Below are 57,671 nucleotides of genomic sequence, written 5' to 3'. Positions count from 1 at the left end.
TTGGTTTTTTATGGTGATGCGTCTGATCAAAATTTATTGTTTGAAGAGCATATTGAAAATGTCGATGTGTTCCTTTCATTGAGTAGTGATGATGAGGCGAATATTATGTCCGCTTTATTGGCAAAACGTTTGGGAGCCAAGAAAGCAATGGTGCTGATTCAACGAATTGCCTATATAAACCTGATTCAAGGTGGAAGTATTGATATTGTAGTTTCACCACAGCAAGCGACAATTTCTGCTTTACTTGGGCATGTTCGTAAAGGGGATGTGAAAAATGTGGCTACATTACGACATGGTATTGCTGAGGCTATTGAAATTGTCGCGCATGGTGATGAAAGCACCTCCAATGTGGTCGGGCGCAAAATAGGCGAGTTGCGTTTGCCTATGGGAACCATTATTGGTGCTTTATTGCGTGGTAATGATGTAATTGTTGCACGACGCCAAGTTGTGATTGAAGAAGGCGATCATGTGGTGATTTATTTGAGTGATAAGAAGAATGTGCCTGAAATTGAAAAATTGTTCCAGCCAAGTGCATTCTTCATTTAACGATTTATTTACTTTTAAGAGCGACTCATTATAATAGGCGCTCTTTTATTCAATCTCTAAAGGAAAAATTATTATGAGTTTTATTAAAGAATTTCGCGAATTTGCAATGCGCGGTAATGTTGTAGATATGGCTGTCGGTGTGATTATCGGCGGTGCGTTTGGTAAGATCGTAAGTTCACTTGTTAGTGATATTTTTATGCCTGTGCTTGGTATTTTAACAGGTGGCATTGATTTCAAAGATATGAAATTTGTATTAGCTCAAGCACAAGGTGATGTTCCAGCTGTTACTTTAAACTACGGTGTATTTATTCAGAATGTGATTGATTTCATTATTATTGCTTTTGCAATCTTTATGATGATTAAGGCACTTAATAAAGTGAGAAAACCTGAAGAGAAAAAAGCAGGTCCTACATCAGAAGATTTGCTCACAGAAATTCGCGATTTATTAAAAAATAAATAATGAAATTGAAAAATAAAGGTTGGTAAATATGCCAACCTTTTTTTATTGTTATTTTTTAGGCTATAATCGCCCCCTAAAATTTAAGGAATTAAAAATGGAAAAATATAATAAACTCCGTATTGAATGGGATTGCCGCCGAGGAATGTTGGAGTTGGATAAAATCATTATGCCTTTTTATTTGAAGCATTTTGATGAATTAACAGATGACAAAAAAGATATATTTATTCGTTTATTAGCAAGTACAGATCTGCAGCTGTTTTCTTGGTTTTTTAATCGTGGTCAATCATCAGATTCAGAAATTCAATCTATGGTGGAATATATCCAAAACGTACAAAAAATCACAACTAATTAAAATTATTAAGATACGTATGAACTTTTTTCACACACTTGTGTCTGAGATTGCAACAAGAGCTTGCTGTCTTGAATATTAAGGCGTGTTAGATATTGGCATAGGAGAAATATGGCTGAACAGCTAACAGATCAGGCTTTGGTAGAAAGAGTGCAGCAAGGGGATAAGAAAGCCTTCAATTTGTTGGTTTCTCGTTATCAGAATAAAGTGGCGGGGCTTTTGACTCGCTATGTATCACGTAACGATATTCCTGATGTGGTGCAAGAATCCTTTATAAAGGCTTATCGCTCAATTGAATCTTTTCGTGGCGAAAGTGCTTTCTATACATGGCTTTATCGAATTGCCGTCAATACGGCAAAAAATTATTTAACGGCTCAAGGGCGTCGTCCACCTAATGAAGATATTTTAGCTGAGGATGCTGAAAATTATGATGTGGGTACGCACTTGCGGGATGTAGATACCCCTGAAAATGAAATGTTATCTAGTGAACTTGAACGAATCGTGTTTAGTACGATTCACAGTTTGCCAGAAGATCTAAAAACAGCAATCACCTTGCGAGAGCTAGAAGGTTTGAGCTATGAAGAGATTGCAGAAATTATGGATTGCCCTGTTGGTACTGTTCGTTCTCGTATTTTCCGCGCAAGGGAAATTATTGAGAATAAAATTCAACCACTGATGCAACGCGAATAAAAAAGTCGGAGTTTACTATGCAAAAAGAGCAACTTTCAGCCTATATGGATGGCGAACAAGTCGAAGCTGGCTTGACAGATGCTTTATTGAAAGACGAAGAATTACAAGAATCTTGGCAGGCATTCCATGCTGTACGTGCAGTGATGCGTAAAGAAAGCGTTTTGTTTCTAGGGGCTGATTTTACCGCTAAAATGGCAGGTTTAATTGAATCTGAAGAAGTGAAGAAAGTCGATGTCATTGCCGTGTCTCAACCTGAACCAGAAGATGCACATAATTCTGCATTTATGCAAAAATTAAAAGCGTTCTTTGCGCCAATGACGCAAGTTGCGGTTGCTGCTGGTGTATGTTTAGTGGCGGTACTTGGTGTTCAATCTTTCAATAATAAAAACGAAGCGTCTAATTTACCTGAGACTCCAGTATTGCAAACCTTGCCATTTAATAATGCGGTTCAAGAGGTTAGCTACAATGCGCCGAGCAAAGATACATTGACATCAGAGCAGCTTGAACAAAAAAGTCGCCGTATTGGTGCGATGTTACAGAACTATGAATTACAACGTCGTATGAATGCAGATGCATTAAATGTAAGTAGTAATAGTCAAAAATAATATGGATTAGCCCTGTGCATTTATGTTAATTCACCACCTAATATACTATTTAGTGTGGTGAATTTTTATCCTTTAAATTTAATGTTTATGAAAAAAATCGCGTTAAAACTCACCGCACTTTCTCTTTCTTTTCTATTTAGTAACATTACTTCAGCTGAAGAGCTTTCTGCGAAGCAGTCTTTAGATAAAATGACACAAGCATTGGATAATCTCAATTATGAGCTTGCCTTTGTTCAAACAACCCCATCAAATATGGATTCCTTTCGCTATCGTCATATTAAGAAAGATAATAAAACTTATGCGCAATTAGTGACGCTTGATGGGCGTCAACAAGAAATTATTCAACGTGATAATTTAGTCAGTTATTTTCAGCCAAATACTCAAGCATTTACGCTTAATAGTGGCAATATTGTCGATGCAATGCCGGCTGTTGTTCGCGCTGATTTTGATAAACTTTCTTCAGTTTATGATTTTATAAAAATAGGAAAAGATCGAGTGGCTGGGCGTTTTGCTGACACGATTCGTATCGTCCCTAAAGATGATTTCCGATATCAATATTTAGTGTTTGTCGATGAAGAAAATGGTTTATTATTACGCGGTGATATGCTTGATAGTGAGGGTAAATTACTTGATCAGTTTAGAGTTGTAACGCTTTATATCGACGATAGACTAAGAGGGTTGACGGAGTATATTAATAAAGTCTCAATGCCCCCTTTGTTGAAAGAAAGTAAAAATGAACAAAGTTCAGATATAACTTGGTCTGCAGGTTGGTTGCCACAAGGTTTTTCTTTAATTCGATATACTCAAGAAACATTAGAAAATGAAGTGATAGATAGTGCGCTATATAGCGATGGTTTGTTTACTTTTACACTATTTGTTTCTAACGCAGGTTCTAATGTTTTGCCAGAAAATACTTGGAAGCAAGGGGCATATACGATTTATAGTGAAGTGAATGGTGGAAAAGAAATTACTTTTATCGGGCAATTGCCCATAGCTGCAGCTAAGCGTATTGTACAAGAAGTTAAATTTCGATAATAAGTGCGGTGATTTTTCACCGCACTTTTGTTTTTAAAGATTAGTGTAATTTTAATCTTGGTTTTAAATAACGATTAAGTTTATCAACCAGAATAATCAATCCAATTTTAATGCAACCATGTAAAGCATGTTGATGCATTCTATATAAGGATACATAGGCAAATTGTGCAAATTTACCTTGAACGGTAAGTGGATTTTTTCCAAATTTATTCGAAATACTGCCTAATGCAGTAAAGCTCGAGAGAGAAACCAAGGTGCCTTTATCATTATATTTAAATGCTTTTAATGGTTTTTGCTCAAAAAGTGCAAAGATATTTTTTGCACAAGCTTTTGCCATTTGATGTGCGGCTTGAGCTCTTGGCGGGACTAATTTACCGTTTGGTTGCATTAATGCTGCACAGTCGCCAATGGCGAAAATGCTGTCATCCACAGTGGTTTGGAGAGTATCTTTTACCACTAATTGATTGATACGGTTAAGCTCTAATCCATCGAATTGCTGTGTCACCGTTGAGGTGCGAACACCTGCTGCCCACACAATCAGATCAGCTTTGATTTCTTCGTCATCTTTGGTGATGAGCGTGTTTGGTTGGGCTTCCGTGATCATCGTGTTTAATTTCACGTTCGCGCCCATTTCTTGCAATTCCTCTAATACTGCAGCGGATAAATCTTCGGGTAATGCTGGCAGTAAGCGAGGTCCTGCTTCAACGAGTGTGACTTGTAAACATGAGTTATCAATCTTGCCATAGCCGTAAGAAGATAAATCTTCCGTAGCATGATAAAGCTCAGCTGTTAATTCCACACCAGTTGCTCCACCACCGACAATGGCAATATTCACTTTATTTTCATCCACTAATTTTTGTTTAAATTCTTCTTCACCAATATCATCTAAAGCACGGTTTTCAGAGAATTTAAGGAATAATTCCAACATTTTTTGCTGAAAGCGCAATGCTTGATCTGAGCTGTCTAAGAAAATACAGTTATCTGCCACACCTTTTGTGTTGAAATCATTTGATTTGCTACCGATTGCAACCACTAAGTAATCATAAGGAATTCGGCGAGCAATGACGAGCATATCGCCTTCTTGCCCATAAACAGGGGCGAGTTCAACATATTTTTGTTCACGATTAATACGAGTGATTGAACCCTGTTCAAAACTGAAATGGTGATTTTTACCATGTGCGCGATAGCTAAGAGAATCCATGCCATCATCCATCACACCCGTAGCTATTTCATGTAATAATGGTTTCCACAAATGGGTCGTATTGCGATCCACAAGCGTCACTTTAGCCTGTTCTTTTCGACCTAATTTGTCGCCTAAAAATGTCGCTAATTCAATGCCGCCAGCCCCCCCGCCAACGATCACGACGTTTTTCATAATGTACTCCTAAAAGCAAAATTGTTAAAAATGTTAAACTGCTGTAATGATAGCATAACAAATAAACAAGAAGAAAAAATTTAATGGAAATGACCGCATTTCATTGATGGCAGCGATCGTAAAGCGGTTGTAATTGTTGGATGGTTTGGGTGATAAATAAAATGGGATCGATTTGACTTAGTTGATCTTTTTCAATACTTTTCCCAATACACCAAAAATCTTCTTCTGAGCGTAAAATGAGATCGTTTTTAGTCATTTGTTTTACTTGGCGAAAATCATCATATTCACTTTCACCCTCTCGCCAAATATCAAAATCAGCAAATTGTTTGAAATCAAATTGATCAAGCCAATAATTATATTGTTGCACATTAATTTGTGAGCGATCGGCACGATAGCAGTGCCAATCCAAGCACACTCTTAATCGACGGCGATTTAAGAGCACGGAAAAAATGGCTGCAGAATTTTGGTTAAACTCGTATTTAAAATAAGCGAAGAAATGGGCGCGTACCTGCCAGCCATTGGTCCAGCTTTCAATATGCGGTTTTGCAAAAGGTGTGCCAAGCTGCTTTGCGACTTCTTGGATAATAGCTTTCCAGTTATCCCAATGTAATTTGTAATCAGCTTTAATTGCCGGAATATCTTCCGGGCAGAATTTCTTCATTTGGGCGAATTGATAGAAAGGAATATTGAACAGTTCGCAAGATTCAGCATTGAGCGAGAGCATGGCGTTTCCTTAAAAATCACTGTAATTTTTGACCGCACTTTGCGTGAAGATCTGTCTGTCTTCCCAACGCAACAGGCTCATCCGATTATTCCACACACATCCTGTATCCAAGGCATAAATACCTGGTGGAGTAGGCTCATCCACTAAACTTGCCCAATGCCCAAAGATAATGGGAATTTGTTTATAAAGTGGGTTATCTAAATTAAACCAAGGCGTGAGTTCAGCTGGTGCATCTTTTAAAGGGGATTTACAGGCAAAATCAAAACGATGATCTAAATAGCAAAAACGCATTCGAGTAAAAGCATTAATGATGTAACGATGACGCGCTAAGCCCTGTAAATCTGGCGACCAGCGATCAGGCTGTTCAGAATACATATTTTCAATGAGATAATGAAAATCACCGTGTTGCAAAATCTGTTCAACTTCAGCTGCACAAGATTTCGCAGTTTTCAAATCCCAATCAGGCGAAATACCAGCATGCGCCATCAGGAAGTTTAATTCTTCATTGTGTACAAGTAATGGCTGATGACGTAACCAATGAATCAGTTCATCAAAATCGGGCGCATTAAAAATGGCACCAACACGATCACGTGGTTTCACTTTTTTAATACCCAGTGCAGTCGCAATTAAGTGTAAATCGTGATTGCCTAGTACAGTTTGTGCTGCATTGCCAAGTGATTTTACGAAACGAAGGCATTCAAGTGATTTATCCCCACGGGCCACAAGATCTCCCACAAGATAAAGTTTATCTTGCGTAGGATTGAAATCTACACTCTCTAATAAAAGCTGTAATTCATCATAACAGCCTTGCAAGTCGCCGACGAAATAGGTTGCCATTTTTGACCGCTCTTTTACTCTTCTGAATCTAAGATTTCATCTTTATTAATATCAGCAGGAGGATTATCCGCCAACCAGTTTGCTAAGCGGGCATAATCTGCGATAGCCAAATTTTCTGCACGTGCATTTAAATCAATACCAAGTGCGGTCAGATTTTCAGGTGAAAATAATGTTGAGAGCGCATTGCGCAGTGTTTTACGGCGTTGATTAAACGCTTGGGAGCACACGCGGTTCAGCCAATATAAATCTTTTACAGGGTGCGGCAATTCTTTATGAGGAATTAAACGCACAACAGCTGAATCCACTTTCGGTGCAGGTTTGAAGGCAGAAGGTGGCACTTCAAGTACAGGCATCACTTGGCAGAAGTATTGCGCCATAATGGTTAAACGGCCATAGGCTTTACTATTTGGTCCTGCACATAAGCGTTTCACCACTTCTTTTTGCAGCATGAAGTGCATATCTTGAATCACATCATGATACTTAAACAAGTGGAACATCAATGGGGTAGAAATGTTGTAAGGTAAGTTACCAAACACACGTAATTTTTGCCCTTTTTCTGCTAAATTTTCTTTTGTATAAAGTTCACCAAAATCAAATTGCATCGCATCCGTTTCAATAACGGTTAGCTTTTGATGTAAAAATGGATGGTGACGTAAACGTTCTGCTAAGTCTCGGTCAAGCTCTACTACAGTCAGATGATCGACAAGTTCACCAACAGGCTCTGTTAATGCCCCCAGCCCAGGACCAATTTCCACTAAGAATTGATTGGGGTGAGGGTAAATTGCCGCCACGATACCTTGAATTACAGAGGTATCATGTAAAAAGTTTTGACCAAAGCGTTTACGCGCCGTATGGCCTAAGTGTTTTTTTGAATTCATATATTATCTTCTTTTATAAGAGTGCGGTTATTATAGGGCTTGTTTTGGCTTTGTAAATCATTGTTAACTTATGCTAAATTGAGTTTTTTATGAACAATATTATTTTTTCTTTCGTAGAAAGCCAAAAACGGCTATAATCCGCCCGTTTTTCTTAACTTTTCCGCCTAAAGTGCGGATAAAAAATCGATTATTTTTAGAGGATACAATGGCGAAAGAAGATTGCATTGAAATGCAAGGCACAATTTTAGAGACTTTACCGAATACTATGTTCCGCGTGGAGTTAGAAAACGGTCACGTGGTTACTGCACATATTTCTGGAAAAATGCGTAAAAATTATATCCGTATTTTGACTGGGGATAAAGTGACTGTAGAAATGACTCCTTATGATTTAAGTAAAGGTCGTATTATTTTCCGCAGTCGTTAATCGCAGAAGACTTGAGATAGGCCGATATTGTTATAATATCGGCCTTCTTTTTTGTTCAAAAAGAACTCAAACTGGTTGCGGAACGTAAAAAAATCGGTATAATCCGCAACCCTTAGCCACATTGAATTTTTCGTTCCTTGCCTTTGCAGATTGGTGGCTGATCTACGTCAAAGGCTGATTAACCCGTAAGGAGCAGTAATGCGTCACTACGAAATCGTGTTTATGGTTCATCCGGACCAAAGCGAGCAAGTACCAGGTATGATCGAACGCTACACCGGTTCTGTAAAAGAAGCTGGTGGTCAAGTTCATCGCCTAGAAGATTGGGGACGTCGCCAATTAGCGTACCCAATTAATAAATTACACAAAGCACACTATGTGCTTATGAATGTAGAAGCGCCTCAACAAGTCATCGACGAGCTAGAAACGACTTTCCGTTATAACGATGCTGTATTACGCAGTCTTGTTATCCATACTAAGCACGCCGTAACAGAAGCGTCCCCAATGAAAGCGGCTAAAGAAGAACGTAAACCTTTAGCTGAAGTTGAAAACAACGATTTTGAGGATGCTGAAGAGTAATTTGAAAATTGATAATCGTTTTTCGGTTATGGGAATCGTTTCTCAGTTGCCAAAGCGATTAAAGAGCCCTAGTGGAATTGAGCATTGCAAGTTTTTGTTAGAACATCGTTCTGATCAGATTGAAGGTGGTTTCACACGTCAAGCTTGGTTAAAGATGCCAGTTCAAATTAGTGGTAATCAATTGATAGAAAAAACTCAAAGCATTACGGTCGGTAGTAAAATTTTGGTGGTGGGATTTATTACATCACATAAAACCCAAAGTGGGTTATGCCAATTAGTTTTACATGCCGAGCAAATCGAATTTATAGATTAGGAGACTAGCCAAATGGCACGTTATTTCCGTCGTCGTAAGTTCTGCCGTTTCACAGCGGAAAATGTTGTTGAAATCGATTACAAAGATATCGCTACATTAAAGAACTATATTTCAGAAAGCGGCAAAATTGTACCTAGCCGTATTACCGGTACTCGTGCGAAGTACCAACGTCAATTAGCACGTGCAATCAAACGCGCTCGCTATTTAGCGTTACTTCCATACACTGACAATCATCAGTAATTAAGGAGATACGGTAATGCAAGTAATTCTTTTAGATAAAATTGTTCACTTAGGTCAAGTGGGCGATCAAGTAAATGTTAAATCAGGTTTTGCGCGTAACTTCTTAATCCCACAAGGTAAAGCAGTTATGGCAACTAAAGCTAACATTGAACACTTTGAAGCACGTCGTGCAGAATTAGAAGCGGCAGCAGCAGCAAATCTTGCAGCAGCTCAAGCTCGTGCAGCAGAAGTTACTGCATTAGGTTCTGTGACTATCGCATCTAAAGCAGGTGATGAAGGTCGTTTATTCGGCGCAATCACTACTCGTGATGTGGCAGAAGCAGTAACTGCAGCAGGCGTTAAAATTGCGAAAAGTGAAGTTCGTTTACCAAACGGTCCAATCCGTACTCTTGGTGACCACGATGTTCGTTTCCAACTTCACGGTGAAGTATTTGCAACATTAGATGTAATCGTTGTTGCAGAATAATTTGTCAGATAGGCAAAATAAAACCCGGTCTTAGATCGGGTTTTTTTATTATTAGTTTAATGTAATAAAAAAGGAGCATAGCTCCTTTTTATTTGTAACTTTTAGTCGTCAAGGAAACTTCTTAATGTTTCTGAGCGGCTCGGATGGCGTAATTTACGTAACGCTTTTGCTTCAATTTGACGAATACGTTCGCGTGTAACGTCGAATTGTTTACCCACTTCTTCAAGCGTATGATCGGTATTCATATCGATACCAAAACGCATACGTAATACTTTTGCTTCTCGTGGTGTTAGGCCTTCAAGAACTTCGTGAGTCGCAACTCTTAAGCTTTGTGCTGTTGCAGAATCTAAAGGAAGTTCTAAGGTTGAATCTTCAATAAAATCACCTAAATGTGAGTCATCGTCATCACCGATAGGCGTTTCCATAGAAATTGGCTCTTTTGCAATTTTCAATACCTTACGGATTTTATCTTCCGGCATACCCATGCGTTCAGCTAATTCTTCTGGCGTTGCTTCACGTCCCATTTCTTGTAGTAACTGGCGAGAAATGCGGTTAAGTTTATTGATTGTTTCAATCATATGTACCGGAATACGGATTGTACGAGCTTGGTCTGCAATAGATCGTGTAATTGCTTGGCGAATCCACCAAGTCGCATATGTAGAGAATTTATAACCACGGCGATACTCAAATTTATCTACCGCTTTCATTAAGCCAATATTCCCTTCTTGAATTAAGTCTAGGAATTGTAAACCGCGATTCGTGTATTTTTTCGCGATGGAAATTACTAAACGCAAGTTAGCTTCTACCATTTCTTTTTTGGCACGACGAGCTTTTTGTTCACCTCGGGAGACTGCATCACAAATATCGCGCATTTGGGTAATGGTAAGTTTCGTATTTTCTTCAATGTTAGCTAAGTTGTTTAATGCCTCAAGAATACGTTCTTCATATTTTGGTAAGCGTTTTGCCCATGATTTGCTTGATTTTAAGGCTTTTTGTACCCATTCAGTATTGCTGCCATTAGTTGTAATGAGTTTTTCAAAATCATCTTTTGGCATTCCAGCAATATCAACTAATATTTTTTGTAATTGGCGTTCTTCATAGCGCACACGTTTCATCATTTCTTTCATTGATAAAACGAGTAAATCGAATTGTTTTGGTACTAAGCGGAATTGTTTAAAAATTTCACCAAGCAGTACGATTTGATCCTGGGCTCGTTTTCCTGAGCGACCATGTTTTTCAATAACAGCAAGCGTTTTGGTATGCTGGTCTTTTAACTGTTGGAATTTTTCTCTCGCGACCTCTGGATCGATGCTATTATCAGATTCGCTTGAATCTGATGTAGATTCTGATTCGCTTTCGTCTTCATCTTCATTATCTTCAACGTCCGCACTTTCTGATTCTTCTCCGTCTTCAGAAAAGTTTTCATCAATGACATTATGTTCTTCTATTTCGGCATTTGGATCGACAAAACCTGTAATTAAGTCAGCTAAACGGAAGTTTCCTTTTTCCACATCATCATAATTTTTTAGCAACCCATTTAAAGCTTCAGGATAGGCTGCAATGGATGTTTGAACTTCATCAATTCCTTCTTCAATACGTTTTGCAATGCTGATTTCATCTTCACGAGTAAGAAGATCAACGGTTCCCATTTCACGCATATACATACGGACAGGATCGGTTGTTCGACCGATTTCAGATTCTACATTTGAAAGAATTTGGGTTGCCTCTTCCACCGCATCTTCATCCGGAATGGTGTCATTCAACATCATCTCATCGCTTTCAGGGGCTTCGTCCAAAACCGGAATCCCTGCATCATTTTGCAGCGTTTGTAGCAACTTATCGTAATATTCAGGGTCGATGACATCTTCTGGTAATAAATCATTAATTTCTGCATAGGTTAAATAACCTTGAGTGCGACCTAATTCCATCAGTTGTTCAATTTGTTCTGAATATTGTTCAGCTGTAGATTGTTGATTTTTTTCCATTTTTATATCCGTTTTGCTTGATGTGATAGTAGCAATATAATTCTTGTTACAAACTTAGAATTTTATCATTGTTATTGCGGATTAACTAACTGTTTTTTCTGCTGTTCTTTACCCGCTAAAAGGTGAACGAGCACTGTTTTTTCCTCGTTAGTAAGTCCTTCAGCTCGTTCTTTAGCAATAAGCATTTCAATATCCCGCTCAATGGCTTGAATATTTAAGCGGCGATAGTTTTGTGAAAATGCATTGATTATTTCTGCTTCGTCTAATAAATGATCCCAAGTTGCCAGTATTTCAAGAGGATTGTTGTAAGGCGTATCACGGAAGTGCTCTAAAATCTGCCCTGTCGTAATCCCTTCTCGTTGGCGACAAAGTGCGGTCAATTTTTCCAGAATTTCAAAACCAGCTTCTGCACGTAATGCTTGCACACCGCTTTCAGACATTCTTTTCACTAATTCAGGATTTTGAAGAAGCAATGAAATGACCATTCGCATTGGTGTCTTCTTGATTTTATTATTAGCAACTTTTTGTTGTGTGTCAGTTTGTTCTAATTGTTTTGGAATAAGATTTTCTAGCTGAGTTTGATCAAAAATCCCAAGTTTCTGAGCAAGCATATTGCGTAGTGATAAGCGCAGCATTTCCCCTGGAATTTGGCGAATTAACGGTGCAGCCAGAGCAACTAATTTTCCGCGCCCTTCTTTGCTAGAAAAATCAACTTGTGGGCTTAAGTGAGCAAACATAAACTCGCTTAAAGATTGTGCACTTTCGATATATTCTTCAAATTTTTCTTTGCCATATTGGCGAATGTAAGTATCAGGATCTTCTCCCTCTGGTAAGAAAATAAATTTGAGTTGTCTGCCATCTTCTAAATAAGGCAACGCATTTTCTAATGCTCGCCAAGCCGCATCACGCCCTGCACGGTCACCATCGTAACAACAAACAACTTGCTCAGTCGAACGAAAAATAAGTTGAATTTGTTCTGATGTTGTGGACGTACCTAAAGAAGCGACCGCATAATCCACGCCAAATTGTGCTAATGCCACCACATCCATATAACCTTCAACAACAAGTAATTGTTTTGGTTCATCGTTGGCTTGTAAGGCTTCATACAAACCATAAAGCTCGTTACCTTTATGATAAGTAATGGTTTCTGGCGAATTCAGATATTTCGGTTTTTCATCTGTTAATACCCGCCCTCCAAAAGCCACTGTGCGCCCACGTTTATCGCGAATTGGAAACATAATGCGATTTCGGAATTTATCGTAAATATTGCCACGATCATTTCGAGAAAGCATGCCTAATTCAATGAGTTTTTGTTGTTCTTCGCGATTGACACCAAATTTACGTAATACCGTATCCATTGCATTCGGTACAAACCCAATTTGGAAACGCTCAATAATTTCAGCCGAAAGCCCACGTTGTTGTAAATATTCTTGCGCTTGCGTATTTAATGGCAATTGGCTTTGATAAAACTTGGCAATCTCTTGCATTAATTCATAGAGATTTCGTTTGGTTTGATAATTAGCTTGAGGTTTCCCGCTGTTATTAGCGCGTTTTTCGTAAGGAACTTCAAGCCCTGCCATCGCTGCAAGTTCTTCAATAGCCTCTACAAATTCAAGTTTGTCATAATCCATTAAAAAGGAAATGGCATTACCATGTGCGCCACAGCCGAAGCAATGATAAAACTGTTTCTTTTGACTAACCGTGAAGGATGGTGTTTTTTCGTGATGGAAAGGGCAGCAGGCTTGATAATCGCGGCCAGCTTTTTTTAGTTTTACGCGCGTGTTAATCACATCGACAATATCGGATTTTGTTAGCAAATCATCAATAAAGGGGCGTGGAATAGAACCTTTCATTGTCGAGCCTCCGTGATCGTGGTGTGAAAGTGCGGTCGTTTTTGGCGTAGATTTTTGTTTTGCTTAAAGTAACAAAACCGTGAGTCCAAAGGATTCACGGTTTGTCTTAACTCGAGTCAGAAAATACTATAAATTAGTATAAACGGGTATTGCGCGCGTTTTCGCGAGCGTTGCGTTTTGCGTGACGTTTTGCAAGTGTTGCATTTTCACGTTTACGAATTGTAGTTGGTTTTTCGTAAAATTCGCGAGCGCGTACTTCAGCTAAGATTCCCGCTTTTTCGCAAGAGCGTTTGAAACGACGTAAAGCTACGTCAAATGATTCGTTTTCACGTACTTTAATTACAGGCATAAGCCAATCACCTCAATGAGTTTAATTTAATTGCAATTTAAAATTTTATTTTCACCAAAGCACCACTGTGCAAATGGTAAATTTAATAAAGGACGCAATTCTAATCTACTTTTAGGGAAAAAGTAAAGGAAAGAATGCCAATTCACCTTAATATTTGTGGTTTCAACTGGTTAAAACCGCTTAAACAGGGTAAAATCGCGCAACATTTTAGGTAATAAATTAAGAAAATCAATGAAAATCTTAGGCATTGAAACCTCGTGTGATGAAACGGGCGTAGCAATTTATGATGAAGAAAAAGGATTAATTGCTAATCAACTTTATACTCAAATTGCCCTACATGCAGATTATGGTGGTGTGGTTCCTGAATTAGCATCGCGCGATCATATTCGTAAAACAGCTCCTCTCATTAAAGCTGCGCTAGAAGAAGCTAGGTTAACGGCAAGCGATATTGATGGCGTGGCTTATACGAGTGGTCCAGGGCTTGTCGGCGCATTGCTTGTCGGCGCTACGATTGCGCGTTCTTTAGCTTATGCGTGGAATGTTCCTGCGATTGGTGTTCATCATATGGAAGGGCATTTACTTGCGCCAATGCTTGATGAAAATTCACCGCACTTTCCTTTTGTCGCTTTGTTAGTATCGGGTGGTCATACTCAATTGGTACGTGTAGATGGTGTAGGAAAATATGAAGTGATTGGTGAATCCATTGATGACGCTGCAGGTGAAGCCTTTGATAAAACAGCAAAATTACTTGGACTAGATTATCCTGGTGGCGCGGCACTTTCTCGTTTAGCAGAAAAAGGCACGCCAAATCGTTTCACATTTCCACGTCCAATGACAGATCGTGCAGGCCTTGATTTTAGTTTTTCTGGTTTAAAAACGTTTGCTGCGAATACGATTAATCAAGCAATTAAAAACGAGGGTGAACTAAAAGAGCAAACTAAATCAGATATTGCTTATGCTTTCCAAGATGCGGTGGTGGATACCCTTGCTATTAAATGTAAGCGCGCATTAAAAGAAACTGGCTATAAACGTTTAGTGATTGCGGGGGGAGTGAGTGCAAATAAAAAACTCCGAGAAACGCTTGCGCACTTAATGCAAAATTTAGGTGGTGAAGTGTTTTATCCTCAACCTCAATTTTGTACAGATAATGGTGCCATGATTGCTTACACAGGTTTTTTACGTTTAAAACAAGGTCAGCATAGCGATCTGGCTATTGATGTTAAGCCTCGTTGGGCTATGACGGAATTACCAGCAATTTAGGAGAAAAAATGGCGAAACTCTACTTCTATTACTCCACAATGAACGCTGGAAAATCAACGACGTTGCTACAATCTTCCTATAACTATCGTGAGCGCGATATGAACACAGTAGTTTATACGGCTGCGATTGATGACCGTTTTGGCGTGGGGAAAGTCACATCGCGTATTGGCATTTCGCAAGATGCTTTTTTATTTCGCTCGGAAACCAATTTGTTTGATGAAATCAATGAGCACTTAAAAAAAGAAAAAGTGCATTGTGTGCTGGTGGATGAAGCTCAATTTCTTAGCAAGCAACAAGTTTACCAGTTGAGCGATGTTGTCGATAAACTCAAAATCCCTGTGCTTTGTTATGGCTTGCGTACAGATTTCCAAGCGGAACTTTTTGAAGGAAGTAAATATTTACTGGCTTGGGCAGATCAACTCGAAGAATTAAAAACAATTTGTTATTGTGGCCGTAAGGCTAATTTTGTTTTGCGCTTAAATGATCAAGGCGAGGTTATTAAAGAAGGCGCGCAAATTCAAATTGGCGGCAATGACTCTTACCTTTCTGTTTGCCGTTTACATTATAAAGAAAAGTGCGGTCAACTTTAAATTAGTTTTCAAACACAACACTATAAGGATAATTTTATGTTACAGAATAAAACATTTGGGAGTGCACTAATTATTGCAGGCACAACCATTGGAGCAGGTATGCTTGCTATGCCGCTTACATCAGCGGGCATGGGCTTTGGTTATACCGTGTTATTGCTCGTTGGCTTGTGGGCTTTGTTGGTTTACAGTGGATTGTTGTTTGTAGAAGTGTATCAAACAGCGGATCAGTTGGATGATGGTGTTGCCACGCTAGCTGAAAAATATTTTGGCGTTCCGGGACGAATTTTAGCAACGTTGAGTTTGTTAATTTTACTTTATGCGCTTTCAGCCGCTTATATTACGGGTGGTGGATCTTTACTTTCAGGTTTGCCAACTGCTTTTGGAATGGAGGCGATGTCGCTTAAAACCGCGATTATTATCTTTACTGTGGTATTAGGTTCTTTTGTCGTTATAGGAACGAAAGGCGTGGATGGTTTAACTCGCGTGTTATTTATTGGTAAGTTAGTCGCCTTTGCTTTTGTGCTATTTATGATGCTTCCCAAAGTATCAACAGATAATTTAATGGCATTGCCTTTGGATTATGCTTTTGTGGTTTCTGCTGCACCGATATTTTTCACCTCTTTCGGTTTCCACGTCATTATGGCGAGTGTAAATAGCTACTTAGGTGGAAGTGTAGAAAAATTTCGTCGTGCTATTTTGATTGGTACCGCGATTCCATTAGCCGCTTATCTTGTATGGCAGTTAGCAACTCATGGTGTATTAAGTCAAAGTGAATTTGTGCGTATTTTACAAGCTGACCCAACGCTAAATGGTTTAGTGAATGCAACACGTGAAATCACAGGTTCTCATTTTATGGGGGAAGTAGTGCGCGTGTTCTCATCACTCGCTTTAATTACTTCATTCTTAGGCGTAATGCTTGGTGTGTTTGAAGGCTTAGGTGATTTATTCAAACGCTATCATTTGCCAAATAATCGCGTTGTATTAACCATTGCCGCATTTTTACCGCCACTTGTATTTGCATTGTTTTATCCTGAAGGATTTATTACTGCATTAAGTTACGCTGGTTTGTTGTGTGCGTTCTATTGCTTAATTTTACCAATTGGCTTGGCATGGCGTACACGTATTGAAAATCCAACATTGCCATATCGTGTTGCTGGCGGTAATTTTGCTTTGGTGTTTGCGTTATTGATTGGCGTGGTGATTATGGTCATTCCATTTTTAATTCAATGGGGATATTTACCGGCCGTAGCGGGGTAATGTGAAGAAAAGTAACTCAATGTGGTTCTTTTTATAGATAAAAGTGCGGTGAAAAATTTCAGTTTTTTGATAATAAAAATAAGCTCAAAATTAACCGCACTATTTTAGAAGATAATAAGTCATATTTCAGTTGCTTTAAAAATTACAATTTATCTGAATGATGAATCATCACAAAGCGTTCCCAAAGCTGTTCTTCGGTTTCTTGATGTTCAGGATCGGGCTTAATACAGTTAGTGATTGGGCAAACTTTTTGACAGGTTGGGGTATCGTAATGGCCGACACATTCTGTGCAAAGTACAGGATCGATCACATAAATCTCATCGCCAATGGAAATGGCTTCGTTCGGGCATTCTGGTAAGCACATATCGCAGTTGGTACATTTGCTAGTGATGAGTAATGCCATTGTGATCCTTAATAGAAAGTTGAAAGCCGCGAATTATAGCTGACAAAAACTTGATTGACAAAAACTAAACAAAATTTATGAAAAAACTCACTTCCTCCCTTTCTCTTATTGTCCTCGTTGTATTAGCAATTTGGCAGTATTTTAACGATTCAACCAAAACTAAAAATCAATCATCTCCTCCCGTAATCGAACAGACTAAGCAAACAAAAGTATCTGAGTCTAAATTTGAGCCTCAATTTGAGACAAAGCGGATGGACATTGAAAAAAGTGCGGTGAAAAATCCGAATGTTTTTGCCAATTATGATGTGATTATGAGCGATGATCCTATCGGGCAAAATGCAAAGGCGCCTGTCGATTATTATATGTTGGCATTATCTTGGTCGCCTGGATTTTGTGATATTCAGCGTGAAAAATATGGTAATCAGTTGCCTTTCTCCTCTCAATACCAATGTGGAAGTAACCGCACTTTAGGTTGGGTCGTTCATGGATTATGGCCTCAAAATGCAAATGCACTTTCGGTGACGGATCATCCACGTTTTTGCAAGGGCGATTTACCAGCCTTGCCAAAAGATTTATTAGCACGATATTTGTCTATCTCACCAGGTGAACAATTATTGCAAGGTGAATGGGAAAAACATGGTAGCTGTGCATTTGATTCTGCCCAGCAATATTTTGCTAAGGAGCAGGAATTATTTAGCTCGTTAAAATTACCTAATCAAAATTTAAGCCGTAATGAACTTTTTCGTTGGATGAAACAACATAATCCACAATTAAAAAATGCTTATTTAGGTGCAAGCCGAAACGAATTATTCATTTGTTATGATAAAAAATGGCAGGTAATGAATTGCCAAAGCAAATAAGAATTTCTTTGATCTAAATCGTTACAACCTAGCGCGAAGTAGGTATAATACGAAAAGTTTTCAATTTTAATTTTAACTTAACAAGAGGATAGATTATGTCAGTAATCAAAATGACCGATTTAGATTTAGCCGGTAAACGTGTATTTATCCGAGCGGATCTTAATGTGCCAGTAAAAGATGGCAAAGTGACCTCAGATGCGCGTATTCGTGCGACCATTCCTACTTTAAAATTAGCCTTAGAAAAAGGCGCGAAAGTGATGGTAACTTCTCACTTAGGTCGTCCAACTGAAGGTGAATTCAAACCAGAAGATTCTTTACAACCAGTTGTTGATTACTTAAAAGACGCAGGCTTTAATGTTCGTTTAGAACAAGACTATTTAAACGGCGTAGATGTTAAAGAAGGTGAAATTGTTGTTTTAGAAAACGTACGTGTGAACAAAGGTGAAAAGAAAAACGATCCAGAATTAGGTAAAAAGTATGCTGCACTTTGCGATGTATTTGTAATGGATGCGTTTGGTACCGCTCACCGTGCTCAAGCATCAACTTACGGTGTTGCAGAATTTGCACCAATCGCTTGTGCGGGTCCATTATTAGCCGCTGAGTTAGATGCATTAGGTAAAGCCTTAAAAGAACCCGCTCGCCCAATGGTGGCTATTGTTGGTGGTTCTAAAGTTTCCACTAAATTAGAAGTATTAAATTCTCTTTCAAAAATCGCTGACCAAATTATTGTGGGCGGTGGTATTGCAAATACTTTCATTGCGGCAGCAGGCCATAATGTAGGTAAATCTTTATATGAAGCTGATTTAATTCCAGTTGCGAAAGAATTAGCAGCAAGCACAGATATTCCTGTGCCAGTTGATGTGCGTGTAGGTTTAGAATTCTCTGAAACGGCATCCGCAACAGAAAAAGCAGTAAACGAAGTGAAAGATGAGGAATCTATTTTTGATATTGGTGATAAATCTGCAGAACAATTAGCAGAAATCATCAAAAATGCAAAAACCGTTTTATGGAATGGCCCAGTTGGTGTGTTTGAATTCCCTAACTTCCGTAAAGGGACTGAAATCATTTCTCACGCAATTGCAAACAGCGATGCATTCTCTATCGCAGGTGGTGGTGATACATTAGCGGCTATTGATTTATTCGGTATTGCAGACAAGATCTCTTACATTTCAACGGGTGGTGGTGCATTCTTAGAATTCGTAGAAGGAAAAGTATTACCAGCAGTAGAAATTCTTGAAAAACGTGCGAAAAATTAACCGCATTTTTCCTATGTGACATATCGATGGCGAGTATTAAAAATGTCGCCATCGATAAAAAGTCAAAAAAATTCTCCAATTGTGGGTTTGTCCCGCTAAACATAAAAAGGAAACACAAGTATGGCTAAATTATTAGATATCGTGAAACCTGGTGTCGTAACAGGTGAAGATGTGCAAAAAATCTTTGCTTATGCAAAAGAGCATAACTTTGCTATTCCAGCAGTAAACTGCGTGGGTTCTGACTCAGTTAATGCCGTGTTAGAAACTGCTGCACGCGTAAAAGCGCCAGTTATTATTCAATTTTCTAACGGTGGTGCAGCGTTCTATGCGGGTAAAGGTATTAAACCTGCAAGCGGTGCTCGTCCTGATGTACTTGGTGCGATTGCTGGAGCGAAACACGTTCATACTTTAGCTAAAGAATACGGTGTTCCTGTTATTCTTCACACTGACCACGCAGCGAAAAAATTACTTCCATGGATTGATGGTTTACTTGACGCAGGTGAAAAACACTTCGCAGAAACTGGCCGTCCATTATTCTCTTCTCACATGCTTGACCTTTCTGAAGAGCCAATGGAAGAAAATATGGCAATCTGCCGTGAATACCTTGCTCGTATGGATAAAATGGGGATGACCCTTGAAATCGAAATCGGTATTACTGGTGGTGAAGAAGATGGCGTAGATAATTCTGGTGTTGATGAGTCTCGTTTATACACTCAACCATCTGACGTGCTTTATGTTTACGACCAATTAAATCCAGTAAGCCCTAACTTTACCGTTGCTGCTGCATTCGGTAACGTACACGGTGTTTACAAACCAGGTAACGTAAAATTAAAACCATCTATTTTAGGTGCATCACAAGAGTTCGTTGCGAAAGAACGTAATCTTCCTGCAAAACCAATTAATTTCGTCTTCCACGGTGGTTCTGGTTCTAGCCGCGAAGAAATCCGCGAAGCAATTAGCTATGGTGCAATCAAAATGAACATTGATACCGATACTCAATGGGCATCTTGGAATGGTATTTTGAATTTCTATAAAGCAAATGAAGCTTATCTTCAAGGTCAATTAGGTAACCCAGAAGGTCCAGATGCACCAAACAAAAAATACTACGATCCACGTGTTTGGTTACGTAAAATGGAAGAATCTATGTCTAAACGCTTAGAACAATCTTTCGAAGACTTAAATTGTGTTGATGTTTTATAATCCACAAAAATAACATAAAATACGACCGCACTTTCAAGTGCGGTTTTTTTATTTTAGCGGAGAAATTATGGAAAAGATCTTAGTTATTCGTAACGATAAATTAGGCGATTTTATGCAAGCATGGCCCGCTTTTGCTATGCTGAAGTTATCGAATCCTTCTTTAAAATTAACCGCTCTTGTTCCGAGTTACACTGCGCCTTTAGCGGAAGTTTGTCCGTTTATTGATCATGTCATTATTGATAGCAAAAAAAATGATAAAACGGATTTCAAACGTCTTGTGCAGGAAATCAAAGCGCAGCAGTTTGATGGAATGATTAGTTTTTTTTCCAATACCCATAATGGAAAACTCGCTTGGAAAAGTGGGATTAAATATCGTCTCGCGCCAGCAACGAAATGGGTTCAAATTCTCTATAATCACCGCCTAATACAACGTCGTTCTCGTTCTGAAAAATCGGAAGCTGAATACAATCAAGATTTAGTCCGCGCTTTTTTGCACAAGCATAATATGCCAGTTGTTGAACCTAAACCGCCTTATTTAACCTTTGAGAAAAGTGCGGTGGAAAATCAACGTGTTTTCTTGCAAGAGAGTTTAGGACTTTCCGCAAATAAAAAATGGATCTTTGTACATAGCGGTTCTGGTGGTTCAGCTACGAATCTTTCTTTAGCGCAATATGCGGATTTAATTAAAGGCTTATTGGCTGAGTTTGATTGTAATGTTGTGCTGACTGCAGGACCTGGCGAAAGTGAAAAGGCCCATGAGTTAGCTAATCTAGTTAATGATTCACGCGTAGTTATTTACGATAAGAATAAAGGTTTAGTGGATTTTGCGCATTCTTTGGCTTGTGCGGATTTATTTATTGCGGGATCTACTGGTCCATTGCATTTGAGTAGTGCGTTTAATATTCCAACTATCGGATTTTATCCAAATAGTCGTTCTTCTCAGCCGAGACGCTGGAAACCGATTAATGATGTCGATAAGCATCTTGCATTTTGTCCACCCGCGGGAAAAGAGACTCAAATGAATCTAGGTTTAATTTCAATAAATAATGCTTTAGTAACCATTTTCCCCTTTGTGAGAAAAATGTGGGCATTGAGCAATGATGTTTAAGCAAATCTGAACTATCCATCCTATACTGGCGGCAAAAATAATTGTTCCTAAACCGACGGTGCCACCAAGGATAAACCCTAGAATACAAACAAAGATTTCAATGCTTGTTCTGACGATGCTCACTTTTAAATAAAATCTTTGACAGAAACCAACCATTAATCCATCCCTTGGACCCGCGCCTAAATGGCAGGTAAGATATAGGGCTGTGCCTAAGCCATAAAGTAATAAGCCTACCGTACCATATAATAGTTGTTCTGCTAATGAGCTTGGTGTGGCCAGTATTTTTGTTGTGAGACCAAGGAAAAAAGCAATAATAACGATATTAAGTAGAGTGCCCAATCCTAATCGAAGTTTTAGTGGAAACCAAGCTATCATTACGATACAACTGATAAAAAATGATGCCCAACCGATGCTCATATTAGTTTGTATTGCAATGCCTTGTGAAAGCACCGTCCAAGGTGTTGAACCTAAATTCGAAAGCACGATTAATCCATCGCCGATACCAAGGATTGATAAGGCAAAGATCAAAACTGACAATGTTTTGATGTCCAACGACCAAAGAGATGTCGCCGCCCAAGATGTATGGGGAATAACACGTACTTTTTTCTTCATAAAATATCCTTTTAATTCTTGCCATAATAAAAGGAAATGTAGAAAAAATGAAACAATTTAATGTTCTATTTTAGAACTGTATCTTATAGAAATACATGACTATTTGTATCAATATTAATTTCTAAAACTGTGATCTTACTCACATTTTGAAAATTGTTTAATATCTCTCCATTTCGTACAATATGCCCAATTCTTAATGGGAGAAAATTATGTTAGCAACACTTCAAGATATTCTCGATACGGTTAAAGCCAATAATCTGACTTATCATCAAAAATTAATGACATTAGGCAATATTGCTGAGCGTTTATTTGATCCTCGCGATTTGCTTGGCTATACCGATGAAGAATGGGGCTTTTTACAGAATCAGATGATTTGTGATTTATGTGAAGGTTACGCTATTTATCGTCCTCGCTATATCCTGCCTGATTACAATGTGTATATCCAAAAAGGCTGCGAATTTTTAGAGTTGCCGCCACCAAAAGATCTGGATGAAGCACTTGATGGATTATTGATTCTTTATTCCCACGTGCCATCCATTACAACTTATCCTGTTTATGTTGGTCGTCTTGATGTATTGCTCGAACCTTTCATTACTGATGAAGAAAAAGACTATATAAAAATTAAACGTTTCTTAAATCATATCGACAAAACTGTGCCTGATTCATTTTGTCATGCCAATATTGGGCCTTATGATACGAAAGCGGGTCGCTTGATTTTACGTGCAGTGATTGAGCTTGAAGCGCCAACACCGAATATGACCATTCGTTATGATAAATCCAAAACGAGCCGTGAGTTTGCTGAACTTGCAGCAAAAGCCTGTTTATTAGTTTCCAAACCATCTTTTGCGAACGATGCTTACTATATTTCTGATCTAGGTGAAGAATATGGAGTAGCAAGTTGCTATAACGCACTGCCTGAATGTGGCGGTGCCTACACATTAACACGTTTACGTCTAGGGACGATTGCTCGCGCGTGTAAAAGTGCGGATGAAATGCTGAATGAATTATTACCACGTGTGGCGAAATGTGCTCTTTCAACCATGGATAAACGCCATAAGTTTGTAGTGGAAGAAAGTAATTTCTTTAACAGTTCATTCCTCGAAAAAGAAGGCTTTATCAAACGCACTAATTTTACGGGGATGTTCGCAATTGTGGGCTTGGCAGATGCAGCAAACCACTTATTGCAATGTGAAGGCTTAAATGAAACCTTTGGTAAGAGTGCTCGCGGTGATGAAATTGCGACAGCAATTATGGATAAACTTAAAGAAATCACTGATGCTCATGAAGGGGTTTATGCTGAACGCACTGGCAATCGTTATTTATTACATGCGCAAGTTGGCGCAAGTAACCACGAAGAAGACAAACGTAACGCACCGGCTCACCGTATTCGTGTAGGCGAAGAACCAACGTTACTTGCACATTTAAAACAGTCTGCCCCGTTCCATAAGTATTTCCCATCTGGTACAGGGGATTTATTCGCATTTGATCAAACCTATGTAGATCACTGCGATGCGGTGGTGGATATTATTGATGGTGCATTCTCTTTAGGCTATCGCTACATTACCACCTATTTGAAAAATACGGATTTAATTCGCGTTACAGGTTATTTGGTGAAGAAAAGCGAAGTTGAAAAATACCGTAAAGGCGAAGTCGCATTACGCGATACAACCTGGTATGGCTCGGGTACGGATGAATGTGCCAACGTGTTTGATCGCCAATTGCGCGATGAAAAAGATGTCACCGCTGAAAAATAATTGGAAAAATGACCGCACTATCTGAGATTTTTGTGCCGTTGCATCGGATTATTCCTTTTTCAAATGTAGAAGGGCAAGGCAATCGTTCGAGCATTTTTCTGCAAGGTTGCAAGCTAAATTGCTTGTATTGCCATAATCCAGAAACTATTCCTCGTTATACGGAAAATGCGAAATTGGTTAGTTTGCAGTATTTGTATGAACAGGTTATGGAGGCGGTTCCATTTATTCGCGGCGTAACAATTTCAGGCGGCGAACCGACAATCCATCATAAAAAACTTGTTCCGCTCTTTGAGGCTTTACGCTCGCAAGGATTAACCTGTTATTTGGATAGTAGCGGCTTTTTTGAGTTTGATCGTATTCGTTCGTTAATCGATGTCACTGATAAATTTTTATTCGATCTGAAAGGAGAGGGCGCTGGTTTACAAACGCTCTGTTTTGACCGACAAAATCAAACAGGAATCGTGCCACAGCAAGTGATACCGGAACGTTTACACATAAAAAACGATAAACTTGAGCGAAATTTACAAAATCTGACAGCCTTGTTGCCGTTAAATAAAGTGGAAGAAGTGCGGTTAGTTTTTTTAAAGAATTTTTTTGATGCTGAACATTTGGTGGGCAAAGTTTCGCTACTTTTACGAAATTATCCTGATGTGGCATTAAAAATTATCCGTGTGCATAGTAAAGGCGCGCGCGATGAAACTGGGTTATCAACGCATATTCCAAGTGCGGAAGAAACTAATGCATTGGCTGCTTATGCGCGTCAATGTGGAATTAACAAGGTTTTGACTATTTTGTAGTCGCTTACAAGAAAGTGCGGTGAAAATTCGCCGACTTTTTGTGAGAAAACAAGTAGAATAAGCCGATTTTTTTATTAACTTAACCAATCTAGGGGAATCAAATGAGTGTGTTAAGCAGCATTTTGGGAATGGTCGTATTAATCGCTATTGCCGTGTTACTTTCCAATAATCGTAAAGCGATTAGTATCAGAACCGTGCTCGGGGCGTTAGCAATCCAAGTTGGATTTGCCGCCCTTATTTTATATGTGCCGGCAGGTAAACAAGCACTGGGTGCAACTGCTGATGCAGTGTCAGTTGTTATTGCTTTCGGTAACGAAGGTATTAACTTTGTATTTGGCGGTTTAGCTGATCCAAGCAAACCTTCAGGTTTCATTTTTGCAGTGAAAGTATTACCAATTATTGTGTTCTTCTCTGGCTTAATTTCTGTGCTTTACTATCTCGGCATTATGCAAGTGGTAATTAAAGTATTAGGCGGTGCATTACAAAAAGCATTGGGTACGTCAAAAGCAGAATCCATGTCAGCAGCTGCTAATATTTTCGTCGGTCAAACTGAAGCACCATTGGTTGTTCGCCCTTACATTAAAAATATGACCCAATCTGAATTATTTGCCATCATGGTAGGTGGTACGGCGTCTATCGCGGGTTCAGTAATGGCAGGTTATGCTGGAATGGGCGTGCCATTGACATACTTAATCGCAGCGTCATTTATGGCAGCACCAGCTGGTTTATTATTTGCGAAATTAATGTTCCCACAAACAGAACAATTCTCTGATAAACAACCGGAAGACAATGATTCAGAAAAACCAACTAACGTACTTGAAGCAATGGCGAGCGGTGCGAGTGCAGGTATGCAACTTGCATTAAACGTAGGCGCAATGTTAATTGCATTCGTTGGTTTAATTGCATTAATTAACGGTATTTTAAGTGTCGTTGGTGGTTGGTTCGGCTATGGCGACGTAACTTTACAATCTATCTTTGGTTTAGTTTTCAAACCATTAGCATATTTAATCGGTGTAACTGACGGTACCGAAGCGGGTATCGCAGGACAAATGATCGGGATGAAATTAGCGGTTAACGAATTCGTAGGTTACCTTGAATTTGCAAAATACTTGCAACCAGATTCTGCGATTGTATTAACTGAAAAAACTAAAGCAATTATTACTTTCGCACTTTGTGGTTTTGCTAACTTCAGCTCAATTGCAATCTTAATCGGTGGTTTAGGTGGAATGGCGCCAAACCGTCGTAGTGATGTGGCACGTTTAGGCTTGAAAGCGGTAATCGCAGGTACTTTAGCAAACTTAATGAGTGCAACGATTGCTGGCTTGTTCATCGGACTTGGTGCTGCAGCGCTTTAATTCTCGGATAAGTGCGGTGAAAAATGACCGCACTTTTTATTTTTACATTTGAAAAAAGGAAGGAAAATTATGACTCCACATATTAACGCGCCTGAAGGTGCATTTGCTGATGTTGTTTTAATGCCAGGCGATCCACTTCGTGCAAAATACATTGCAGAAACGTTTTTGCAAGATGCAGTAGAAGTAACAAATGTTCGTAATATGCTTGGTTTTACTGGGACTTATAAAGGTCGTAAGATTTCTATTATGGGCCACGGTATGGGGATTCCATCTTGCTCTATTTACGCGAAAGAATTAATCACTGAATACGGTGTGAAAAAAATTATCCGTGTAGGTTCTTGTGGCGCTGTTCGTATGGACGTAAAAGTACGTGATGTGATTATCGGTTTAGGTGCATGTACTGATTCAAAAGTAAACCGTATTCGTTTCAAAGATAACGACTTTGCAGCTATTGCTGACTTCGATATGGCACAAGCCGCTGTTCAAGCTGCAAAAGCAAAAGGCAAGGCTGTTCGTGTCGGTAACTTATTCTCGGCAGATTTATTCTATACGCCTGATGTTGAAATGTTCGATGTAATGGAAAAATACGGCATCTTAGGCGTGGAAATGGAAGCTGCCGGAATTTATGGTGTGGCTGCAGAATATGGTGCGAAAGCCTTAACGATTTGTACTGTGTCTGACCATATTCGTACACATGAACAAACCACAGCAGAAGAACGTCAATTAACATTCAATGATATGATTGAAATTGCGTTGGATTCAGTATTAATTGGTGATGCACAATAATTTCTTATAGTGGATTTAAGAAGTGCTTGAAAAACAACCGCACTTTTTATATAATCCGCACCCATTATGAGCCGTTCGCGGCTCATATTTTTGTGTGGTGCAATGAATGTTGTACTGAAAATTATCGGGGAGCTATTTAATAGCGTTATTACCCAATTAGAGGAAAACTAAAATGGCAAAAAAAGTCCAAGCCTACGTTAAGTTGCAAGTTGCAGCTGGTATGGCAAACCCATCACCACCAGTTGGTCCTGCATTAGGTCAACAAGGTGTGAACATCATGGAATTCTGTAAAGCATTTAACGCTCGTACTGAGAGCTTAGAAAAAGGTTTACCAATTCCGGTTGTTATCACTGTATATGCAGACCGTTCATTTACTTTCGTAACTAAAACTCCACCAGCAGCAGTATTATTGAAAAAAGCTGCAGGTATCAAATCTGGTTCTGGTAAACCGAACAAAGATAAAGTGGGTAAAGTAACTTTAGATCAAGTTCGTCAAATCGCTGAAACTAAAGCAGCAGATATGACTGGCGCGACTATCGAAACCAAAATGAAATCAATTGCTGGTACTGCTCGCTCTATGGGCTTAGTGGTGGAGGAATAATACGATGGCTAAATTGACTAAAAAAATGAAAGCAATCAAAGCTGGCGTAGATTCTACTAAAGCATACGAAATCAACGAAGCGATCGCAGTATTAAAACAATTCGCAACAGCTAAATTCGTTGAAAGTGTTGACGTTGCAGTAAACTTAGGTATCGATCCTCGTAAATCTGACCAAAACGTTCGTGGTGCAACTGTATTACCACACGGTACTGGTCGTGAAGTACGCGTAGCTGTGTTCACTCAAGGTGCTAACGCAGATGCAGCTAAAGCAGCTGGTGCTGATTTAGTAGGTATGGAAGATTTAGCAGAGCAAATCAAAAAAGGCGAAATGAACTTTGATGTTGTTATCGCTTCTCCTGATGCAATGCGTGTTGTTGGTCAATTAGGTCAAGTATTAGGCCCACGTGGTTTAATGCCAAACCCTAAAGTTGGTACCGTAACACCAAACGTTGCTGAAGCAGTTAAAAATGCTAAATCTGGTCAGATCCGTTATCGTAATGATAAAAACGGTATCATCCACACCACTATCGGTAAAGCAAACTTCTCTGAAGTTCAATTAAAAGAAAACCTTCAAGCATTATTGGCTGCTTTAAACAAAGCAAAACCAACTACTGCTAAAGGTATCTTCATCAAGAAAGTAAGCATCTCTACTACTATGGGTGCAGGTGTTGCTGTTGATCAAGCTTCTTTATAATTTAAAGAATTGATAGATTTTAAACCGCACTTTTGAAAGTGCGGTTTTTTATTTCATAAAATTTCTCCATAAGTTTTAAACTTGACGAGAAAGCTGCATTCATTTAAAATTTACCGCCTTAAAATTAGCAAAGATTTAGATTGATTTTTAATCAATTTTGACCTTTTATTGTTTAATTTAACCGTGTTTTTGATAGAAAGCACATCCATACAATGACAAATCCACCGTTATTTGTCGTTGTTTTGCTCAAGTTGTCGTCCTATGTAATTTGAGTTGTCACCCCACTACAGAAGTAAGGTTCAGAGTGCGGTCATTTTAACGGTCATTCACGTCACAGTTAGTTTGTGGCTAGGTCACTGAACAGTTAGCAGAGGAAAACCAATGGGTTACTCCTATTCTGAAAAAAAACGAATTCGTAAAGATTTCGGTAAACGTCCGCAAGTTTTAAATGTTCCTTATTTATTAACCATTCAGTTGGATTCTTTTGATAAATTTATTCAAAAAGATCCTGAAGGTCAGCAAGGTTTAGAAGCGGCATTCCGTTCTGTATTCCCTATTGTAAGCAATAATGGCTATACAGAATTACAATATGTAGATTATCGTTTAGAAGAACCTGAATTTGATGTACGTGAGTGCCAAATTCGTGGCTCAACTTATGCAGCAGGCTTACGTGTAAAATTACGTTTAGTGAGCTACGATAAAGAATCTTCTTCACGCGCAGTCAAAGATATTAAAGAAAATGAAGTTTATATGGGTGAAATCCCATTAATGACTGATAACGGTACCTTCGTAATTAATGGTACTGAGCGTGTTATCGTTTCACAATTACACCGTAGTCCAGGCGTATTCTTCGATTCTGACAAAGGTAAAACCCATTCTTCAGGTAAAGTGCTTTATAACGCACGCATCATTCCTTACCGTGGTTCTTGGTTAGATTTTGAATTCGATCCAAAAGATAACTTATTTGCACGTATTGACCGTCGTCGTAAATTACCGGCAACAATTATTCTTCGTGCATTAGGCTATACCACTGAAGAAATCTTAAACTTATTCTTCGATAAAATTACCTTTGAAATCGCTGGCGATAAATTGTTAATGACTTTAGTGCCAGAACGTTTACGTGGTGAAACAGCTTCTTTTGATATTGAAGCAAATGGCAAAGTTTATGTTGAACGTGGTCGTCGTATTACCGCACGCCATATTAAAGCATTAGAAAAAGATAAAATTTCACAAGTCGTTGTGCCTTCTGAATATATTTTAGGTAAAGTTGCGTCGAAAGATTATGTTGATTTAGAGTCTGGTGAAATTATTTGCCCTGCAAACGGCGAGATTTCTTTAGAGATTCTTGCAAAATTAGCTCAAGCAGGTTACACCACGATCGAAACTTTATTTACTAATGATTTAGATTACGGTCCATATATTTCTGAAACTCTACGTGTAGATCCAACTTATGACAAAATTAGTGCGCTTTACGAAATTTATCGTATGATGCGTCCAGGTGAACCACCAACACCAGAATCTTCAGAAGCGTTATTCAATAATTTATTCTTCTCTGCAGAGCGTTATGATTTATCTGCTGTCGGTCGTATGAAATTTAATCGTTCTTTAGCGATCGCAGAGGGTGAAGGCGCTGGCACTTTAAGCAATGAAGATATTATTGCGGTAATGCGTAAATTAATCGACATCCGTAATGGCCGTGGCGAAGTGGATGATATTGACCACTTGGGTAACCGTCGTATCCGTAGCGTAGGTGAGATGGCGGAAAACCAATTCCGTATCGGTTTAGTGCGTGTAGAAAGAGCGGTGAAAGAACGCTTATCTTTAGGTGATTTAGATGCAATCACACCGCAAGACTTAATTAATCCAAAACCAATTTCTGCAGCAGTGAAAGAATTCTTTGGTTCTTCACAACTTTCGCAATTTATGGACCAAAACAACCCATTATCAGAAGTCACGCACAAACGTCGTATTTCTGCATTAGGTCCAGGCGGTTTAACGCGTGAGCGCGCAGGCTTTGAAGTGCGTGACGTACATAATACCCACTATGGTCGTTTATGTCCGATTGAAACCCCTGAAGGTCCAAACATCGGTTTGATCAACTCACTTTCTGCGTTTGCACGTACTAATGATTATGGTTTCTTAGAAACTCCATATCGTAAAGTGGTTGATGGCCAAGTTACTGAAGAAATCGAATACTTATCTGCAATTGATGAAGCAAACTATATCATTGCACAGGCAAACTCAAATTTAGACGAAAATAACCGTTTTACTGATGCATTTGTTACTGCACGTGGTGAACGTGGTGAGTCCGGTTTATATAAACCTGAAGATATTCACTATATGGACGTTTCGACACAACAAGTGGTATCTGTTGCGGCTGCATTAATTCCATTCCTTGAGCATGACGATGCGAACCGTGCGTTGATGGGGGCGAACATGCAACGTCAAGCAGTTCCAACATTACGTGCTGACAAACCATTAGTTGGTACAGGTATGGAAAAACCAATCGCACTTGACTCAGGTGTTGCGGTTGTTGCAAAACGCGGTGGTATAGTTCAGTACGTCGATGCTTCTCGTATCGTTATTAAAGTAAATGAAGATGAAACCATTGCAGGTGAAGCAGGTATTGATATTTATAACTTAATCAAATATACCCGTTCTAACCAAAATACTTGTATTAACCAAATTCCTTGTGTGAATTTAGGCGATCCAATCAATCGTGGTGAAGTATTAGCTGATGGTCCTTCTACTGATTTAGGTGAGCTTGCATTAGGTCAAAATATTCGCGTGGCGTTTATGCCTTGGAACGGCTATAACTTCGAAGACTCAATGTTAGTTTCCGAACGTGTTGTTCAACAAGACCGTTTCACTACCATCCATATTCAAGAATTATCTTGTGTTGCCCGTGATACCAAGTTAGGTGCAGAGGAAATTACAGCGGATATTCCAAACGTGGGTGAGTCAGCGTTAAGCAAACTTGATGAATCTGGTATTGTTTATGTTGGTGCAGAGGTTAAAGGTGGTGACATCTTAGTAGGTAAAGTAACGCCTAAAGGTGAAACCCAATTAACCCCGGAAGAAAAACTTTTACGCGCAATCTTTGGTGAAAAAGCATCTGACGTGAAAGATTCTTCATTGCGCGTACCAAATAGCGTAACGGGTACGGTAATTGATGTTCAAGTCTTCACCCGCGATGGCGTGGAAAAAGATAAACGCGCACTAGAAATTGAAGAAATGCAATTAAAACAAGCGAAAAAAGACCTTTCTGATGAATTAGAAATCTTGGAAGCCGGCTTGTTCGCACGTGTTCGTAATCTTCTTATCTCTGGTGGTGTTGATGTTGCTCAATTAGATAAATTAGAGCGTACTAAATGGTTAGAACAAACCATTGCAGATGAAGAAAAACAAAATCAATTAGAACAGCTTGCAGAGCAATACGAAGAACTTCGTAAAGAGTTTGAACATAAACTTGAAGTGAAACGTAAGAAAATCATCAAAGGTGATGATCTTGCTCCGGGCGTGTTAAAAGTGGTTAAAGTTTATCTCGCGGTGAAACGTCAAATCCAACCGGGTGATAAAATGGCGGGTCGTCATGGTAACAAAGGTGTTATCTCGAAAATTAACCCAGTTGAAGATATGCCATACGATGAGAATGGTCAACCGGTTGAGATCGTATTGAACCCACTGGGCGTACCATCTCGTATGAACATCGGTCAGATCCTTGAAACCCACTTAGGTTTAGCTGCGAAAGGTATTGGTGATCAAATCAATGCAATGCTTAAACAAAAACAAGAAGTGGAAAAATTACGTGGTTATATTCAAAAAGCGTATGACTTAGGTAATGGCTCACAAAAAGTGGATTTAAGTACCTTCACTGATGAAGAAGTATTGCGTTTAGCTGAAAATCTACGTAAAGGTTTACCAGTTGCGACACCAGTATTTGATGGTGCAGCTGAAGCTGAAATCAAAGAGTTATTAAAACTTGGTGGATTACCAACTTCAGGTCAAATCACTTTATATGATGGCCGTACAGGAGAGAAATTCGAGCGTCCAGTAACAGTAGGTTATATGTACATGCTCAAATTGAACCACTTAGTTGATGACAAAATGCATGCTCGTTCAACTGGTTCTTATAGCCTTGTTACGCAACAACCATTGGGTGGTAAAGCTCAATTCGGTGGTCAACGTTTCGGTGAGATGGAGGTATGGGCACTTGAAGCATATGGTGCAGCTTACACCTTACAAGAAATGTTAACTGTGAAATCTGATGATGTGAATGGTCGTACGAAGATGTATAAAAACATCGTAAGTGGTAACCAACACATGGACCCAGGTACACCGGAATCTTTCAACGTAATTATGAAAGAAATCCGCTCACTTGGTTTAAATATCGAGTTAGACGAAGAGTAATCAGTAGGGGAGTGAAGAGTTTATGGTTCACTCGCCTTACGAAAGAAAAATCGCCGAAGTGCGGTGGAAAACATTGAAATTTTTAACCGCACTTTAAACCTTTAACTCCGACAGGAGAACATTTGTGAAAGACTTAGTTAAGTTTTTAAAAGCACAGTCAAAAACCAGTGAAGATTTTGATGTGATTAAAATTGGGTTAGCTTCCCCAGATATGATCCGTTCTTGGTCATTTGGTGAAGTGAAGAAACCTGAAACCATTAACTACCGTACGTTCAAACCTGAACGTGATGGTCTTTTCTGTGCACGTATCTTCGGGCCTGTAAAAGATTATGAATGTTTATGTGGTAAATATAAACGTTTAAAACACCGTGGTGTGATTTGTGAAAAATGTGGTGTTGAAGTCACTCAAACTAAAGTTCGTCGTGAACGTATGGGGCACATTGAACTTGCATCGCCAGTTGCACATATTTGGTTCTTAAAATCATTGCCGTCTCGTATTGGTTTACTTTTAGATATGCCATTGCGCGATATTGAACGTGTACTTTACTTTGAAATGTACATCGTGACCGAGCCAGGTATGACGGATTTAGAGCGCGGTCAATTATTAACTGAAGAACAATACCTTGACGCTGAAGATCGTTGGCAAGATGAATTCGAAGCGAAAATGGGTGCTGAAGCGATTCAAGATCTCTTAAAAGGTATGGATCTTGAAGTTGAATGTGAAAAATTACGTGAAGAATTACAAGAAACTAACTCTGAAACTAAACGTAAAAAAATCACTAAACGCTTAAAATTATTAGAAGCATTTGTTCAATCTGGTAATAAACCAGAATGGATGGTAATGACTGTATTACCAGTTCTTCCACCAGATTTACGCCCATTAGTACCACTTGATGGTGGTCGTTTTGCGACTTCAGATCTGAACGATTTATACCGTCGTGTAATCAACCGTAACAACCGTTTAAAACGTTTATTAGATTTAATTGCGCCAGATATTATTGTGCGCAACGAAAAACGTATGTTACAAGAATCTGTTGATGCGTTATTAGATAATGGTCGCCGCGGTCGTGCAATTACGGGTTCTAACCGTCGTCCGTTAAAATCATTGGCAGATATGATCAAAGGTAAACAAGGTCGTTTCCGTCAAAACTTATTAGGTAAACGTGTTGACTACTCAGGTCGTTCTGTAATCACTGTTGGTCCGTACTTGCACTTACACCAATGTGGTTTGCCGAAGAAAATGGCATTGGAATTATTCCGTCCGTTTATCTACGCTAAATTGGAAAGCCGTGGTTATGCTACGACAATCAAAGCAGCTAAGAAAATGGTTGAGCGCGAAGATGCGATCGTTTGGGATATTCTTGCAGAAGTTATTCGTGAACACCCAATTCTATTGAACCGTGCGCCAACACTTCACCGTTTGGGTATCCAAGCCTTTGAACCGATCTTAATCGAAGGTAAAGCGATTCAATTACACCCACTTGTTTGTGCGGCGTTCAACGCGGACTTCGATGGTGACCAAATGGCGGTACACGTTCCATTAACGCTTGAAGCTCAATTAGAAGCTCGTGCGTTGATGATGTCAACCAACAATGTGCTTTCACCAGCAAACGGTGATCCTATTATCGTTCCATCACAAGACGTGGTATTAGGTCTTTACTATATGACCCGTGAAAAAGTGAACGGTAAAGGCGAAGGTATGTTATTGCAAGATCCTCGCGAAGCTGAAAAAGCATATCGTACTGGTGAAGCAGAATTACATTCTCGCGTGAAAGTACGTATTACTGAATATGTGAAGAATGAAGTTGGTGAATTTGATGCGAAAACCACGTTAACTGATACAACTATCGGCCGTGCGATTTTATGGATGATTGCACCACAAGGTATGCCTTATTCATTGTTCAACCAAACATTAGGTAAAAAAGCAATTTCTAAACTGATTAACGAAGCATATCGTCGTTTAGGTTTAAAAGAAGCGGTAATGTTTGCTGACCAAATTATGTATACCGGTTTTGCTTATGCGGCACGTTCTGGTTCATCAGTTGGTATTGATGATATGGAAATTCCAGCGAAGAAATATGAAATTATTTCTGCAGCGGAAGAAGAAGTGGCAGAGATCCAAGAACAATTCCAATCAGGTCTTGTGACTGCAGGCGAACGCTATAATAAAGTAATCGATATTTGGGCTGCTGCGAATGAGCGCGTAGCGAAAGCGATGATGGAAAACTTATCTCAAGAAGAAGTCATCAATCGCGAAGGTAATCCTGAAAAACAAGCATCCTTTAATAGTATCTTTATGATGGCTGATTCTGGTGCTCGTGGTTCTGCAGCGCAGATTCGTCAGTTAGCAGGTATGCGTGGTTTGATGGCTCGTCCAGATGGTTCGATCATTGAAACCCCAATTACAGCAAACTTCCGTGAAGGTTTGAACGTATTACAGTACTTTATTTCAACCCACGGTGCGCGTAAAGGTTTGGCGGATACAGCATTAAAAACTGCGAACTCAGGTTACTTAACTCGTCGTTTAGTTGACGTAGCACAAGACTTAGTGATCGTAGAAGATGACTGTGGTACGCACGAAGGTTTAGTCATGACCCCATTAATCGAAGGTGGTGATGAAAAAGTTCCACTTCGTGAATTAGTGTTAGGTCGTGTAGCTGCGGAAGATATTTTAAAACCTGGTACAGAAGAAGTATTAATTCCTCGTAACACGTTATTAGATGAAAAACTCTGTGATGTGTTGGATGCAAACTCTGTAGACAGCGTAAAAGTACGTTCTGTTGTAACTTGTGATACTGATTTTGGTGTATGTGCGAAATGTTATGGTCGTGATCTTGCTCGTGGTCATTTAATTAACCAAGGTGAAGCAGTGGGTGTTATTGCTGCTCAATCTATCGGTGAGCCAGGTACACAGTTAACCATGCGTACGTTCCATATCGGTGGTGCGGCATCTGCGGCAGCGAAAGAATCGAGTGTACAAGTTAAAAACACTGGTACATTACACTTAATGAATGCGAAATTCGTTACTAATGATGAAGGTAAATTAGTATTAACGTCTCGTAATACTGAATTAACTATTACCGATGCATTTGGTCGTACTAAAGAACACTATAAAGTGCCTTACGGTGCGGTGTTAAGCAAAGGTGACGGTCAAGATGTAACGGCGGGCGAAACTATCGCAAATTGGGATCCACATACAATGCCAGTTGTCTCTGAAGTATCTGGTTTTGTGAAGTTCGTTGATATTATTGATGGCTTAACTGTAACGCGTCAAACTGATGAATTAACAGGTTTATCATCAATCGTGGTTCAAGATGTGGGTGAACGTGCTACTGCGGGTAAAGATTTACGTCCAACCATTAAATTAGTTGATGCAAATGGTAACGATATTTTCTTACCTGAAACTGATGTTCTTGCACAGTACTTCTTACCGGGTAAAGCAATCGTAAGTTTAGACGATGGCGCAGCAGTAAAAGTGGGTGAACCATTAGCACGTATTCCGCAAGAATCTGTGGGTACGAAAGATATTACCGGTGGTCTACCGCGCGTTGCGGATTTATTTGAAGCACGCAAACCAAAAGAACCAGCTATCTTGGCTGAAATTTCTGGTATCGTGTCTTTCGGTAAAGAAACCAAAGGTAAACGCCGTTTATTAATTACTCCTTCAGAAGGCGAAACTTACGAAGAAATGATTCCAAAATGGCGTCAGCTCAACGTATTTGAAGGTGAAATGGTGCAACGTGGTGACGTAATTTCTGATGGTGCTGAAACACCACATGATATTTTACGTTTACGTGGCGTGCGTGCAGTAACTGAATACATCGTGAACGAAGTACAAGATGTTTACCGCTTACAAGGGGTAAAAATCAACGATAAACATATAGAAGTTATCGTTCGTCAAATGTTACGTAAAGCAGTAATTACCAAAGCTTACGACTCAGAATTCCTAGAAGGGGAACAAGTCGAAGTTGCTCGCGTGAAAATCATCAACCGTCAACGTGAAGCAGAAGGTAAACCACCGGTTGAGTTTGAACGCGAATTATTGGGTATCACTAAAGCGTCTCTTGCGACTGAATCCTTCATCTCTGCAGCGTCGTTCCAAGAAACTACTCGTGTTCTTACCGAAGCAGCAGTGGCAGGTAAACGTGATGAATTACGTGGCTTGAAAGAGAACGTAATTGTAGGTCGTTTAATCCCAGCGGGTACAGGTTTTGCGTATCATCAAAGCCGAGTTAAAAATCGTCAAAAAGCGGCTGATTTAGCAACATTAGCAGCGGAAGATGTAGCTTCTGCTTTCGCAAGTGATGCTGATATCGCTGATGAATTTGAAATGATCGCAGATGATGCTACACAAAATCTTGCTGCATTATTAAATTCAGAAATGGAAGATTAATTTTCCAAATGAGATGAAAAAAGCCCCGAAAGGGGCTTTTTTATTATAGCTACTCAAAGTTTGGTTATAAAAGTTATATGCTATTTGTATGACGGGAAATAGTTTAAGTGAATGATAAATAGAAAAATCCTCACTATATAATGAATAAATCTGATAAGCAAAATTCAATATATAGGAGGATTGTTATTGAATCACATCTTAAAGAAGAATGTGAGAAAGACCTAAACCGATTAATAAGCAGAAAAGCATGCTTAATAAACCAGGAATCATAAAGCTATGGTTTAAAATATATTTACCAATTTTGGTTGTGCCCGTAGTATCGAAGTCAATGGATGCAATGATTGGACCGTAATTAGGAATAAAGAAGTAACCATTTACTGCCACAAATACACCGATTAATACTGGCGCTGGGATACCTAATGCGATACCAAGTGGGAACAATGTCGCTACTGTTGCACCTTGGCTGTTTACTAATACTGAAAGTACAAATAGCGCGAAAGCAAATGCCCATGGCGCAGTTTCAACTAAGCCTTTCACCATTTCTTTCACTTCAGTCATGTGCGCTTGCATCAATGTATCGCCTAACCATGCAATACCGAAGATTGCAATTACTGCACGCATACCTGCGTGGAATACAGAACCTTTAGTGATTTCAGTGCCATCTGGTTTACAAGTTAAGATAATTAACGCACCAATCGCTAACATAATGATTTCGATAGTGTGTGCCATCCCCATTGGTTTACCATCAAATACTGGACGTAAAGATGGAACCGCACCCATGATTACAACAAGTAATGAACCAAATAAGAATAAAGAAACAGAAATTTTAGCTGTTTTGCTCACTTCTACTTCTTTGACTGAAGTGGTAGAAGCAAAAGTATCTGCATATTTTGGATCATTTAAACGACGTTGATATTCCGGATCATCTTTTAATTCTTTACCCATTTTGTTTACAAATAAACAAGCAATAAAAATACCTAAGATGGTTGAAGGAATAGTTACCATCAATACGTCGCCAAGATGGATGCCTTGAGGTTCAAGGTAAGCCACGACCGCTACAACAGCTGCCGCAATAGGGCTTGCTACGATAGCAAATTGTGATGCGATTACCGCCATTGACATTGGACGTTCTGGACGGATACCGTTTTGACGGCTCACTTCAGCGATAACTGGTAATACAGAATATGCTACATGGCCAGTACCCGCTAAGAAAGTGAATAACCAAGTTACTGCTGGAGCGATAAATGTAATGTGTTTAGGATTACGACGTAAGATTTTGGTTGCGATTTTGATCATGTAGTCTAAACCGCCAGCTGCTTGCATTGCTGCTGCCGCTGCCACTACAGCCATAATCATAAACATAACATCAATAGGTAAACCTGCTGGTTTTAGACCAAAGCCAAAAGAAAGAATAGCAAGGCCTAAACCACCAAATACACCTAAACCGATACCACCTACACGTGCACCCACAAAGATACACAATAATACGATGGCAAATTGTAGTAAGAACATTGCAGACATACTGCCCCCTAAGTTAATTAAAAAAACATCTTTGTTTTATTTGTTAAAACAGCGACTAATATAGCAACAAATAGGTATCGATTCCATAACATGGATCAATAAATTGTAGTCAAAAGTACAGTTATTTCTAGTTTAGTTGTAGAGGTATAATTCAAGGTGTTTAACGTTCATAAGAATTTTTTTGAAAGATAACCCAAGTGCGGTTATACTTGAGCCCTATTTTGACGTACTTGATTAGTAGAGAAAACAATGCAAGAATTTATCCCAATGGCAACAGAGTTTGCTCAAAAACATACTCTTTTAGCGGTTTCTTGGTTTGCGATTTTCGTGATGGTGATTTATACCTTCTATAAAGGCGCAACGAGTAAATTTAAAGTCATCACTCACAATGAGGTGATTCGTTTAATCAACGCGGATGAAGCCATGGTGGTGGATTTACGTAGCCTTGAAGAATTTCAACGTGGTCATATCATCGATAGTATTAATTTACTTCCAAGCGAAATTAAAAATCAAAACATCGGTAAAATTGAACAACACAAAGAAAAAGCAATTGTGTTAGTAGATATTAACGGTGTTTCCGCACCAGCTTCAGCTACACTTTTAGCGAAACAAGGTTTTAACCGTGTATTTGTGTTAAAAGAAGGCATTTCTGCATGGGCGGCGGCAAATTTACCTTTAGTTAAAAAACATAAATAATAAGGAATAGAAAATGTCAGAACAAAAACAAGACGTTGCAGCAACAGAAGAACAACAACCTGTTCTTCAAATTCAACGTATTTATGTGAAAGACGTGTCTTTTGAAGCACCAAATCTTCCACATATTTTCCAACAAGAATGGAAACCAAAACTTGGTTTTGATTTAAGCACAGAAACAACCCAAGTTGGTGATGACTTATATGAAGTGGTATTAAACATTTCTGTTGAAACTACACTTGAAGATAGTGGTGATGTCGCATTTATTTGTGAAGTAAAACAAGCGGGCGTATTCACTATTAGCGGTTTAGAAGATGTTCAAATGGCGCATTGTTTAACTTCTCAATGCCCGAATATGCTTTTCCCTTATGCGCGTGAATTAGTATCTAACCTAGTAAATCGTGGTACGTTCCCTGCATTGAATTTATCTCCAGTAAACTTTGATGCATTGTTTGTTGAATATATGAATCGTCAACAAGCAGAAAATGCAGAAGAAAAATCTGAAGAAGATCAAACTAAACACTAATTAAGTGGTAAAACAAAAGGCAAGCTAGGAATCCTAACTTGCCTTTTTTGTTGTTAAAGTGCGGTCAATTAATAGCTTGAATTGATTAACACTTCTTCACCGTAGCCACCTAAAGTCGGCATTGGTTGATAAGTTGAGTTTGCTGCACGCATTAAACGAATACCACGAATACCCGCTTCTTTAGCTGCTAATACATCATCATCGCTGTCGCCATAGTGAATGCTAACTTTATGCGCAATAATGCCCGGGGTTTTGTTGTATTTAGTTGTGCGTTCACGTCCGCCCATAAATTCAACAGGGTGCATATTTTTAATATCAAACGCTTTTTGTAATACAGGTGTTACACCATCCACGTTCCCTGCAGTACGACCTGTAATAAAATAAATTTGGTCTCCGCGTTCTTGGTGCATTTTGATCAAATCAACAGCGATTTGTTTTGGAATGGAATATTTATCACAACCTGCGTTAACTTCATTCCAGAAATCTTGGTTTTTCAAATAGTCTTGTTTACCTGGAGAATATTTTTGTTGACCATAATAGAAACAAGAGCTGGTGAAAAGTACGGTATCATCAATATCAAAGCTGACATTAATTGGGCCTTTACCTTCTAATTCTTTTTTAATTTGATCTACTGAAATCCAGTGAATTGGTTGCTCTTGCAACATTTCACGCGCATTTGTACCAGATTGTGTATAAGGTTCAGTTTTGCCAGCCATGGCGGGAATCGCAGCGGCAGTTAACAATGCCACTAAAGATAATTTCATTAAATTTTTCATAGAGAATCCTTCTAGGTTGGGTTTAAAATCTGCGTCATAATACGCTTTTTATTGCGTCAATCAATTAGAAGCAATCGTTTTCGATGTTAAAATATGATCATGATCACATTTTTTAATTTCTTTTGATGAATAAATATACAATATATTTTAACTTGAATTCTGATAATTCATCACCATATAACGAAAAACTTTTATTTAATAAAGGATAGAACAATGACAACGATTGTATGTGTTCGTAAAAATGGCAAAGTGGCAATTGGTGGAGATGGACAAGCAACACTTGGTAACTGCGTGGAAAAAGGAAGTGTACGTAAAGTGCGCCGTTTATATAAAGATAAAGTAGTGACCGGTTTTGCTGGTTCTACTGCTGATGCTTTTATTTTACGAGACTTATTTGAGAAAAAATTAGAATTGCATCAAGGACATTTAGTTAAATCTGCGGTGGAGTTGGCAAAAGAGTGGCGTACAGAGCGCTCATTACGCAAACTAGAGGCCATGATGATTGTAGCAAATGACAGCGATTTTTTACTTGTATCAGGTTCTGGTGATGTAATTGAGCCCGAGTTTGATGTGTTGGCTATCGGTTCTGGTGGTAACTACGCAAAAGCTGCTGCACTTGCCTTGCTTAGAACTAAAAATGATTTAACGGCAAAAGAAATCGTCGCGGAAGCGCTAAAAATAGCGGGTGATATCGATATTTACAGTAATCATAACCACGTTATTGAAGAAGTATAAACTTACTCATGTAGGTGTGAAAAGCGCATTTCATATACAAATATGAAATGGTGATCCATGTTAATAAAAGCATTTCTCCTACATTTTCATTATATAAAGGATAATTTATGTCAATGACCCCTCGTGAAATCGTTTCTGAATTAGATGCACATATTATTGGACAAAATGAGGCTAAACGTGCAGTGGCGATAGCATTGCGTAACCGCTGGCGCCGTATGCAGTTAACTGAAGAACTTCGTCAAGAAGTAACGCCTAAAAATATTTTAATGATTGGTCCAACAGGCGTAGGTAAAACAGAAATTGCACGTCGCCTAGCGAAACTTGCTAATGCACCATTTATCAAAGTAGAAGCGACCAAATTTACTGAAGTGGGGTATGTCGGTAAAGAAGTAGATTCTATTATCCGAGATCTTACGGATGTTTCCCTGAAGTTGGTTCGTCAACAAGCGGTAGAAAAAAATCGTATGCGTGCACAAGATGCTGCAGAAAATCGTATTTTAGATGTGTTACTTCCTCCAGCAAAAGATCAGTGGGGAAATGTGCAGGATTCTGACAATGCTAGTACGCGTCAAATCTTCCGTAAAAAACTACGTGAAGGGCAGTTAGATGATAAAGAAATTGAAATTGATGTATCTGCTGGAGTATCAATGGGGGTAGAAATTATGGCACCTCCAGGTATGGAGGAGATGACAAGTCAATTGCAGTCGCTTTTTCAAAATTTAGGTACCGAGAAGACTAAAAAACGCAAAATGAAGATTAAAGAGGCGTTGAAAGTTTTAATTGATGATGAGGCGGCAAAGCTCATCAATCCAGAAGAGCTTAAGCAACAAGCTATTGATGCGGTAGAACAAAACGGTATCGTCTTTATTGATGAAATTGATAAGATTTGTAAAAAAGGTGAGCACTCAGGTGGTGATGTTTCGCGTGAGGGCGTACAACGTGATTTATTACCGATTATCGAAGGTTCTAGTGTGAATACTAAACATGGTATGGTAAAAACGGATCATATTTTATTTATTTGTTCTGGTGCATTTCAAATAGCACGTCCATCTGATTTATTGCCAGAATTACAAGGTCGTTTGCCAATCCGAGTGGAATTGAAATCCCTGACGAAAGAAGATTTTGAGCGTATTTTAACTGAGCCAAATGCATCACTTACATTGCAATATCGTGAGTTAATAAAAACAGAAGGTGTGGAAGTTGAGTTTACTCAAGATGGTATTAGTAAGATTGCAGAATCAGCGTTTAGAGTGAATGAAAAAACGGAGAATATTGGTGCTCGTCGTTTACATACTGTATTAGAGCGTTTAATGGACGGGATTTCTTTTGACGCAAGTGAACGCGCGGGGGAGAAAATTGTGATAGATGAAAAATATGTTTCTGAAGCGTTAAATGACGTTGTTGAAAATGAAGATTTGAGTCGTTTTATTCTTTAAGTATTTTCTTTTCTGATACAAGAAGTGCGGTGAATTTTCACCGCACTTTTTTTTTAAATTAAGAAATTAATTGGTTTTTAATTTGCTCCAATATTTTTCATAAATATCGACAGCTTCACCAACATCACCTTGCATAATCCCTTTTTCTATTTCTGATGCTGGTGGAAATAGTTTAGGATCGTTGGCAACTTCTGGGCTGAGTAATGCTTTGACTCCTTCATTTGGCATAGAAAAGCCCATGCGTTCTACCACAACTTTGGCATTTTCTGGACGAAGTAAGAAGTCAATGAACTTATGCGCGCCTTCAACATTTTTTGCTGTAGTTGGAATCGCATAGTTATCCATCCAGAAAATAGCCCCTTCTTTTGGATACACAAATTGGAGAGATGGATTTTCTTTATGTGCTAAATAAGCAGAACCATTCCAAATCATACCAATTGCAGCTTCACCTTGTACGTAAGGGACTTCTGGCGAGTCAGAGTTAAAGGTCGCTATATTTGGTAAAAGTTTTTCTAAACGTTCATAAGCTGTTTTGATGTCTTCTTCATTAGTAGTATTTGGCGATTTACCATCAAGTAATAATGCTACGTGGAACACTTCACGCGCATCACTGGTCATGAGAACTTTGCCTTTAAATTCAGGTTTCCATAAATCTGCCCAGCTGGTGATGGTTTTAGGATCAATCTCATCAGCATTAACTTCAATACCTGTTAAGCCGTAAACATAAGGTAATGAATATTTATTTTCTGGGTCGAATTCTTTGTTTAATAAATGTTTAGGAATTTGATGAATATTGGTCAATTTACTTTGATCAATCGGTTGAAGCATCTTTTCCTTAATCATTTTATTTACGTAGTAACTTGATGGAAACACCAAATCATAGCCAGAGCCAGTATTCTGAGTAAGTTTGAGTTTCGCGTACATTTCTTCGTTGCTTTCAAAGGTAGAATAAATTACCTCGATGCCAGTTTCTTTAGAGAACTGTGCGACTAAATCAGAAGGTACATAGTCTGTCCAGTTATAGACGTAAAGTTTGTTATTGGCAAAAGCGGAAGCCGCGAAAAGTGCGGTGGTGGAAAGGAAAAGATTTTTGAGTGAGTGAGCAAAGAATTTTTTCAATTTATTGACCTCCGAGGGTTATCGTTCATCATAAAACGCACAAATTTTGCGCGCGCGCAGTATAGCATTTTTTTTGTAAAAGGTTTGACATATTTCCCTTTCGGGGTAAGATTTTGCCAATTTTTTCCTAAGAGATTTTTTATGCTTAATTTTGCCTATCAAGAACACGTTCGCTCTTATTATTTCGACTCTCGTAACCAAGATTTTCAATTCCCACCGCTCACTCAAATTGAACATGCTGATGTATGTGTGATCGGGGCTGGCTTTTTTGGTTTATCTGCGGCATTAGAACTGGCGGAGAAAGGAAAAAAAGTTATTGTATTAGAGGGCGCTCGAGTAGGATTTGGTGCTTCTGGCCGTAGTGGTGGGCAGGCAATTAATGGCTTTGAAGAAGGCATTGATGAATACGTTAAACAAGTTGGCGAAGATAAAGCGCATAAACTTTGGAATATGTCATTAGAGGCCATTGATATTATTGATGAACGTATTGAAAAATATGGCATTCAATGCGATTGGAAAAAAGGCTATGCCACATTGGCATTAAATGAACGCCGAATGAATGACTTAATTGAAATTGAAAAAGAAAGTCATGAGAATTTTGGCTATCAGAATATGCAACTTTGGGATAAAGCTAAATTAAAACAGCACTTAGGCAGTGATATTTATGTGGGCGGCTTATTTGATAGTAACTCAGGGCATTTGCATCCACTTAATTATTGCTTAGGTTTAGCGAAAGCTTGTGTCGATCTTGGCGTTCAGATTTTTGAACAATCTCCTGTAGTGGATATGGTTGAGAAAAATGGTTGCGTTGAGGTTAAAACAGCTAAAAGTGCGGTGATTTCTCAAGACGTTATTTTAGCCACCAATGCTTATATTGATGCGCTCCCGAAATCTATTCACCACGGAATTAATCGTAAAATATTACCTGTAGAAAGTTTTATTATCGCCACAGAGCCGTTAAGCCAAGCGGTTGCTGATTCTGTTATTAATAATGGCATGTCGGTGTGCGATAATAATTTATTATTAGACTATTATCGTTTAAGTGCTGACAATCGCTTGCTCTTTGGTAGTGATTCTAGCTCAGAAAAAGATATGGTCGCGATTATGCGGAAAAATATGTTGCGCGTATTTCCGCAACTTGAAAATGTAAAAATCGATTATGGCTGGGCCGGCCCGATTGATATGACGTTAAATTCAACGCCCCATTTTGGTCGCATTTCTCCGCACATTTATTTTGCCCATGGTTATTCTGGTCATGGTGTGGCTTTGACTGGTCTTGCGGGACGAATTGTAGCCGAGGCGATTTTAGGTGATGATGAACGCTTATCTATTTTTGAAAGTCTGAAAGTCCCTTCTGTTTATGGTGGTCGAATTATCAAAGATCTTGCAACAAAGATTGGTGTGCAGTATTACAAATTTTTAGATCGTTATCGTTAATAATATTCGGAAACACATTTTTCCCGTATAATCGTAGGCACTTTTTTACAGCAGAACGGCATTATGAATAAAAATCAAACCTTAGTTTCTCTTGCTATTTTCACCGCACTTTACAGTCAGCAAAGTATGGCGGATTTACGTGATCAATGTTTAATGGGGGTACCACACTTTACTGGCGAAGTGGTACAGGGGGACTTAAATACCTTACCCGTCTATATTGAGGCTGATGATGCAGAGATTAATCAGCCTACACAGGCCGTATATCAAGGTAACGTAGATGTTAGACAGGGAAACCGCCATTTAATGGCTGATTCTGTTGAAGTGAAACAATCGGGGAATCATCAAGCTCCACAGCGTTTTGCCTATATACGAGGTGGATTTGATTATAAAGATAATCAACTTAATATGCTGGGGAAAAATGCTGATTTTAATTTAGATAGCCATGACGGCCATGCCACAAATGCGGATTATGAATTGGTTGGGCGACAAGGAAGAGGCAAGGCAGAACATATCAATTTACAAAATGATTACCGTGTAATGAAAAATGCAACATTTACCTCTTGTTTACGAGGTGATAATGCCTGGGCGGTAGATGCATCAGAAATCCGTCAATATGTAAAAGAAGAATATGCTGAAATGTGGCATGCGCGTTTTAAAGTGCATGGCGTGCCTGTTTTTTATACCCCTTATTTGCAATTACCAATTGGTGATCGCCGTCGTTCGGGATTATTGATTCCAAGTGGCGGCTCATCTAGCCGTGATGGCTTCTGGTATATGCAACCGATTTATTGGAATATTGCACCGAATTACGATATGACGGTTACGCCTAAATACATGTCGCATCGTGGTTGGCAATTAAATGGTGAATTTCGCTATTTAACCTCTATAGGGGAAGGAAAAGTTGCAGGAGAATATCTAGGCCGTGATCGTTATGATGAATATATTAGTGATAAGCGTAAACGCCATTTATTCTATTGGAATCACAGTTCAAGCTTCTTAGAAAACTGGCGTTTTAATGTAAATTATACTCGAGTGAGTGATAAACGTTACTTTAATGACTTTGATTCACAATACGGTAGCAGCACAGATGGCTATGCAGATCAGTATGCGCGAATCGCTTACTATAAACCTAATTATAATTTCTCGCTTTCAGCGCGCCAGTTCCAAGTTTTTGATGAAAATCTATCTATTGGTCCTTATCGTGCGATGCCACAAATGGACTTTAATTATTACAAACATGATTTAGCTAATGGATGGTTAGATTTTAAATGGTATTCTCAAGCTGTACGTTTTGATAATGACAGTGATCTTATGCCAACGGCATGGCGTTTTCACATTGAACCAAGTTTAGCTTCATCAATGTCAAATGAATATGGTGGCTTGAAAGTAGAAACTAAACTTTATGGCACACGTTATGAACAGAAAAAGGGTTCTGGAGTGAATGCGGAAGAGGTTCAGAAAAACATAAATCGTGTCATTCCACAATTTAAGCTTGATTTACAAACTGTATTAGCTCGGGACACCACTTTCTTAAAAGATTACACTCAAACTTTTGAACCACACATTCAATATTTATATCGCCCTTATCGTGATCAAAGCAATATTGGTTCAAAACAACGTACGAGTGATTATTTAGGATTTGGTTATGATTCCGCATTGGTACAGCAAGATTATTATTCGCTTTTCCGTGATCGCCGTTACAGTGGATTAGATAGAATCTCCTCTGCGAATCAAATGACATTAGGTGGAACAACTCGCTTTTATGATAAAACGGGTGATGAACGCTTTAATTTATCAGCCGGTCAAATTTATTATTTAAATGATTCACGTATTGATGATAACCCCGTAAATAAAACGCCAACATCGTCATCAGCTTGGGCTTTAGAGTCTAACTGGAAAATGAGTGAGCATTGGCGTTGGCGTGGCAGTTATCAATATGATACGAATACGCACGCAACATCGTTAGCGAATACATCATTGGAATATAATCCTGCAAAGGATAATTTAATCCAATTAAATTATCGTTACGCTAGTCAAAATTATATTGATCAAAATTTAGGGCGATCAGCAAATGCTTATCGTCAAGATATTCAGCAGATAGGGCTTGTTACTGCATGGGAAGTTTCAGATAACTGGTCGGTTGTGGGCAAATATTATCATGATCTCGCACTTAAAAAACCTGTTGAACAATATCTTGGTATTCAATATAACACTTGTTGTTGGGCTGCCGGAATTGGTGCAAGACGCTATGTGACAAGCCGTCAACATCAAGATGAGGATTCTGTGCTTTATGATCATGGTATTGGTTTTACCTTAGAATTACGTGGTCTAGGTACAAATAATTACCAAAATGGCATTGATGATATGCTCGAAAAAGGTAAGTTACCTTACATCCGTGCATTTAGTCTTGAATAATCCATTCTAAAACCGATAGCGATTGCTGTCGGTTTTCTCATTTTTTTAAACGAAAGCACTTTCACCAAAAATTAGTATAAATTTCACCGCACTTTCATCTCTTTTATTGACTGATGTCAAGATTTCATTATATTGACAGCTTTCATTCTAACTTATAGGAACAATTTATGGCGCAATCTGCACCAAAGCGTGAAACCTTCTCTGGTCGTAACGCGTTTATTATGGCTGCCATTGGCTCAGCGGTGGGCCTTGGTAATATTTGGCGTTTCCCTTATACCACTTATGAAAATGGTGGGGGCGCTTTTATTATCCCTTATCTTATTGCATTATTAACTGCAGGGATTCCTCTTTTATTTTTAGATTATGCGATTGGGCACCGTCACCGTGGTGGGGCACCATTGTCTTATCGTCGTTTTAGTCCACATTTTGAAGTGTTTGGCTGGTGGCAAATGATGGTGAATGTCATCATTGGCTTATATTATGCCGTTGTGCTTGGCTGGGCTGCAAGTTACACCTATTTCTCAATTAATGGTGCTTGGGGAGATAAACCGATCGATTTTTTCATCGGTGAATTTCTGAAAATGGGCGACATCAAAAATGGGGTGAGTTTTGAGTTTGTGGGAATGGTCACCGGCCCATTAATTGCGATGTGGATTATTGCCCTTGGTGTACTTTCACTTGGTGTACAAAAAGGCATTGCAAAAGTTTCATCGGTATTAATGCCGGTGTTAGTCATTATGTTTATGGCTTTGGTTATTTATTCCTTATTTTTACCTGGTGCGGAAAAAGGCTTAGATGCTTTATTTACACCAGATTGGTCAAAACTATCGAATCCAAGTGTATGGATTGCCGCATATGGACAAATATTCTTTTCTCTCTCAATTTGTTTTGGAATTATGGTGACATATGCTTCTTATCTTAAAAAAGAATCAGATTTAACCGGAAGTGGATTAGTAGTAGGTTTTGCAAATAGTAGTTTTGAAGTGTTAGCAGGCGTAGGTGTTTTTGCTGCATTAGGCTTTATTGCAACGGCACAAGGCCAAGAAGTAAGTGAGGTAGCGAAAGGCGGAATTGGTTTAGCATTTTTTGCATTTCCAACCATTATTAACAAAGCACCATTTGGTGAAGTATTAGGTGTCTTGTTTTTTGGTTCATTGACGTTTGCAGCATTGACTTCTTTCATTTCTGTTATTGAAGTGATCATCTCTGCTATTCAAGATAAGCTGCGTGTTCGCCGTGTGAAAGTAACCTTTATCGTGGGTGTGCCAATGATGCTGGTTTCAGTGCTCTTATTTGGTACGACAACAGGATTGCCAATGTTGGATGTCTTTGACAAATTCGTGAACTATTTTGGTATTGTTGCTGTTGCATTTGTATCATTAATTGCAATTGTGGCAAATGAAAAATTAGGGTTATTGGGCGATCATTTAAATGAAACCTCTTCTTTCAAAGTGGGCTTTTTCTGGCGTTTATGTATTGTGCTGACCACAGGTATTTTAGCATTTATGTTATTTAGTGAGGGGGCCAAAGTCTTCTCTGAAGGATATGAAGGATACCCAAGCTGGTTTGTCAATATTTTTGGCTGGGGAATGGCTATCAGTTTATTAATTGTGGCGTTTATGCTTTCTCGCTTAAAATGGAAAAATGATACCCAATTAATCCTTGATGAAAAAAAAGGAGAGTAAAATGAGTTTGAGTGCAATTATTATGATGATTGTGGCTTTTGGCGTTATTTGGGGTGGCTTTATCTACGCCTTGATGCGCTTACCTAAAGAAAAATAAGGATAGTATTAACCGCACTTTAATTGTGCGGTTATTTTTTAGTTCGCTTGATAATTTAATAACATCAGTTTAACTCATATCATATTATTGGGAGGGGGCATAAAATCCATTCATGCCGTAGGAGGTTATCTAAAAAAGCGAATCTTTACATTAATTTATAGATTTCTTATTCTCATTTCCATTAATGTCATGTAGAATATCTATCCGATCCAATCTTTAACTTGTCTCTACCTAGTTTAGATTATTAATGGGCAAGTTAACTTATTGGAGTGAAGTCATTAATTTTTTAGTTATATTTATCTTTGACAGATAAGTTCCTTTCTTTTTAAGAATAATAAAAATGTCTCATCCTAATAATGTAACATGGAATGTTGCCTATCATTTATTAACCACATATATTGCATTTAGCATATCAAAGAAAATACATTCATTTCACTTATTAACAATCTTAACGAGCTCTAGGTTTAGGTTTTAATCTTTTTAAGATGGAATTTCAGAGTGGAAATTTAAACATTCTGTTATTTCTTATTTCCCTTAACAATATAAAGGTATTTATACGCTTTTCCCGAGCCTTTATTTTTTCACTTATCTCACGCCCGAGAGCGTGCATTTAAATTAATATAGGATTATCAATATGAATCATATCTATAAAGTTATTTGGAATACGATCACACAAACATGGGTTGCAGTTTCCGAACTTAGCCGAGCAAAAGGCAAAACAAAATCAAGTAAAACATTAAGTGCGGTAGTTTTATCGGCAGTTTCTGGAATCCTTATTGCTGGTCAGGCTCAATCTGCTAATACAGTAGGGACCGCTAAAGATAATAGTTCTATTGTATTTGGTATTCAAAGCAATGCTTCTCACGATGCAGTCGCCGTTGGCGGAGAATCAAATGCAAGAGCTTATGAGGATGTAGCAATTGGTTATAAGGCAACTTCAGGAGCTGAGTTAAAAATTGAAAACGGCAAAGAGGTCACCCATTCGTCAAATCAATCTAGCGTCGCAGTAGGTACATACGCCCAAGCTACTCATGTTGCAACAACTGCAATTGGTGCACATGCACAAGCAATCAACAATTTTGCAACTGCCGTAGGTGCTGGAGCAATTGCTGATCACGAAAACGCATCTGCATTTGGTGAAGGAGCTAAAGCACAGGGGACGTATTCAACAGCTTTAGGGAAAGGAGCTATCGCAACAAAAGATTATGCTGTAGCATTAGGTAAAGAAGCATCCTCAACAAATACTTATTCAACATCTATAGGTACAAAAGCGAACGCTACAGGTCAATCTTCATTAGCTATAGGTGGAGCTGCAATAGACTCTCTACCAATCAAAACCAATAAGGAAGGTAAGCAGTATTCTGAATTAGAAGATGGTGTTGGCGCAAAAGCTACGGGGCAAGATTCTGCTGCAATTGGAGCCAGCGCCAACGCTACAGCAAAGGCAGCGCTTGCTGTAGGTAAAATGGCAAATGCGTCTGCTAACTCTACTATTGCTGTTGGCGATCAAGCCCAAGCTTCTGGGGAAAAAGCAACCTCTATTGGTGCTGGCGCTATTGCAAAAAATGAGGGTACTATTGCGATAGGTAATGGAGCTAAAGTGGGTGCAACAAATGGAAATGTTGCGGCAAATAATGGCATCGCTATTGGTACAGAATCCGAGTCAAAAAATGAACAAGCTATTGCCGTTGGTAAAAAAGCAATTGCAGCAGGTAATAACTCTATTGCTTTGGGGAATGCTACTACGACAACTGGAGGTGAGGGGGTTGCCATTGGTAATACAGCAAGTGCATCTCACCACTCTGTAGCCTTCGGCTCCCAAGCTAAAGCTACGGCAGAAGGCGGATACTCCTCTGCATTTGGTAATGAATCAGAAGCTAATAAAGCGGACTCGTCAGCCCTAGGTAATACGGCAAAAGCCTTAGCAAAAAATGCAACATCGGTGGGGGCACACAGTAAAGTAACAGAAACAGCTGAAAACGGTTCTGCATTAGGTCGAAGTGCAAATGTTAGTGCAACAAATGGTACCGCACTAGGAAGCTCATCAAAGGTGGAAGCTGAAAACGGCACTGCTGTAGGTACTAGCGCAACTGTAAGCACAGCAGGCGGCGTAGCATTAGGTCAAGGTTCAAAATCTACTCGAGCTGCATTAGATGGTAAAAACATCACAATTACCTCACAAGGCAACATCGTATCATCAAATCATATTACTGATAAGGATAACAGCCCGGTGAGTGATGTTTATGCCCCAGTTAAATTAATCAATGACTCATCAATCTTAGAAAGAGTAAAAAATACTATTAAAGGTACTGCTGGTGCAGTCTCCCTAGGTAACGACAGCACTACTCGCCAACTCACCAATCTGGCACCAGGTAGTGCAGATTCTGATGCTGTCAACGTGGCGCAGTTAAAGGCTGTTGTGGGTGGTATCGTAAAATATAATGTAACCTCTCCAGATAAATCTATCACTATCGACTCAAAAGATGAAACCACAGATGGAGTTCGTAAAACAACCTTCAATGTAACCATGAACACAACTGCAGTCAAAGATGCAGCTGCATGGAAAATCAAGGCAAATAAAGAGACTGATAATCAAGCCACTAGCGTAAAAGGCGGGGATATAGTTACATTTAAAGCCAAGGATGGTGGCAATAGTGGCGACACAATCAAAATAACTCGCAATGGGAAAGAATTAACCTTTGAAGCAAATTTTGCAACTATCCGCACACCGGGCACAGGCATGGTTAATGTTGACGATACAGTTAAAGACAACTGGCTTGCCAAAGCAAAAAATGTTGCTGAAGCCATCAATGCAAGCGGTTGGATTTTACAAGCAAACGGCAATAAAGTTGGTTTAATAAACCCTGGAAATAAAGTAAATATTGCTACAGATGCTAATAGTGGTATTACCATCACCCCGACAAATGAAAATGCCGATGGCGTATCTACTATCAAATTAAAAGCTAACGTAACAGGTCTTACCGCAGGGAACAATGTCACTATTTCAAGCAAAGATGGCAACTATACCATTAACGCAATAGACACCAACACGCAAGCAAGTGTATCGCCAAAAAGTGGTAGCCCTATTACGGTAACAAAAACAACCACCACTCCAAATTCTCCTGATTATGCAGTCGGATTGAATATTGATGATAAAACACTTGAAATCAAAGGTGGAAAATTAGCAGCTAGAACCCAAGCTCAAGCAATCGAATCTGTTGAGAAAAAAGATGTAGAGGACAATATTGCTGAAGTTGATGTTAAATCTGGAAGCACTAAAGGTGTCGCAAATGCCGTCTACACAGTGGCTGTAACAAAAAGTGCGGTAAAAGATGCTGCCGCATGGAATATTAAAGAAGGATCAGAAACGACTTCTACAGCTGTAAAAGGTGGCGATACCCTTACCCTAAGCGATACAAACACAATTGATGTTGTACACAATGGCAAAGATTTCACATTTAATGCCAAAACTGCAACTATACAAACAGAACAAAAACAAGCTATTACTAAAATTGATGTATCAAATGCAGGCATAACTACTAAAACAACTGGAGGTAACAATACCCCAACGGGACGTTTTGTTGTACCAACAGGAAATGATGCTGATAAACATGCCTTAGCTACTGCTTATGATGTGGCAGATAAAGTCAATCAAACAGGTTGGAATTTATACTCTAATGGACTGTCTCCGACTTTAATCAATCCCGGTGATTACGTCAACTTTAAGTCAGGTAAGGCTACTAAAGCAAATATTGTGACCGAAGCAAGTGAAGGGGCAACGATTAGCTATGATGTAAACGTAGATAACACCACAATAAAAATTGACTCTGATGGTAATAAGCTTGCTGCAAATACTGGGGACGTAGATTCGGTAACAAGCACAGAAGGTAATAGCAAAAAAGGACAAGTTGTAATTCATAAAAACCCACTAGAGCCGTCAAAAACTGATTCAGGTAAACTTGCTACTGTTGATACTGTAGTAAAAGCGGTTAATAACGCCAAATGGTTTACCATAGCAAAAGACTCAGATGACAAGGTTACAGGTGAAACTAAAACCAATGAATCTGAAGGTACTGCAATGGCAGCAGGTGAAACACTAGGTTTAAATGCAGGCAAAAACCTACGTTTAAAACGCGAAGCCAACACAAACAACTTTACTTTTGCTTTGGATAGCAATTTGAAAGACCTTGATAGCGTTCACACAAAAGAAATTAAGTTGGGTGAGAGCAATAACCCTATCAGCATTAAAAATGATGGCGACCGCATCACCTATACGACGAAAGGTGGAGATAACTCCGACGTAACGCACAAGGTAGCAAATCTAGAAGATGAGAAACACATCAAGCCAACAACAGATGGCAACGAATATACTGTTGATGCAAGCGGCAACATTACCATGACCTATGCGGACGGCAACAATAAAGATGTAACAAATACGAAAGCAGTAATCAAAGGTGTTGCTAAAAACGATTTATCCAATATTACTAATGATGGTAAAAAGGCTATTACTACTTTAGGCTCGGTAGTAAAAGCAGGTGACAATGTGTTAGTTGACGAGGATACTGATGCAGTAACAGGTAAAAAAACTTACACCGTGAACGCCGTAACACCTGTGGTTTATACCGATAAGAAAGGCAATCGTGTTTATAAATTTAAGAAAGATGGCGTAGAAAAATTCTATACCAAACCAAATGGCGAGGGTGAAGAAGTCACCAATAAGGATGAGATAATTGCATCATTCTACGACGCCAATAATAGCACCACTGCAGGAGCTATGATTGTGAACAATATTGGTTCGGCAATCAAAAATGCGACTGTTCCAGCGGGTAAGGATGCAAATAACTTCTTAAATAAATTAGAGGTTGCTGCATCAGATACAGGTACACAAAATGCTGCGGTAAATGTTTCTGACTTACACAATACGGCTGACGCATTGCGTAGTAATGAAATCCATATTGCCCCAACGACTGATAAGACCGAGGGTAAAGAGGCAACCCATTACAAATACAATGCTACAACGAAACAAGTTGAAATGACGTATGAAGATGGCAAAGGCAATAAAGTGGCGAACAAAAAAGCTGTGATTGATTTAAGCTCACTGGCTGATTCTGTTCATAATTACGGCTTCAAAGCGAATGCAACAGGTCATCTAGAGACGGGTTCCACCGCTGCTGAAACAGAGGTTGAAAACGGCAAAACCGTCAACTTTGATGCAGGTAAAAACTTAACAGTGACACAAACAGTTGATGGAACATCGAAAAATCACACTTATAGTTTTGCATTAAGTAATAACATAGACCTAACTAACGCAGGCTCTATAACAATGGGTAACACCAAAGTTGACAATGGCGGCATTACCATTAATGCGACCACCCCAGTAGCTGGTGAAACCCGAAAACCAGATGTCACCCTAACCAACACAGGTTTAAGCAATGGTGACAACCACATCACGAATGTGAAGGGTAATCTTCCTGATACGTACAATACAACTGAGGGTGATAAAACCATCACTAAAAAACAGGATGCACCGACATCTATAACCAAAACCAATGCAGCTACTGTGGGTGATGTGCTAAATGCAGGCTGGAACCTTCAAGGTAATGGTAGCGACATTGACTTTGTTAAACCTTATGACACTGTCAACTTTGCAAACGGCACAGGTACAACTGCAACTGTCACCAACATGGATGGCAAAACCACTACCGTGAAATATGATGTAGCTGTTGGCAAAGGCTTAGAAGTGGATGGCGACAATAAAGTTACCGTTAAAACCGATGGTGACACCATTACCGTTGGGGAGGATGGCAAACTCAAAGCAAGCCTTTCAACTGAAAAAGTGAAAGCCGCTACAGGCGACGACAACATTGCAACCGTTACACCAAAAGAAGGTGAAGCAAACACCGAGTTTGGTAAAAAAGGTGCAACCTATGAAGTCGCTGTTACAAAAAGTGCGGTGAAACAAGTTGCCAAAACAGCAGTGAAAGTCGCGGCGGGTGATAATGTGATTGTATCTTCAGCTGACAATCAAGCTGGCGATGAAACCACTTACACTGTAGAAGCGGTAACGCCTGTGGTTTATACTGACAAGCAAGGCAATCGTGTTTACAAAGTGAAAGATGGCAATGGCTATAAATTCACTAAAAATGCAGATGGCACAGGGGCGGTTGTAAACAAATCAGACGTGATTGCATCATTCTACGATGGTAACAGCAGCGCCACTGCAGGCACCATGATTGTGAATAATATTGGTTCAGCAATCAAAAACGTGACTGTTCCAGCGGATAAAGATGCAAATAACTTCTTAAATAAATTAGAGGTTGCCACATCATCTACTGGCACACCAAATGCTGCAGTGAATGTTTCTGACTTACACAATACGGCTGAAGCCTTACGCAGTAATGAAATCCACATTGCTCCAACAAAAGATGCTGAAGGTCAAAACTCGGCAACTCATTACACATACAACGCTGCAACGAAACAAGTTGAAATGACGTATGAAGATGGCAAAGGCAATAAAGTGGCGAACAAAAAAGCCGTGATTGATTTAAGTTCACTGGCTGATTCTGTTCATAATTACGGATTCAAGGCGAATGCAACAGGTAATCTAGAGGCGAGTTCAACCGCTGCTGAAACAGAGGTTGAAAACGGCAAAACTGTCAACTTTGATGCAGGCAAAAACTTAACAGTGAAACAAACAGTTGATGCAACATCAAAAAATCACACTTATAGTTTTGCATTAAACAATGATGTAGACCTAACTAACGCAGGCTCTATAACGGTAGGTGGCACCAAAGTTGACAATGGCGGCATTACCATTAATGCAGCCACTCCAGCAACTGGTGAAACCAAAAAACCAGATGTTACCCTAACCAACACAGGTTTAAGCAATGGTGACAACCACATCACGAATGTGAAGGGCAATCTTCCTGATACGTACAATACAACTGAGGGTGATAAAACCATCACTAAAAAACAGGATGCGCCGACATCTATAACCAAAACCAATGCAGCTACTGTGGGTGATGTGCTAAATGCAGGCTGGAACCTTCAAGGTAATGGTAGCGACATTGACTTTGTTAAACCTTATGACACTGTCAACTTTGCAAACGGCACAGGTACAACTGCAACTGTCACCAACATGGATGGCAAAACCACTACCGTGAAATATGATGTAGCTGTTGGCAAAGGCTTAGAAGTGGATGGCGACAATAAAGTTACCGTTAAAACCGATGGTGACACCATTACCGTTGGGGAGGATGGCAAACTCAAAGCAAGCCTTTCAACTGAAAAAGTGAAAGCCGCTACAGGCGACGACAACATTGCAACCGTTACACCAAAAGAAGGTGAAGCAAACACCGAGTTTGGTAAAAAAGGTGCAACCTATGAAGTCGCTGTTACAAAAAGTGCGGTGAAACAAGTTGCCAAAACAGCAGTGAAAGTCGCGGCGGGTGATAATGTGATTGTATCTTCAGCTGACAATCAAGCTGGCGATGAAACCACTTACACTGTAGAAGCGGTAACGCCTGTGGTTTATACTGACAAGCAAGGCAATCGTGTTTACAAAGTGAAAGATGGCAATGGCTATAAATTCACTAAAAATGCAGATGGCACAGGGGCGGTTGTAAACAAATCAGACGTGATTGCATCATTCTACGATGGTAACAGCAGCGCCACTGCAGGCACCATGATTGTGAATAATATTGGTTCAGCAATCAAAAACGTGACTGTTCCAGCGGATAAAGATGCAAATAACTTCTTAAATAAATTAGAGGTTGCCACATCATCTACTGGCACACCAAATGCTGCAGTGAATGTTTCTGACTTACACAATACGGCTGAAGCCTTACGCAGTAATGAAATCCACATTGCTCCAACAAAAGATGCTGAAGGTCAAAACTCGGCAACTCATTACACATACAACGCTGCAACGAAACAAGTTGAAATGACGTATGAAGATGGCAAAGGCAATAAAGTGGCGAACAAAAAAGCCGTGATTGATTTAAGTTCACTGGCTGATTCTGTTCATAATTACGGATTCAAGGCGAATGCAACAGGTAATCTAGAGGCGAGTTCAACCGCTGCTGAAACAGAGGTTGAAAACGGCAAAACTGTCAACTTTGATGCAGGCAAAAACTTAACAGTGAAACAAACAGTTGATGCAACATCAAAAAATCACACTTATAGTTTTGC

Annotated in this window: 47 protein-coding genes (1 of these 47 running past the window's edge); 35 read left to right on the top strand and 12 right to left on the bottom strand. The window is 39.1% G+C overall.

Annotation, left to right across the window (positions count from 1 at the left end; genetic code table 11):
* The 6 genes from trkA to rseB form a co-directional block, all read left to right on the top strand.
* Positions 1 to 546, top strand: the 3' portion of a protein-coding gene (gene trkA, locus KKW16_RS08120; protein WP_140450255.1) for a Trk system potassium transporter TrkA. 831 nt of this gene lie to the left of the window's left edge; 546 of the gene's 1,377 nt are visible here — the last part of the coding sequence; the start codon falls outside the window, past its left edge; it ends in the stop codon at positions 544 to 546.
* A 73-nt stretch (positions 547 to 619) separates the two neighbouring features.
* Positions 620 to 1,006, top strand: a complete 387-nt coding sequence (mscL, locus tag KKW16_RS08115) for a large-conductance mechanosensitive channel protein MscL (protein WP_005630888.1) — start codon at positions 620 to 622, stop codon at positions 1,004 to 1,006.
* 94 nt (positions 1,007 to 1,100) lie between these two features.
* Positions 1,101 to 1,358 carry an FAD assembly factor SdhE gene (locus tag KKW16_RS08110; protein WP_005643996.1) on the top strand — a complete coding sequence of 86 codons (258 nt, stop codon included), beginning with the start codon at positions 1,101 to 1,103 and terminating at the stop codon, positions 1,356 to 1,358.
* A gap of 108 nt (positions 1,359 to 1,466) precedes the next feature.
* Positions 1,467 to 2,045: an RNA polymerase sigma factor RpoE gene (rpoE, locus tag KKW16_RS08105; protein ID WP_005627595.1), complete on the top strand. Its 579-nt coding sequence runs from the start codon at positions 1,467 to 1,469 to the stop codon at positions 2,043 to 2,045.
* Between the two features lie 17 nt (positions 2,046 to 2,062).
* A complete protein-coding gene (locus KKW16_RS08100) occupies positions 2,063 to 2,650 on the top strand; it encodes a sigma-E factor negative regulatory protein (RefSeq protein WP_009500401.1) in 588 nt (195 codons plus the stop codon).
* Positions 2,651 to 2,737: 87 nt separating this feature from the next.
* Complete coding sequence (gene rseB / locus KKW16_RS08095) at positions 2,738 to 3,685, top strand: sigma-E factor regulatory protein RseB (RefSeq protein ID WP_032803392.1); 948 nt, start codon at positions 2,738 to 2,740, stop codon at positions 3,683 to 3,685.
* Between the two features lie 40 nt (positions 3,686 to 3,725).
* On the opposite strand, the gene KKW16_RS08090 is transcribed toward rseB, so the two are convergent.
* The 4 genes from KKW16_RS08090 to rsmA form a co-directional block, all read right to left on the bottom strand.
* Positions 3,726 to 5,060 (bottom strand): NAD(P)/FAD-dependent oxidoreductase, encoded by a 1,335-nt coding sequence (locus KKW16_RS08090; protein WP_111407920.1) that lies wholly within the window; start codon positions 5,058 to 5,060, stop codon positions 3,726 to 3,728.
* Positions 5,061 to 5,160: 100 nt separating this feature from the next.
* Entirely contained in the window at positions 5,161 to 5,784 is a 624-nt protein-coding gene (locus KKW16_RS08085; RefSeq protein ID WP_111407919.1) for a glucose-6-phosphate 1-dehydrogenase family protein, read from the bottom strand.
* Between the two features lie 9 nt (positions 5,785 to 5,793).
* Positions 5,794 to 6,621 carry a bis(5'-nucleosyl)-tetraphosphatase (symmetrical) ApaH gene (apaH, locus tag KKW16_RS08080; RefSeq protein WP_111407918.1) on the bottom strand — a complete coding sequence of 276 codons (828 nt, stop codon included), beginning with the start codon at positions 6,619 to 6,621 and terminating at the stop codon, positions 5,794 to 5,796.
* A gap of 14 nt (positions 6,622 to 6,635) precedes the next feature.
* Positions 6,636 to 7,499 carry a 16S rRNA (adenine(1518)-N(6)/adenine(1519)-N(6))-dimethyltransferase RsmA gene (rsmA, locus tag KKW16_RS08075; RefSeq protein ID WP_111407917.1) on the bottom strand — a complete coding sequence of 288 codons (864 nt, stop codon included), beginning with the start codon at positions 7,497 to 7,499 and terminating at the stop codon, positions 6,636 to 6,638.
* 205 nt (positions 7,500 to 7,704) lie between these two features.
* On the opposite strand from rsmA, the gene infA reads away from it, so the two are divergent.
* The 5 genes from infA (at position 7,705) to rplI (ending at position 9,518) form a co-directional block, all read left to right on the top strand.
* Positions 7,705 to 7,923, top strand: a complete 219-nt coding sequence (gene infA, locus KKW16_RS08070; RefSeq protein WP_005627617.1) for a translation initiation factor IF-1 — start codon at positions 7,705 to 7,707, stop codon at positions 7,921 to 7,923.
* A gap of 198 nt (positions 7,924 to 8,121) precedes the next feature.
* Positions 8,122 to 8,499 (top strand): 30S ribosomal protein S6, encoded by a 378-nt coding sequence (gene rpsF / locus KKW16_RS08065; RefSeq protein WP_005627620.1) that lies wholly within the window; start codon positions 8,122 to 8,124, stop codon positions 8,497 to 8,499.
* Positions 8,486 to 8,812 carry a primosomal replication protein N gene (gene priB, locus KKW16_RS08060; protein WP_065264930.1) on the top strand — a complete coding sequence of 109 codons (327 nt, stop codon included), beginning with the start codon at positions 8,486 to 8,488 and terminating at the stop codon, positions 8,810 to 8,812. The genes rpsF and priB overlap by 14 nt, the downstream gene beginning before the upstream one ends.
* Before the next feature lie 12 nt (positions 8,813 to 8,824).
* Positions 8,825 to 9,052 (top strand): 30S ribosomal protein S18, encoded by a 228-nt coding sequence (gene rpsR, locus KKW16_RS08055; protein WP_005598105.1) that lies wholly within the window; start codon positions 8,825 to 8,827, stop codon positions 9,050 to 9,052.
* 16 nt (positions 9,053 to 9,068) lie between these two features.
* Complete coding sequence (gene rplI / locus KKW16_RS08050; protein ID WP_005627626.1) at positions 9,069 to 9,518, top strand: 50S ribosomal protein L9; 450 nt, start codon at positions 9,069 to 9,071, stop codon at positions 9,516 to 9,518.
* Between the two features lie 101 nt (positions 9,519 to 9,619).
* Here rplI and rpoD read toward each other — a convergent pair whose 3' ends face one another.
* From rpoD to rpsU, 3 genes are all read right to left on the bottom strand, one after another.
* A complete protein-coding gene (gene rpoD, locus KKW16_RS08045) occupies positions 9,620 to 11,503 on the bottom strand; it encodes an RNA polymerase sigma factor RpoD (RefSeq protein ID WP_048952884.1) in 1,884 nt (627 codons plus the stop codon).
* 71 nt (positions 11,504 to 11,574) lie between these two features.
* Positions 11,575 to 13,356 (bottom strand): DNA primase, encoded by a 1,782-nt coding sequence (gene dnaG / locus KKW16_RS08040; RefSeq protein WP_065264929.1) that lies wholly within the window; start codon positions 13,354 to 13,356, stop codon positions 11,575 to 11,577.
* Positions 13,357 to 13,489: 133 nt separating this feature from the next.
* A complete protein-coding gene (rpsU, locus tag KKW16_RS08035) occupies positions 13,490 to 13,705 on the bottom strand; it encodes a 30S ribosomal protein S21 (protein WP_005627632.1) in 216 nt (71 codons plus the stop codon).
* A gap of 231 nt (positions 13,706 to 13,936) precedes the next feature.
* On the opposite strand from rpsU, the gene tsaD reads away from it, so the two are divergent.
* Genes tsaD through KKW16_RS08020 form a run of 3 tightly spaced genes read left to right on the top strand, consistent with a single transcriptional unit; the run spans position 13,937 to position 16,812 of the window.
* Positions 13,937 to 14,965: a tRNA (adenosine(37)-N6)-threonylcarbamoyltransferase complex transferase subunit TsaD gene (tsaD, locus tag KKW16_RS08030; protein ID WP_048952886.1), complete on the top strand. Its 1,029-nt coding sequence runs from the start codon at positions 13,937 to 13,939 to the stop codon at positions 14,963 to 14,965.
* Positions 14,966 to 14,973: 8 nt separating this feature from the next.
* Positions 14,974 to 15,555: a thymidine kinase gene (locus KKW16_RS08025; RefSeq protein WP_046942645.1), complete on the top strand. Its 582-nt coding sequence runs from the start codon at positions 14,974 to 14,976 to the stop codon at positions 15,553 to 15,555.
* A 36-nt stretch (positions 15,556 to 15,591) separates the two neighbouring features.
* Positions 15,592 to 16,812, top strand: a complete 1,221-nt coding sequence (locus KKW16_RS08020) for an aromatic amino acid transport family protein (protein WP_065264928.1) — start codon at positions 15,592 to 15,594, stop codon at positions 16,810 to 16,812.
* A 142-nt stretch (positions 16,813 to 16,954) separates the two neighbouring features.
* On the opposite strand, the gene KKW16_RS08015 is transcribed toward KKW16_RS08020, so the two are convergent.
* Positions 16,955 to 17,215, bottom strand: coding sequence for a YfhL family 4Fe-4S dicluster ferredoxin (locus KKW16_RS08015; protein WP_005627640.1), 261 nt, complete (start codon positions 17,213 to 17,215; stop codon positions 16,955 to 16,957).
* Between the two features lie 77 nt (positions 17,216 to 17,292).
* On the opposite strand from KKW16_RS08015, the gene KKW16_RS08010 reads away from it, so the two are divergent.
* From KKW16_RS08010 to KKW16_RS07995, 4 genes are all read left to right on the top strand, one after another.
* Entirely contained in the window at positions 17,293 to 18,075 is a 783-nt protein-coding gene (locus KKW16_RS08010; RefSeq protein WP_111407916.1) for a ribonuclease T2 family protein, read from the top strand.
* Positions 18,076 to 18,170: 95 nt separating this feature from the next.
* A complete protein-coding gene (gene pgk, locus KKW16_RS08005) occupies positions 18,171 to 19,331 on the top strand; it encodes a phosphoglycerate kinase (protein ID WP_065264926.1) in 1,161 nt (386 codons plus the stop codon).
* Between the two features lie 120 nt (positions 19,332 to 19,451).
* Positions 19,452 to 20,531 (top strand): class II fructose-bisphosphate aldolase, encoded by a 1,080-nt coding sequence (gene fbaA / locus KKW16_RS08000; protein WP_005639380.1) that lies wholly within the window; start codon positions 19,452 to 19,454, stop codon positions 20,529 to 20,531.
* Positions 20,532 to 20,598: 67 nt separating this feature from the next.
* Complete coding sequence (locus tag KKW16_RS07995; protein WP_048952890.1) at positions 20,599 to 21,639, top strand: glycosyltransferase family 9 protein; 1,041 nt, start codon at positions 20,599 to 20,601, stop codon at positions 21,637 to 21,639.
* Here KKW16_RS07995 and yczE read toward each other — a convergent pair.
* The gene (gene yczE / locus KKW16_RS07990) at positions 21,583 to 22,251 is read right to left on the bottom strand and encodes a membrane protein YczE (RefSeq protein ID WP_048952891.1); all 669 of its coding nucleotides are present in this window, start codon (positions 22,249 to 22,251) and stop codon (positions 21,583 to 21,585) included. The genes KKW16_RS07995 and yczE overlap by 57 nt on opposite strands.
* A 209-nt stretch (positions 22,252 to 22,460) precedes the next feature.
* On the opposite strand from yczE, the gene KKW16_RS07985 reads away from it, so the two are divergent.
* The 8 genes from KKW16_RS07985 (at position 22,461) to rpoC (ending at position 37,041) form a co-directional block, all read left to right on the top strand.
* Complete coding sequence (locus KKW16_RS07985) at positions 22,461 to 24,005, top strand: YjjI family glycine radical enzyme (protein ID WP_048952892.1); 1,545 nt, start codon at positions 22,461 to 22,463, stop codon at positions 24,003 to 24,005.
* Between the two features lie 8 nt (positions 24,006 to 24,013).
* The gene (locus KKW16_RS07980; protein WP_215768174.1) at positions 24,014 to 24,802 is read left to right on the top strand and encodes a 4Fe-4S cluster-binding domain-containing protein; all 789 of its coding nucleotides are present in this window, start codon (positions 24,014 to 24,016) and stop codon (positions 24,800 to 24,802) included.
* Between the two features lie 101 nt (positions 24,803 to 24,903).
* Positions 24,904 to 26,157 carry a NupC/NupG family nucleoside CNT transporter gene (locus KKW16_RS07975; RefSeq protein WP_215768173.1) on the top strand — a complete coding sequence of 418 codons (1,254 nt, stop codon included), beginning with the start codon at positions 24,904 to 24,906 and terminating at the stop codon, positions 26,155 to 26,157.
* A gap of 69 nt (positions 26,158 to 26,226) precedes the next feature.
* On the top strand, positions 26,227 to 26,943 hold the full coding sequence (gene deoD / locus KKW16_RS07970) for a purine-nucleoside phosphorylase (protein WP_048952894.1): 717 nt from the start codon (positions 26,227 to 26,229) through the stop codon (positions 26,941 to 26,943).
* A 172-nt stretch (positions 26,944 to 27,115) separates the two neighbouring features.
* Positions 27,116 to 27,544: a 50S ribosomal protein L11 gene (gene rplK, locus KKW16_RS07965; RefSeq protein WP_005630840.1), complete on the top strand. Its 429-nt coding sequence runs from the start codon at positions 27,116 to 27,118 to the stop codon at positions 27,542 to 27,544.
* A 4-nt stretch (positions 27,545 to 27,548) separates the two neighbouring features.
* Positions 27,549 to 28,238 carry a 50S ribosomal protein L1 gene (gene rplA, locus KKW16_RS07960; RefSeq protein WP_009500432.1) on the top strand — a complete coding sequence of 230 codons (690 nt, stop codon included), beginning with the start codon at positions 27,549 to 27,551 and terminating at the stop codon, positions 28,236 to 28,238.
* Positions 28,239 to 28,619: 381 nt separating this feature from the next.
* Positions 28,620 to 32,648: a DNA-directed RNA polymerase subunit beta gene (gene rpoB, locus KKW16_RS07955; RefSeq protein WP_215768172.1), complete on the top strand. Its 4,029-nt coding sequence runs from the start codon at positions 28,620 to 28,622 to the stop codon at positions 32,646 to 32,648.
* Positions 32,649 to 32,772: 124 nt separating this feature from the next.
* Positions 32,773 to 37,041 (top strand): DNA-directed RNA polymerase subunit beta', encoded by a 4,269-nt coding sequence (rpoC, locus tag KKW16_RS07950; RefSeq protein WP_111407910.1) that lies wholly within the window; start codon positions 32,773 to 32,775, stop codon positions 37,039 to 37,041.
* Positions 37,042 to 37,239: 198 nt separating this feature from the next.
* Here rpoC and KKW16_RS07945 read toward each other — a convergent pair whose 3' ends face one another.
* Positions 37,240 to 38,562, bottom strand: coding sequence for an anaerobic C4-dicarboxylate transporter (locus KKW16_RS07945; protein ID WP_065264918.1), 1,323 nt, complete (start codon positions 38,560 to 38,562; stop codon positions 37,240 to 37,242).
* A 249-nt stretch (positions 38,563 to 38,811) separates the two neighbouring features.
* On the opposite strand from KKW16_RS07945, the gene KKW16_RS07940 reads away from it, so the two are divergent.
* Both KKW16_RS07940 and secB read left to right on the top strand, forming a co-directional pair.
* Positions 38,812 to 39,258, top strand: a complete 447-nt coding sequence (locus KKW16_RS07940) for a rhodanese-like domain-containing protein (RefSeq protein WP_215768171.1) — start codon at positions 38,812 to 38,814, stop codon at positions 39,256 to 39,258.
* A gap of 13 nt (positions 39,259 to 39,271) precedes the next feature.
* Positions 39,272 to 39,781 carry a protein-export chaperone SecB gene (gene secB / locus KKW16_RS07935; RefSeq protein WP_215768170.1) on the top strand — a complete coding sequence of 170 codons (510 nt, stop codon included), beginning with the start codon at positions 39,272 to 39,274 and terminating at the stop codon, positions 39,779 to 39,781.
* A 68-nt stretch (positions 39,782 to 39,849) separates the two neighbouring features.
* Here secB and aphA read toward each other — a convergent pair whose 3' ends face one another.
* Positions 39,850 to 40,557 carry an acid phosphatase AphA gene (gene aphA, locus KKW16_RS07930; protein ID WP_215768169.1) on the bottom strand — a complete coding sequence of 236 codons (708 nt, stop codon included), beginning with the start codon at positions 40,555 to 40,557 and terminating at the stop codon, positions 39,850 to 39,852.
* Positions 40,558 to 40,770: 213 nt separating this feature from the next.
* Here aphA and hslV point away from each other — a divergent pair, with 213 nt between their 5' ends.
* Together hslV and hslU are read left to right on the top strand one after the other, a co-directional pair.
* Positions 40,771 to 41,292 carry an ATP-dependent protease subunit HslV gene (gene hslV, locus KKW16_RS07925; protein ID WP_140578065.1) on the top strand — a complete coding sequence of 174 codons (522 nt, stop codon included), beginning with the start codon at positions 40,771 to 40,773 and terminating at the stop codon, positions 41,290 to 41,292.
* A 107-nt stretch (positions 41,293 to 41,399) separates the two neighbouring features.
* Positions 41,400 to 42,728, top strand: coding sequence for an ATP-dependent protease ATPase subunit HslU (gene hslU / locus KKW16_RS07920; RefSeq protein ID WP_065264913.1), 1,329 nt, complete (start codon positions 41,400 to 41,402; stop codon positions 42,726 to 42,728).
* A 66-nt stretch (positions 42,729 to 42,794) separates the two neighbouring features.
* Here the strand turns inward: hslU and KKW16_RS07915 are convergent, their stop codons facing one another.
* Entirely contained in the window at positions 42,795 to 43,847 is a 1,053-nt protein-coding gene (locus KKW16_RS07915; RefSeq protein ID WP_118777115.1) for an extracellular solute-binding protein, read from the bottom strand.
* 141 nt (positions 43,848 to 43,988) lie between these two features.
* Between KKW16_RS07915 and KKW16_RS07910 the strand changes: the two genes are divergently transcribed.
* From KKW16_RS07910 to KKW16_RS07890, 5 genes are all read left to right on the top strand, one after another.
* Entirely contained in the window at positions 43,989 to 45,284 is a 1,296-nt protein-coding gene (locus KKW16_RS07910) for an NAD(P)/FAD-dependent oxidoreductase (protein ID WP_215768168.1), read from the top strand.
* 63 nt (positions 45,285 to 45,347) lie between these two features.
* Positions 45,348 to 47,699, top strand: coding sequence for an LPS assembly protein LptD (gene lptD, locus KKW16_RS07905; protein ID WP_215768167.1), 2,352 nt, complete (start codon positions 45,348 to 45,350; stop codon positions 47,697 to 47,699).
* Between the two features lie 167 nt (positions 47,700 to 47,866).
* Positions 47,867 to 49,384 (top strand): sodium-dependent transporter, encoded by a 1,518-nt coding sequence (locus KKW16_RS07900; RefSeq protein WP_048952906.1) that lies wholly within the window; start codon positions 47,867 to 47,869, stop codon positions 49,382 to 49,384.
* 1 nt (position 49,385) lies between these two features.
* Positions 49,386 to 49,481 carry a methionine/alanine import family NSS transporter small subunit gene (locus KKW16_RS07895; protein ID WP_215768166.1) on the top strand — a complete coding sequence of 32 codons (96 nt, stop codon included), beginning with the start codon at positions 49,386 to 49,388 and terminating at the stop codon, positions 49,479 to 49,481.
* Between the two features lie 634 nt (positions 49,482 to 50,115).
* The coding region (locus KKW16_RS07890) for an ESPR-type extended signal peptide-containing protein (protein ID WP_215768165.1) at positions 50,116 to 57,671 on the top strand (7,556 nt) is incomplete at its 3' end.

It is taken from the genome of Haemophilus sp. SZY H8, assembly GCF_018829755.1.
Taxonomy (GTDB): Bacteria; Pseudomonadota; Gammaproteobacteria; order Enterobacterales; family Pasteurellaceae; genus Haemophilus; species Haemophilus haemolyticus_K.
The sequence above is the reverse complement of the archived record's forward strand: the minus strand, read 5'-3'. Positions and strand labels throughout refer to the sequence as shown.

Bases quoted from the DNA above. Each gene is read 5' to 3' on its own strand.
- KKW16_RS07980 (WP_215768174.1), top strand. From the start codon at position 24,014: ATGACCGCACTATCTGAGATTTTTGTGCCGTTGCATCGGATTATTCCT.
- KKW16_RS07900 (WP_048952906.1), top strand. From the start codon at position 47,867: ATGGCGCAATCTGCACCAAAGCGTGAAACCTTCTCTGGTCGTAACGCG.
- lptD (WP_215768167.1), top strand. From the start codon at position 45,348: ATGAATAAAAATCAAACCTTAGTTTCTCTTGCTATTTTCACCGCACTT.
- KKW16_RS08110 (WP_005643996.1), top strand. From the start codon at position 1,101: ATGGAAAAATATAATAAACTCCGTATTGAATGGGATTGCCGCCGAGGA.
- KKW16_RS08025 (WP_046942645.1), top strand. From the start codon at position 14,974: ATGGCGAAACTCTACTTCTATTACTCCACAATGAACGCTGGAAAATCA.
- rpoE (WP_005627595.1), top strand. From the start codon at position 1,467: ATGGCTGAACAGCTAACAGATCAGGCTTTGGTAGAAAGAGTGCAGCAA.
- rplI (WP_005627626.1), top strand. From the start codon at position 9,069: ATGCAAGTAATTCTTTTAGATAAAATTGTTCACTTAGGTCAAGTGGGC.
- KKW16_RS07910 (WP_215768168.1), top strand. From the start codon at position 43,989: ATGCTTAATTTTGCCTATCAAGAACACGTTCGCTCTTATTATTTCGAC.
- secB (WP_215768170.1), top strand. From the start codon at position 39,272: ATGTCAGAACAAAAACAAGACGTTGCAGCAACAGAAGAACAACAACCT.
- rpsU (WP_005627632.1), bottom strand. From the start codon at position 13,705: ATGCCTGTAATTAAAGTACGTGAAAACGAATCATTTGACGTAGCTTTA.
- rseB (WP_032803392.1), top strand. From the start codon at position 2,738: ATGAAAAAAATCGCGTTAAAACTCACCGCACTTTCTCTTTCTTTTCTA.
- KKW16_RS08020 (WP_065264928.1), top strand. From the start codon at position 15,592: ATGTTACAGAATAAAACATTTGGGAGTGCACTAATTATTGCAGGCACA.
- rpoD (WP_048952884.1), bottom strand. From the start codon at position 11,503: ATGGAAAAAAATCAACAATCTACAGCTGAACAATATTCAGAACAAATT.
- rpsF (WP_005627620.1), top strand. From the start codon at position 8,122: ATGCGTCACTACGAAATCGTGTTTATGGTTCATCCGGACCAAAGCGAG.
- rplK (WP_005630840.1), top strand. From the start codon at position 27,116: ATGGCAAAAAAAGTCCAAGCCTACGTTAAGTTGCAAGTTGCAGCTGGT.
- KKW16_RS08015 (WP_005627640.1), bottom strand. From the start codon at position 17,215: ATGGCATTACTCATCACTAGCAAATGTACCAACTGCGATATGTGCTTA.
- mscL (WP_005630888.1), top strand. From the start codon at position 620: ATGAGTTTTATTAAAGAATTTCGCGAATTTGCAATGCGCGGTAATGTT.
- priB (WP_065264930.1), top strand. From the start codon at position 8,486: ATGCTGAAGAGTAATTTGAAAATTGATAATCGTTTTTCGGTTATGGGA.
- dnaG (WP_065264929.1), bottom strand. From the start codon at position 13,356: ATGAAAGGTTCTATTCCACGCCCCTTTATTGATGATTTGCTAACAAAA.
- apaH (WP_111407918.1), bottom strand. From the start codon at position 6,621: ATGGCAACCTATTTCGTCGGCGACTTGCAAGGCTGTTATGATGAATTA.
- KKW16_RS07995 (WP_048952890.1), top strand. From the start codon at position 20,599: ATGGAAAAGATCTTAGTTATTCGTAACGATAAATTAGGCGATTTTATG.
- fbaA (WP_005639380.1), top strand. From the start codon at position 19,452: ATGGCTAAATTATTAGATATCGTGAAACCTGGTGTCGTAACAGGTGAA.
- aphA (WP_215768169.1), bottom strand. From the start codon at position 40,557: ATGAAAAATTTAATGAAATTATCTTTAGTGGCATTGTTAACTGCCGCT.
- KKW16_RS08090 (WP_111407920.1), bottom strand. From the start codon at position 5,060: ATGAAAAACGTCGTGATCGTTGGCGGGGGGGCTGGCGGCATTGAATTA.
- hslV (WP_140578065.1), top strand. From the start codon at position 40,771: ATGACAACGATTGTATGTGTTCGTAAAAATGGCAAAGTGGCAATTGGT.
- KKW16_RS07975 (WP_215768173.1), top strand. From the start codon at position 24,904: ATGAGTGTGTTAAGCAGCATTTTGGGAATGGTCGTATTAATCGCTATT.
- KKW16_RS07945 (WP_065264918.1), bottom strand. From the start codon at position 38,562: ATGTCTGCAATGTTCTTACTACAATTTGCCATCGTATTATTGTGTATC.
- KKW16_RS08010 (WP_111407916.1), top strand. From the start codon at position 17,293: ATGAAAAAACTCACTTCCTCCCTTTCTCTTATTGTCCTCGTTGTATTA.
- hslU (WP_065264913.1), top strand. From the start codon at position 41,400: ATGTCAATGACCCCTCGTGAAATCGTTTCTGAATTAGATGCACATATT.
- tsaD (WP_048952886.1), top strand. From the start codon at position 13,937: ATGAAAATCTTAGGCATTGAAACCTCGTGTGATGAAACGGGCGTAGCA.
- KKW16_RS07940 (WP_215768171.1), top strand. From the start codon at position 38,812: ATGCAAGAATTTATCCCAATGGCAACAGAGTTTGCTCAAAAACATACT.
- KKW16_RS08100 (WP_009500401.1), top strand. From the start codon at position 2,063: ATGCAAAAAGAGCAACTTTCAGCCTATATGGATGGCGAACAAGTCGAA.
- rpoB (WP_215768172.1), top strand. From the start codon at position 28,620: ATGGGTTACTCCTATTCTGAAAAAAAACGAATTCGTAAAGATTTCGGT.
- rplA (WP_009500432.1), top strand. From the start codon at position 27,549: ATGGCTAAATTGACTAAAAAAATGAAAGCAATCAAAGCTGGCGTAGAT.
- KKW16_RS08085 (WP_111407919.1), bottom strand. From the start codon at position 5,784: ATGCTCTCGCTCAATGCTGAATCTTGCGAACTGTTCAATATTCCTTTC.
- yczE (WP_048952891.1), bottom strand. From the start codon at position 22,251: ATGAAGAAAAAAGTACGTGTTATTCCCCATACATCTTGGGCGGCGACA.
- rpsR (WP_005598105.1), top strand. From the start codon at position 8,825: ATGGCACGTTATTTCCGTCGTCGTAAGTTCTGCCGTTTCACAGCGGAA.
- pgk (WP_065264926.1), top strand. From the start codon at position 18,171: ATGTCAGTAATCAAAATGACCGATTTAGATTTAGCCGGTAAACGTGTA.
- KKW16_RS07985 (WP_048952892.1), top strand. From the start codon at position 22,461: ATGTTAGCAACACTTCAAGATATTCTCGATACGGTTAAAGCCAATAAT.
- KKW16_RS07895 (WP_215768166.1), top strand. From the start codon at position 49,386: ATGAGTTTGAGTGCAATTATTATGATGATTGTGGCTTTTGGCGTTATT.
- infA (WP_005627617.1), top strand. From the start codon at position 7,705: ATGGCGAAAGAAGATTGCATTGAAATGCAAGGCACAATTTTAGAGACT.
- rsmA (WP_111407917.1), bottom strand. From the start codon at position 7,499: ATGAATTCAAAAAAACACTTAGGCCATACGGCGCGTAAACGCTTTGGT.
- deoD (WP_048952894.1), top strand. From the start codon at position 26,227: ATGACTCCACATATTAACGCGCCTGAAGGTGCATTTGCTGATGTTGTT.